General features: G+C 39.7%; 52 protein-coding genes and 3 pseudogenes (2 of these 55 running past the window's edge). 5 read left to right on the top strand and 50 right to left on the bottom strand.

Translation table 11 applies throughout. From position 1 onward, the window contains the following. From fabK to ccpN, 22 genes and pseudogenes are all read right to left on the bottom strand, one after another. A protein-coding gene (gene fabK / locus HBN42_RS05900) for an enoyl-[acyl-carrier-protein] reductase FabK (RefSeq protein ID WP_165994132.1) crosses the window boundary here: on the bottom strand, positions 1-786 show its 5' portion. 183 nt of this gene lie to the left of the window's left edge; 786 of the gene's 969 nt are visible here — the first part of the coding sequence; the start codon lies at positions 784-786; its stop codon lies off the left edge, out of view. Between the two features lie 185 nt (positions 787-971). Continuing rightward, a complete protein-coding gene (locus HBN42_RS05895) occupies positions 972-1,196 on the bottom strand; it encodes an acyl carrier protein (protein ID WP_165994131.1) in 225 nt (74 codons plus the stop codon). A 61-nt stretch (positions 1,197-1,257) separates the two neighbouring features. After that, positions 1,258-2,232, bottom strand: a complete 975-nt coding sequence (locus HBN42_RS05890) for a beta-ketoacyl-ACP synthase III (RefSeq protein ID WP_165994130.1) — start codon at positions 2,230-2,232, stop codon at positions 1,258-1,260. After that, positions 2,232-2,666: a fatty acid biosynthesis transcriptional regulator FabT gene (fabT, locus tag HBN42_RS05885; protein ID WP_165994129.1), complete on the bottom strand. Its 435-nt coding sequence runs from the start codon at positions 2,664-2,666 to the stop codon at positions 2,232-2,234. Before fabT ends, HBN42_RS05890 begins: the two co-directional genes overlap by 1 nt. Before the next feature lie 77 nt (positions 2,667-2,743). After that, positions 2,744-3,535: an enoyl-CoA hydratase gene (locus HBN42_RS05880; protein WP_165994128.1), complete on the bottom strand. Its 792-nt coding sequence runs from the start codon at positions 3,533-3,535 to the stop codon at positions 2,744-2,746. A gap of 154 nt (positions 3,536-3,689) precedes the next feature. Beyond that, positions 3,690-4,826 carry a molecular chaperone DnaJ gene (dnaJ, locus tag HBN42_RS05875; RefSeq protein ID WP_165994127.1) on the bottom strand — a complete coding sequence of 379 codons (1,137 nt, stop codon included), beginning with the start codon at positions 4,824-4,826 and terminating at the stop codon, positions 3,690-3,692. 630 nt (positions 4,827-5,456) lie between these two features. Further along, on the bottom strand, positions 5,457-7,286 hold the full coding sequence (dnaK, locus tag HBN42_RS05870) for a molecular chaperone DnaK (RefSeq protein WP_165994126.1): 1,830 nt from the start codon (positions 7,284-7,286) through the stop codon (positions 5,457-5,459). A gap of 197 nt (positions 7,287-7,483) precedes the next feature. Then, a complete protein-coding gene (grpE, locus tag HBN42_RS05865) occupies positions 7,484-8,032 on the bottom strand; it encodes a nucleotide exchange factor GrpE (protein WP_165994190.1) in 549 nt (182 codons plus the stop codon). 79 nt (positions 8,033-8,111) lie between these two features. Next, entirely contained in the window at positions 8,112-9,146 is a 1,035-nt protein-coding gene (gene hrcA / locus HBN42_RS05860; protein WP_165994125.1) for a heat-inducible transcriptional repressor HrcA, read from the bottom strand. Between the two features lie 128 nt (positions 9,147-9,274). Beyond that, positions 9,275-9,868, bottom strand: a complete 594-nt coding sequence (locus tag HBN42_RS05855) for a glucosaminidase domain-containing protein (protein WP_165994124.1) — start codon at positions 9,866-9,868, stop codon at positions 9,275-9,277. After that, a complete protein-coding gene (locus HBN42_RS05850) occupies positions 9,865-10,611 on the bottom strand; it encodes a M15 family metallopeptidase (protein ID WP_165994123.1) in 747 nt (248 codons plus the stop codon). Before HBN42_RS05850 ends, HBN42_RS05855 begins: the two co-directional genes overlap by 4 nt. Continuing rightward, positions 10,601-11,308, bottom strand: coding sequence for a histidine phosphatase family protein (locus HBN42_RS05845; protein WP_165994122.1), 708 nt, complete (start codon positions 11,306-11,308; stop codon positions 10,601-10,603). The genes HBN42_RS05850 and HBN42_RS05845 overlap by 11 nt, the downstream gene beginning before the upstream one ends. A 73-nt stretch (positions 11,309-11,381) precedes the next feature. Then, on the bottom strand, positions 11,382-12,719 hold the full coding sequence (locus HBN42_RS05840) for a PFL family protein (protein ID WP_165994121.1): 1,338 nt from the start codon (positions 12,717-12,719) through the stop codon (positions 11,382-11,384). 12 nt (positions 12,720-12,731) lie between these two features. Beyond that, positions 12,732-12,998, bottom strand: coding sequence for an ACT domain-containing protein (locus tag HBN42_RS05835; RefSeq protein ID WP_165994120.1), 267 nt, complete (start codon positions 12,996-12,998; stop codon positions 12,732-12,734). Between the two features lie 249 nt (positions 12,999-13,247). Next, the gene (locus HBN42_RS05830; RefSeq protein ID WP_165994119.1) at positions 13,248-13,484 is read right to left on the bottom strand and encodes a GlsB/YeaQ/YmgE family stress response membrane protein; all 237 of its coding nucleotides are present in this window, start codon (positions 13,482-13,484) and stop codon (positions 13,248-13,250) included. A gap of 41 nt (positions 13,485-13,525) precedes the next feature. Beyond that, positions 13,526-14,382, bottom strand: a pseudogene (locus HBN42_RS05825) (DMT family transporter). A 137-nt stretch (positions 14,383-14,519) separates the two neighbouring features. Next, complete coding sequence (gatB, locus tag HBN42_RS05820; protein WP_165994118.1) at positions 14,520-15,953, bottom strand: Asp-tRNA(Asn)/Glu-tRNA(Gln) amidotransferase subunit GatB; 1,434 nt, start codon at positions 15,951-15,953, stop codon at positions 14,520-14,522. Continuing rightward, entirely contained in the window at positions 15,953-17,419 is a 1,467-nt protein-coding gene (gatA, locus tag HBN42_RS05815; protein WP_165994117.1) for an Asp-tRNA(Asn)/Glu-tRNA(Gln) amidotransferase subunit GatA, read from the bottom strand. The genes gatB and gatA overlap by 1 nt, the downstream gene beginning before the upstream one ends. Further along, positions 17,419-17,721 (bottom strand): Asp-tRNA(Asn)/Glu-tRNA(Gln) amidotransferase subunit GatC, encoded by a 303-nt coding sequence (gene gatC / locus HBN42_RS05810; RefSeq protein WP_165994116.1) that lies wholly within the window; start codon positions 17,719-17,721, stop codon positions 17,419-17,421. The genes gatA and gatC overlap by 1 nt, the downstream gene beginning before the upstream one ends. Before the next feature lie 307 nt (positions 17,722-18,028). Further along, entirely contained in the window at positions 18,029-20,674 is a 2,646-nt protein-coding gene (ppdK, locus tag HBN42_RS05805; RefSeq protein WP_165994115.1) for a pyruvate, phosphate dikinase, read from the bottom strand. A 13-nt stretch (positions 20,675-20,687) separates the two neighbouring features. Further along, entirely contained in the window at positions 20,688-21,503 is an 816-nt protein-coding gene (locus tag HBN42_RS05800; RefSeq protein ID WP_165994114.1) for a pyruvate, water dikinase regulatory protein, read from the bottom strand. 18 nt (positions 21,504-21,521) lie between these two features. Further along, positions 21,522-22,142, bottom strand: coding sequence for a transcriptional regulator CcpN (ccpN, locus tag HBN42_RS05795; protein WP_165994189.1), 621 nt, complete (start codon positions 22,140-22,142; stop codon positions 21,522-21,524). Between the two features lie 381 nt (positions 22,143-22,523). Between ccpN and HBN42_RS05790 the strand changes: the two genes are divergently transcribed. Further along, complete coding sequence (locus tag HBN42_RS05790; RefSeq protein WP_165994188.1) at positions 22,524-23,486, top strand: 3-hydroxyacyl-CoA dehydrogenase; 963 nt, start codon at positions 22,524-22,526, stop codon at positions 23,484-23,486. A 142-nt stretch (positions 23,487-23,628) separates the two neighbouring features. Here the strand turns inward: HBN42_RS05790 and HBN42_RS05785 are convergent, their stop codons facing one another. The 5 genes and pseudogenes from HBN42_RS05785 to HBN42_RS05765 all read right to left on the bottom strand — a co-directional run bounded on the left by HBN42_RS05785 (position 23,629) and on the right by HBN42_RS05765 (position 28,229). Beyond that, entirely contained in the window at positions 23,629-23,928 is a 300-nt protein-coding gene (locus HBN42_RS05785) for a rhodanese-like domain-containing protein (RefSeq protein ID WP_165994113.1), read from the bottom strand. Continuing rightward, a pseudogene (locus HBN42_RS05780) lies at positions 23,921-25,263 on the bottom strand (FAD-dependent oxidoreductase); the annotation flags it as partial. The gene HBN42_RS05785 and the pseudogene HBN42_RS05780, both read right to left, overlap by 8 nt. A 225-nt stretch (positions 25,264-25,488) precedes the next feature. Further along, positions 25,489-26,037 carry a cysteine hydrolase family protein gene (locus tag HBN42_RS05775; RefSeq protein ID WP_165994187.1) on the bottom strand — a complete coding sequence of 183 codons (549 nt, stop codon included), beginning with the start codon at positions 26,035-26,037 and terminating at the stop codon, positions 25,489-25,491. A 3-nt stretch (positions 26,038-26,040) separates the two neighbouring features. Continuing rightward, a complete protein-coding gene (codY, locus tag HBN42_RS05770; RefSeq protein WP_165994112.1) occupies positions 26,041-26,823 on the bottom strand; it encodes a GTP-sensing pleiotropic transcriptional regulator CodY in 783 nt (260 codons plus the stop codon). 191 nt (positions 26,824-27,014) lie between these two features. Continuing rightward, a complete protein-coding gene (locus HBN42_RS05765) occupies positions 27,015-28,229 on the bottom strand; it encodes a pyridoxal phosphate-dependent aminotransferase (RefSeq protein ID WP_165994111.1) in 1,215 nt (404 codons plus the stop codon). A gap of 193 nt (positions 28,230-28,422) precedes the next feature. Between HBN42_RS05765 and HBN42_RS05760 the strand changes: the two genes are divergently transcribed. Further along, positions 28,423-28,875, top strand: a complete 453-nt coding sequence (locus tag HBN42_RS05760) for a universal stress protein (RefSeq protein ID WP_165994110.1) — start codon at positions 28,423-28,425, stop codon at positions 28,873-28,875. Between the two features lie 63 nt (positions 28,876-28,938). Here the strand turns inward: HBN42_RS05760 and HBN42_RS05755 are convergent, their stop codons facing one another. Then, positions 28,939-30,327 (bottom strand): Cof-type HAD-IIB family hydrolase, encoded by a 1,389-nt coding sequence (locus HBN42_RS05755; protein WP_165994109.1) that lies wholly within the window; start codon positions 30,325-30,327, stop codon positions 28,939-28,941. Positions 30,328-30,397: 70 nt separating this feature from the next. Between HBN42_RS05755 and HBN42_RS05750 the strand changes: the two genes are divergently transcribed. After that, positions 30,398-31,360: an asparaginase gene (locus tag HBN42_RS05750; protein ID WP_165994108.1), complete on the top strand. Its 963-nt coding sequence runs from the start codon at positions 30,398-30,400 to the stop codon at positions 31,358-31,360. A gap of 109 nt (positions 31,361-31,469) precedes the next feature. On the opposite strand, the gene HBN42_RS05745 is transcribed toward HBN42_RS05750, so the two are convergent. The 16 genes and pseudogenes from HBN42_RS05745 to HBN42_RS05675 all read right to left on the bottom strand — a co-directional run. Further along, positions 31,470-32,387, bottom strand: a complete 918-nt coding sequence (locus HBN42_RS05745) for an aldo/keto reductase (protein ID WP_165994107.1) — start codon at positions 32,385-32,387, stop codon at positions 31,470-31,472. Positions 32,388-32,497: 110 nt separating this feature from the next. Then, positions 32,498-34,516 carry an ATP-dependent DNA helicase RecG gene (gene recG / locus HBN42_RS05740; RefSeq protein WP_165994106.1) on the bottom strand — a complete coding sequence of 673 codons (2,019 nt, stop codon included), beginning with the start codon at positions 34,514-34,516 and terminating at the stop codon, positions 32,498-32,500. A gap of 139 nt (positions 34,517-34,655) precedes the next feature. After that, on the bottom strand, positions 34,656-36,086 hold the full coding sequence (locus tag HBN42_RS05735; protein ID WP_165994105.1) for an ABC transporter ATP-binding protein: 1,431 nt from the start codon (positions 36,084-36,086) through the stop codon (positions 34,656-34,658). After that, positions 36,044-36,727: an energy-coupling factor transporter transmembrane component T family protein gene (locus HBN42_RS05730; RefSeq protein WP_165994104.1), complete on the bottom strand. Its 684-nt coding sequence runs from the start codon at positions 36,725-36,727 to the stop codon at positions 36,044-36,046. The genes HBN42_RS05735 and HBN42_RS05730 overlap by 43 nt, the downstream gene beginning before the upstream one ends. Next, positions 36,724-37,317 (bottom strand): MptD family putative ECF transporter S component, encoded by a 594-nt coding sequence (locus tag HBN42_RS05725; protein WP_165994103.1) that lies wholly within the window; start codon positions 37,315-37,317, stop codon positions 36,724-36,726. The genes HBN42_RS05730 and HBN42_RS05725 overlap by 4 nt, the downstream gene beginning before the upstream one ends. After that, complete coding sequence (locus HBN42_RS05720) at positions 37,298-38,983, bottom strand: amino acid ABC transporter ATP-binding/permease protein (protein WP_165994102.1); 1,686 nt, start codon at positions 38,981-38,983, stop codon at positions 37,298-37,300. Before HBN42_RS05720 ends, HBN42_RS05725 begins: the two co-directional genes overlap by 20 nt. Continuing rightward, complete coding sequence (locus HBN42_RS05715) at positions 38,976-40,748, bottom strand: ABC transporter ATP-binding protein/permease (RefSeq protein WP_165994101.1); 1,773 nt, start codon at positions 40,746-40,748, stop codon at positions 38,976-38,978. Before HBN42_RS05715 ends, HBN42_RS05720 begins: the two co-directional genes overlap by 8 nt. A 349-nt stretch (positions 40,749-41,097) precedes the next feature. Next, positions 41,098-42,204 (bottom strand): alanine racemase, encoded by a 1,107-nt coding sequence (gene alr / locus HBN42_RS05710; RefSeq protein ID WP_165994100.1) that lies wholly within the window; start codon positions 42,202-42,204, stop codon positions 41,098-41,100. Next, positions 42,201-42,557, bottom strand: coding sequence for a holo-ACP synthase (gene acpS, locus HBN42_RS05705; protein ID WP_165994186.1), 357 nt, complete (start codon positions 42,555-42,557; stop codon positions 42,201-42,203). The genes alr and acpS overlap by 4 nt, the downstream gene beginning before the upstream one ends. Positions 42,558-42,658: 101 nt before the next feature. Then, complete coding sequence (gene secA, locus HBN42_RS05700; protein WP_165994099.1) at positions 42,659-45,187, bottom strand: preprotein translocase subunit SecA; 2,529 nt, start codon at positions 45,185-45,187, stop codon at positions 42,659-42,661. Between the two features lie 134 nt (positions 45,188-45,321). Beyond that, on the bottom strand, positions 45,322-46,272 hold the full coding sequence (gene manA / locus HBN42_RS05695) for a mannose-6-phosphate isomerase, class I (protein WP_165994098.1): 951 nt from the start codon (positions 46,270-46,272) through the stop codon (positions 45,322-45,324). A gap of 13 nt (positions 46,273-46,285) precedes the next feature. Continuing rightward, on the bottom strand, positions 46,286-47,710 hold the full coding sequence (locus HBN42_RS05690) for a glycoside hydrolase family 1 protein (RefSeq protein WP_165994097.1): 1,425 nt from the start codon (positions 47,708-47,710) through the stop codon (positions 46,286-46,288). Positions 47,711-47,824: 114 nt separating this feature from the next. Continuing rightward, complete coding sequence (locus tag HBN42_RS05685; RefSeq protein WP_165994096.1) at positions 47,825-48,601, bottom strand: MurR/RpiR family transcriptional regulator; 777 nt, start codon at positions 48,599-48,601, stop codon at positions 47,825-47,827. Between the two features lie 102 nt (positions 48,602-48,703). Next, positions 48,704-49,585, bottom strand: a complete 882-nt coding sequence (gene scrK, locus HBN42_RS05680) for a fructokinase ScrK (protein WP_165994095.1) — start codon at positions 49,583-49,585, stop codon at positions 48,704-48,706. 149 nt (positions 49,586-49,734) lie between these two features. Continuing rightward, positions 49,735-50,235 carry a PTS sugar transporter subunit IIA gene (locus tag HBN42_RS10320; RefSeq protein WP_413251930.1) on the bottom strand — a complete coding sequence of 167 codons (501 nt, stop codon included), beginning with the start codon at positions 50,233-50,235 and terminating at the stop codon, positions 49,735-49,737. 21 nt (positions 50,236-50,256) lie between these two features. Further along, positions 50,257-51,651: pseudogene (locus HBN42_RS05675) on the bottom strand (sucrose-specific PTS transporter subunit IIBC); the annotation flags it as partial. 186 nt (positions 51,652-51,837) lie between these two features. Between HBN42_RS05675 and HBN42_RS05670 the strand changes: the two are divergent. Further along, positions 51,838-53,280 carry a sucrose-6-phosphate hydrolase gene (locus tag HBN42_RS05670; protein WP_165994093.1) on the top strand — a complete coding sequence of 481 codons (1,443 nt, stop codon included), beginning with the start codon at positions 51,838-51,840 and terminating at the stop codon, positions 53,278-53,280. Positions 53,281-53,291: 11 nt separating this feature from the next. Next, complete coding sequence (locus HBN42_RS05665) at positions 53,292-54,257, top strand: LacI family DNA-binding transcriptional regulator (protein WP_165994092.1); 966 nt, start codon at positions 53,292-53,294, stop codon at positions 54,255-54,257. A gap of 24 nt (positions 54,258-54,281) precedes the next feature. Here the strand turns inward: HBN42_RS05665 and nusB are convergent, their stop codons facing one another. The 6 genes from nusB to HBN42_RS05635 form a co-directional block, all read right to left on the bottom strand. Then, complete coding sequence (gene nusB, locus HBN42_RS05660; RefSeq protein WP_165994091.1) at positions 54,282-54,725, bottom strand: transcription antitermination factor NusB; 444 nt, start codon at positions 54,723-54,725, stop codon at positions 54,282-54,284. Further along, positions 54,718-55,107: an Asp23/Gls24 family envelope stress response protein gene (locus HBN42_RS05655; RefSeq protein ID WP_165994090.1), complete on the bottom strand. Its 390-nt coding sequence runs from the start codon at positions 55,105-55,107 to the stop codon at positions 54,718-54,720. The genes nusB and HBN42_RS05655 overlap by 8 nt, the downstream gene beginning before the upstream one ends. Positions 55,108-55,150: 43 nt before the next feature. After that, entirely contained in the window at positions 55,151-55,708 is a 558-nt protein-coding gene (gene efp / locus HBN42_RS05650) for an elongation factor P (RefSeq protein ID WP_165994089.1), read from the bottom strand. Positions 55,709-55,850: 142 nt separating this feature from the next. Next, positions 55,851-56,471, bottom strand: coding sequence for an NUDIX hydrolase N-terminal domain-containing protein (locus HBN42_RS05645; protein ID WP_165994088.1), 621 nt, complete (start codon positions 56,469-56,471; stop codon positions 55,851-55,853). A gap of 2 nt (positions 56,472-56,473) precedes the next feature. After that, the gene (locus HBN42_RS05640) at positions 56,474-56,926 is read right to left on the bottom strand and encodes a deoxycytidylate deaminase (protein WP_165994087.1); all 453 of its coding nucleotides are present in this window, start codon (positions 56,924-56,926) and stop codon (positions 56,474-56,476) included. Positions 56,927-56,957: 31 nt separating this feature from the next. Further along, positions 56,958-57,671: the 3' portion of a M24 family metallopeptidase gene (locus HBN42_RS05635; protein WP_165994086.1), read on the bottom strand. The gene runs 363 nt beyond the window's last position; 714 of the gene's 1,077 nt are visible here — the last part of the coding sequence; the start codon falls outside the window, past its right edge; it ends in the stop codon at positions 56,958-56,960.

The raw sequence follows: 57,671 nt of genomic DNA, 5'->3' as shown, positions 1-57,671 counted from the left end.
GGCTCCCATCTCATCAATTTCAGATGCAGTTTTTTCACCAGCTAAAAATTCTTTTTCGGCCTTAGAATAAGCATTTGTCAGCTTGTTTTTGATGGATCTTACGGGATGGCCAACGACTTGTGCAGAAACAACTGTATCAATATCCTTAGCCTTTAGGATCCTATCCTTAAAATTCTGATGGGCATTAGATTCTTTAGCAACAACAAAGCGTGTTCCTACTTGGACAGCTTCTGCACCCAGCATAAAGGCTGCCGCTGCTCCTCTGCCATCTCCTATACCTCCTGCAGCAATAACAGGAATGGTTAAAGTTTCAACTACCTGACGTACCAGAGTCATCGTGGTTAGCTTACCAATATGCCCGCCTGCTTCCATGCCTTCTGTAATCACAGCGTCAACGCCTAATTTTTCCATTCTTTTTGCCAGCGCAACACTAGGAACTACTGGGATAACTATGATTCCAGCTTCATGCAGACGTTCCATATACTTACCAGGATTGCCAGCACCAGTCGTTACAACTTTAACACCTTCTTCAATTACCAAATCTACGATATCCTCGGCAAATGGTGAGAGGAGCATGATATTGACACCAAAGGGTTTATCAGTAATAGCTTTTACGCGGTCAATATTTGCTTTGACAACTTCTTTAGGAGCATTTCCACCACCAATGATCCCTAGACCACCTGCGTTTGAAACCGCTCCGGCCAAATCGCCATCGGCCACCCAGGCCATTCCTCCTTGGAATATCGGATATTCAATATTTAGTAATTCTGTAATTCGTGTTTTCATTATATACCTTCTATTACAAAGAAAATAATTTGATAATCAAACTATTAGTGTAAGAAGAAAGGATGAAATATTCCTTGAAGAGGGGTAATCTCACCCGTTTGTTCTTTTTATTAGATCTACAGCAAATCAAAAAACGATAAGGAATGGTTTCAAGAAATGCCTAAGTTTCTAGTCTAATTAAGCTCTTATTTTGTTTTTTCTTCTACATAAGCAACCAAGTCGCCGACAGTATTTAAGCCTTCTTCAGTTTCAATTTGGATGTCAAATGCATCTTCAATTTCTGAAATAACTTGGAAAACGTCTAAAGAATCTGCATCCAACTCATCAAAAGTTGTTTCCATTTTCACTTCTTCTGTTTCTTTACCAAGTTCTTCTACGATAATTTCTTGTACTTTTTCAAATACTGCCATTTTATTTCTCCTTAAAAATGTGTAAGTTTATTTTTATAAATGTGATCGCCACATAATATAACTAAATTTTAACAATTAGACTTCCCCATGTCAAACCTCCACCGAAACCGGAAAGTAAGACTGTCTGGCTACCATCTAACCTAATTTGCCCCTTTTGGACAGACTCTGATAACAAGATTGGAATACTTGCTGCGCTAGTATTTCCATAGGTCATCATATTCTCTAGAAATTTCTCTCGAGATAGACCGATTTTCTTTGCCATTTTATCTAAAATTCTTTTATTAGCCTGATGTAAGAAGAGATAATCAATGGTCTCTTTGTCAAGTCCGCTTTCTTTAATCAAGTCTGAAATGTTTTTAGAAACATCACGAATGGCAAAATCAAAAATAGCTCTTCCATCCATCTTAATATAGGGGTCTGAATCAGTACTTTCTGAAAAGGGTGAAGATAAACCGCTTATTCCAGAGGTTAAACACTGTGCTTTTGTTCCATCGGTACTTAAAGATTCAGCCAAAAAGTGAGGTTGATCTGAAGCTTCGATAAGGACACCTCCAGCGCCATCACCAAACAAAACTGCTGTTGTTCTATCTGTCCAATCCAGTTGTTTTGATAATATCTCTGCACCAATAATCAAACCTTTTTGGTAAAGGCCAGAGCTAATCAATTTATCGCCCATGGCCAGAGCATAAACAAAGCCGCTACAAGCTGCACTGAGGTCAAAAGCGAAGGCTTTACTGGCTCCGATAGCTCCCTGGACCTTGGCTGCTGTTGAGGGCATAGTCGAATCGGAGCTAATAGTAGCCAAAATGATAAAATCAAGTTCTTGGGCTGAATAATTGCTTTTTTTCAGTAACTTTTCAGCCACCTTAATAGCTAAGTCACTGGTTTCCTCATTCTGAGAGATACGTCTCTCTTTAATACCAGTTCTTGAAGAGATCCACTGATCGGTGGTCTCTAAAATGGTAGTCAAGTCGTCATTTGTCACAACTTGTTTTGGGACATAATGAGCTGCCTGACTAATCTTTGTATAGGGCATTAAATAAGGTCCTCCAAAAACTGATGTAGATTACTAAGTCCCTTTAATAGAGCTTTCATCGTTTCTTCATCCATTTCTTTAATAACATGACCAACCATGTTTTTATGAAATTTTGCATGTAAACGATCTAAAAGTCTACCTTTCTTGGTCAGGCTCAAAAAAACTACCCGTCTATCTGAAAGTGATCGTGTCCGTTCAATATAACCTTTAGCTTCAAGTTTATTGAGACTGGTTGTAACAGTACCTAAGGTAATCATTAATTCCCTAGCGATGTCACTGGGAGTAACTTGATTATATTTACCAATAATCTCAATGGTATGCATCTCTTTTAAAGAAACATCATTAAATTGACTAGTTTTCAGACTTATCTCTTCAATCACTAAAATACGATTAAATATGTCCACTAAATAGTCATTAATTTGTTGATATTCCACCTGGGCACCTCCCTCCAATAAACTTTGACTTTCAAATTATATCAGAGTTCAAACTATATTGCAAGAATTTATGAAGTCTAAGCATTTTTAAAATTTGGTCTTCTTCTTTCGCTATAAGCTTTTACGCCTTCTTTAAAATCTTCTTTATAAGCCAATTGACTTTGTAATTCCAACTCCAAAGGTGCATAGTTTTCCCAGTCTGAAAAATAACTTTGCCAAACTAAAGCTTTCATAGCTGCATAAGAATTAGAAGAGCCTCTTTTAAGTCTTTTTAGGACTTGCTCAAGGGTAGCTTCCAAATCTTCTGACTTAGATACCTTGTAGGCAAAGCCATATTCTAATGCTTTTTCAGCAGAGACTGCTTCTCCAGTCATAACTAAATGAACAGCTCGGTTTAAACCTACTGCACGTGTTAGCAAGTAAAGTCCTCCTGCATCTGGTGCTAAACCAACATTTACAAAGGCCTGAACAAATTTTGTCTTGTCGCTAATCAGACAGAAGTCCACTGCTAGAGCAATGTTAAAGGCTGCTCCAGCTACTGCACCATCAGCACAAAGAATTACTGGTTTTGGCAGATGCTTTATCTCATAAGTAATAACCTGTACCAGCTCTGCAATTTTCTCTAAGGATTGAATATCCTCATCGTCAACTGCTCTTTTCATTTCTACTAGATCTCCGCCCACAGAGAAAACTTTCCCCACGGCTTTAATGACCAGAAAACGAATGTTGGCATCTTTTTTCACTTGCTCTATGACATCAAGTATTTCTTGACAGGAAGCAACATTAAAACCATTTGAAATTTCAGGTCTGTTGAGCGTCAGTGTAGCAACTTCTTCTCTTATTTCAAATAATATTGTTTGATAGCTCATTGGACTACCCCTTTCCAGTTTAAAACAAGGAACATGTAAAAAGTAGTTTGATATTCAAACTACCGTGACATTATTTTACCCTAACTTTGTCATTCTTGCAATCATTTTAATCAAAAAAACCTGAACATTTTTTGTTCAGGTTGGAAATAAGTGTTTAGATTTCTTCAAAGGCGTCTTTTACTTTATCAAAAAAGCCTTTTTTCTTAGGAGCTGATACAGCCTCTCCGCTAGCCTCTGCAAAGGCTTTAAGCGCCTCTTTTTGAGCCTCATTCAGTTTTGTAGGAGTCACAACATTAATGGTTACATGTTGATCGCCCTGTCCACTCCCTCGTAATTTAGGAGCGCCCTTTCCTTTGAGTCGGAAAGTTTTACCTGTTTGTGTTCCAGAAGGAATAGACATTTCAACATCGCCGTGAACTGTTGGAATATCAACTGTAGCACCAAGAGCTGCTTGGACAAAGGAAATATTTAGGGTATAGTAAATGGTTGAACCATTGCGCTCAAATTTCTGGCTAGGCAAGACATTTAAGACAACAAAGAGATCACCATAAGGGCCGCCATTGAAGCCAGCTTCCCCTTGACCTTGAAGGCGGATCTGTTGACCCGTTTCAACCCCAGCTGGGATTTTCACAGAAACCTTATGGGTTTCTTTTTCATGTCCACTTCCATGACAGGTTGGACACGGGCTCTTAATCTCTTTCCCTGTTCCATGACAGACATCACAGGTAACCTGACGTCTCATCATACCTAGTGGTGTTTGGGTATCAACTGTGATCACCCCAGAACCATGACAACGTCCACAGGTTACAGGACTGGTTCCAGGTTTAGCACCAGAACCAGAACAGGTATGACAGACTGATTCTCGATTATAGGATACTTCTTTTTCGACACCAAAAATAGCTTCTTCAAAAGAAAGATTAACCCGGTATTGAAGATCATCACCTTGTCTTGGCGCATTTGGGTTACGACTTGCACCGCCACCAAAGAAGCTTGAGAAGATATCTTCAAAGCCACCGAAGCCGCCGCCATCAAAACCACCAAAACCGCCTGCTCCACCACCAAAGCCTCCTTGGGCTCCAGCAGCACCATACTGATCATAGGCAGCACGTTTTTGAGAATCGCTCAAGGTTTCATAAGCTTCTTGAACTTCTTTATACTTTTGTTCAGCTCCTGCCTCCTTATTAATATCTGGATGATATTTTTTTGACATTTTACGGTAGGCCTTTTTGATCTCATCTTGTGAGGCATCCTTGGAAATACCTAACCGTTCATAAAATTCAGTATTGTTCATATAATATAAGATACCAAGCCCGTAAAAGACAACCGTGAAAATAGGAAACTGAAGAAGTATGCTTACATACAAATCAGTTTATCTTTTTCACACAGTCCTTAGGGCGGGTTCATTTCCTCTCTATAAGATACAAAGGGCGTTGTTCGTAGCCCGTGTTTGATTGCTCAAACACTTGCCATCCTTCATTTTGTTACATTCACACAAGCAAGCTCAGAAAGATTAATGCCTCTCTAAGTTTGCTTTTATATCAGAATCCTTAGTTTTTACAGCCAAAACAGACGGGGCGAGGCGCCCCGCCTTTTTGGAGTACTACTATCGTCGAAAATGGGACTGTTCAGTTTGAAGAAAAAATCGCTTTTTGCTACCTTCCTTAGGTGCTGTCGGACAGGTTAAACAGTCAGGGGAGTGACTGTTTAAGAAAACCAAAGAATTCCATACCTAACTTTCGAGCCTAAGGTCTCGAAAGTTCCGACTGTCTAAAATGCCTATAATATAGGCGTTTTAGGCAGTTTCAGCACAGCAGAGTTAGCGTTAATAAGCTCGCAGAAATAGAAAATCTATTGATAGCCTGCAGAGCTTCTTAGCCTATTACCTACAGTCTGAACAGTCCACAGGACTGCCACTCACTTCCTATTTCTCCGTAAATTCACCATCTACAACATCATCGCCGTTTGAAGCTTGGTCTGCAGATTGAGCGCCTTCTGCTCCTTGAGCTGCTTGTTGTGCTGCTGCAGCTTGTTCATACATCTTGACTGCTAATGCTTGTGCTTTTTCATTTAATGCTTCAAGTTTAGCTTTCATATCTTCAAGATTTCCAGATTCTTGAGCTGTTTTTAGTTCATCAAGTGCTGATTGAGCAGCATCACGTTCTGTGTCGAAACCTTTACCTTCAGTTTCTTTGATGGTTTTTTCAGTGGCAAAGATGGCTTGATCAACTTCGTTTTTAAGGTCAACTTCTTCTTTACGTTTAGCATCTGCTTCTGCATTTGCTTCTGCGTCTTTCATCATGCGGTCAATTTCTTCTTCAGAAAGACCGTCGTTAGACTTGATAACGATATGTTGTTCTTTTTGTGTACCAAGGTCTTTAGCTTTAACAGAAACGATACCGTTTTTGTCAATGTCAAAGGTTACTTCGATTTGAGGAATTCCACGAGGTGCTGCTGGAATATCAGTCAATTGGAAACGTCCAAGAGTCTTGTTGTCTGCTGCCATTGGGCGCTCACCTTGAAGAACGTGGATATCAACAGCTGGTTGGTTGTCTGCTGCTGTTGAGAAGACTTGTGATTTTGAAGTAGGAATTGTAGTGTTGCGGTCGATCAATTTAGTGAAGACACCACCCATTGTTTCAATACCAAGTGACAATGGTGTTACGTCAAGAAGGACAACATCTTTAACATCACCAGTGATAACACCACCTTGGATGGCAGCACCCATAGCTACAACTTCATCTGGGTTAACAGATTTGTTTGGTTCTTTACCAGTTTCAGCTTTAACAGCTTCAACAACTGCAGGAATACGAGTTGAACCACCAACTAGGATAACTTCATCAATTTCTGAAAGTGATAAACCAGCATCTGAAAGAGCACGACGAACTGGTGTTTTAGTACGTTCTACTAGGTCGCGAGTAAGGTCATCAAATTTAGCACGAGACATGCTCATTTCTAAGTGAAGAGGGCCTGCTGCTCCAGCTGTGATAAATGGTAGGCTGATTTGTGTTTGAGTCACACCTGAAAGATCTTTTTTAGCTTTTTCAGCAGCGTCTTTCAAACGTTGTAAAGCCATTTTATCTTGTGAAAGGTCAATACCATTTTCTTTTTTGAATTCTTCAACTAAGAAATCAATGATTTTTTGGTCGAAGTCGTCACCACCAAGTTTGTTGTCACCAGCAGTTGCTAAAACATCAAAGACACCATCACCTAATTCAAGGATTGATACGTCAAAGGTACCACCACCAAGGTCAAATACCAAGATTTTTTCTTCTTTGTCAGTTTTATCCATACCATAAGCAAGTGCTGCAGCAGTTGGTTCGTTGACAATACGTTCAACTTCTAAACCAGCAATTTTACCGGCATCTTTTGTAGCTTGACGTTGAGCATCATTGAAGTAAGCAGGTACAGTGATAACTGCTTTTTCAACTTTTTCACCTAAGTACTCTTCTGCATAGCCTTTTAGGTATTGAAGAATCATAGCTGAAATTTCTTGTGGTGTGTACTCTTTACCATTAGCTGATACTTTTTCGGAAGTACCCATTTTTGATTTAATAGAAATAACTGTATCTGGGTTTGTAACAGCTTGACGTTTCGCTGCATCACCAACAATGATTTCACCATTTTTGAAAGATACAACTGAAGGAGTTGTACGGTTACCTTCTGGGTTTGCAATAATTTTACTTTCAGTCCCTTCAAGAACTGCAACTGCTGAGTTAGTTGTACCTAAGTCAATACCGATAATTTTAGACATATTATATACCTCTTTAATTTTTGTTTTTTGCTTTCTATCCTAGTTTTATGTCATCCCGGACACGTAAAAATCGCTGGTTAGAACATTTTCTATACGAATCGATAATATTCCGTATAGAAAATTAGTAAGGAGCCTAGGCAATTCGCCATAGCGATTGCCATTTGTTGATGACTTGCTTTAGCAACCATCAGCATTGGCTAATTATAAACAACTACCATTGCTGGCCTTAATAGGCGTTCGTGTAACTTATAGCCTTTTTGGAGGACCTGTGCAATGGTGTCGGCTGGATGTTCTTCATCAGCTTCTAAAGTTTGAACAGCCATGTGTAGGTTGTGATCAAAGCTTTCCACTGGAACTTCTTCGATACCTTCTTCTTTAAGGGCTTGGATCAAACTTTCTTGAACCATTTCTATTCCTTTTTTAACATCATCAGTTAGGCCTTCAACAGCTAAAGCTCTTTCCAAATTGTCTAGACTTGGAAGGATTTTTTTAGCTAAGTCTTGGGAACGATAACGTTGCAGACTTTGACGTTCTTCATGTGATCTGCGTTGGACATTTTGCATTTCAGCATGGGCACGAAGATACTTATTTTCAAATTCTTCTGCTCGTTCATGAGCCATCTCCAAGTCTGTTTTTTTAGGAAGTTCTTCAACTTTGTCTTCTTTTACTTCTGCTGAGTCTTCTTTCATTTCTTCAAGCTCTTGATCAGGAACTTTTTCGTCTTTGACTTCTTCTTCCTTGTTCATTTCTTCTTTTTTAGATTTTTTTGACAAAACTAAGACCTCTTTCTTTTTTGATAGTCATTGTGGGAGTGACCCATACATCCTAGTTAACTTCATAATGATTACTATTTAAGTAGCGGAAGTAATCTCTTAGTTTAATAGCTAATATTCTTCCTACGACATTGATGAGGCTGACATTTCTTCGATAGTCCATGTCAATGGGTCCAATTAAGCTTAGTAGTCCAAAGCCCCGATAAGGGATGAGAAATTTATAGGTTAACAAGCTTAGATTGGATAAGGCCGGATCAGAACTATCTGCAACCTGTACCGTGGCCATTTCATTTTCCGACATGCCCTGCCTGATGGTTAGAGCCAACATTTGTTCATCATTTAGAAATTGATAGGTTTCCACACCAGAATACTCCAAAGCTTTTACTTTACCAGATACAAATATTGTTTCTTCAAACAACCCTTGAAAGATATAATCAAAGAGGTCTAAAACATTATCTGTTACTGTAAAGTATTTCTGAAGAATCTGTGGTATTTCCGTCCTTAACTTGTAGTGAACATCCATTAAGTCACGTCCAATAAGACGTTCGTCAACGATTTCTTTAACCTTGACCATGTCACGGGCTAAAAAGTTTTTAGGTATAGCGAACTGGACAGTTAAGGGCTTGGACTCATCCAGAGTTAAGACAGCCAAGGCGTCATGAGCAGAAAGTTGGACAATGTCAAAGGCGGTTAGCTTTTGAGAGGATGGCTCAACATCCAAGATTGCAACGGAATAGCCACTTATCTCTGCCAGAACCTGACTAGCTTTTTTGAGAAGATCCTCTAGTTTAAAGGCTTCAAAGTCAAAGGCCTTAACAAGCTGATAAACATCTGCATCATCAATGCTTCCAAGATTTAGCGAGTGCTCCACAAAATATTTAAAACCTGCTGGACTTGGCAAGCGACCACTTGATGTGTGGGCTTTTTCTAGTAAACCAAGCTTTTCTAGCTTGGCCATTTCATTTCGAATGGTTGCACTACTGGTCTCAATGGAAGACTGTAAAGCTTTCGAGCCAACTGGTTCATGAGTTTGCGTAAACAAATCAATAATCAGGTTTAAGATCTCGTTCTGACGTTCTGTTATCATGAACCAAGCACCTCCTTTTACAATTAGCACTCATATCCTTAGACTGCTAACTTATGTTTTCATTATACTATATCCTAAAAGCTTGTCAAGAGAAAAACTTAAAAAATTAGCACTCTTTTTTCAGAGTGCTAATTTTTCTTATCATAGGCTGTTAAATTATTTTCTTCAATAACTTTTATCAGTTTATCTGAGTAATGTTTGTCATCAGGATAAATATACTCTTCCAGAGCCTGGGCAGCTTCCTTGTAACCTACTTCTGTAGCTAACAAGCGGTAAAGGTGTTTTCCCCATAGCTGACCATTTCTTAGAGTATAAAAATAATCTGCTATAGAGGCTTCCCAATTGCGATAGTGGACAAAATGAACTTTACTATTGCCCCTCGACTGACTAGTTGGCCTACTTTTTATAAGCCCAATAAAGTCCTGACCAGGCCTTGCTGTCAGTGAAAAGAGATTTTTATATCTGGCCGCAAGAAGTGTCCTTCCTGAATTCGTTTCTAGGATAATTTGTCCAATGATTACTGATGGCCTCACTCCATAGATTTTTGCTAGGGGTTTGACATCCTGAGCAATCTCCGCCACAAAATCCTTCTCTGTATAGGCCACCTTCACCAATTGGGTAGACTGGGGTGTTTTTCCATGAATGATTAAGGGTGTCATAAGTAGGAACAAAAAGAAGAATAAGACTATTAAGAAAGTGTTTAATTTCAAGCGTTTTCTCATCTTTTCTCCTTTAATAAGCCTACATATTCTTCCAATGATAGGTTGTTTTCTGTCATATACTTAGCTGATTTTTTCCCGACATAACGATAATGCCAATCTCTATAGTTTACACCCGTAGAATCCTTTTTGTCTTCTGGAAAGCGCAAAACAAAGCCATAGTCTGGAGCAATTTTTTTGATTTTTTCTACCACTTTAGAATCAGACTGGTTTAAGGTATCAACCGTACTCATCTCAATAGCTAAACCTGTTTGGTGCTCACTTGTCCCTGGAGCCTGGAAATAGCCTTGAACAAGAGCTTCGGCTGCTTTCTGGGTTAAATTAGGAGCTTTTGCTTTTTCTTGATCAACATAGGATTGGTAAAGACTGGCTTGTTCTTCCACACTTCGGTAACCTAAAATCAAATGTTCTTGAGGGTCTATGGTTTGGGCAGCTGCTAAAAATTCAGCTGTCTCATTTTCAATCTTTGCATTTACCTTGATTCCATTGATATCAACTAACTTAGGATTCATCTCATCTTTATGGTGATCCTTATTAACAAGTACTAACTGCCAATCACCTGCCGATACCTTTGGTAAAGCACTTTCTTTACTTTTAGTACTTTGACTTGAAAGAACCTTTGTTTGCTGATTTTTTGATGTTTGAGAGAGAGCTTGGTCTCCCTTTACAAAGTAATACAAGCAAAAAAGAAAGAGTAAAACTACTAAAAACTTCAATAATATTGCCAAGAGTTTATTATTTTTCATTTGCCATTTTCTCAATTATTTCGCGTCCACGGTAACGATAACTCATATCACCTATTGCTTTAATGGTAAATTTCCCATCTTCAAAATCAACAACAGTAATACTACCATTATCTATATACTGCTTTTCTCTATCAGGATCAATCAGCCACATAAAGGTACCAATAGTCATCCCGTGACTAACTACAATTGCATTGCCTCCACCTGAATTTTGGATAGACAAGGCTATAGCTTCAAAGCCATCCCAAATCCTCTTTTTTAGAACTTCCCAAGGCTCGGCCCAGTTGGCAGTGTCCACTTCAACGATGCTTTCTGCTAATTCAGAATAGGGAACTTCACGCATATTCTCCTTGCCTGCGAAGGCCTTTGTCCTTGGTAAAACCCCGAGGAATAATTCAGAATCGTAGGCTCCATCCAAGCTGCCAAAACACCATTCACGGATACGTTTGTCACGTGTATAGGGGATAAATTCATTTTTAGACTCCCTCAGAATAATCTCCATGGTTTGCATGGTTCTTCCAGAGTCACTGGAGAAGGCTGACTTAAAGGGAATAGCCGCATCTTTTAATCCCAGACCAAGTTCTCGGATGCCTTCTTCACCAAATTTGGTGAGAGGGGTGTCAGACCATCCTTGGGCTCGTCCTATAGTATTAAACATTGTTTTACCATGTCTAGCAATATAAAGTCTTGTCTTAGTCATTTTTTCCTCCAAAATAGTCTCTTTTATTATAGCATTAAATGAAAACACTTGCAAAATCTTGCAAATGTCTTTCTTAGTTTTTAAAGCTGTGGATAGGAGCAGGTATTTGTCCTCCTCGTGCAATGAAATCTGCAGATGAGTTTTCATTGACAGCCATAACGGGAGCAGATCCTAGCAGGCCACCAAATGCTATCATCTCTCCGACTTTTCCTTTGGGGATAATTCTGACCGCTGTGGTTTTTTGATTGATAACCCCTATAGCAGCCTCGTCAGCAATCATGGCAGCAATGGTCTGGTAGGGAGTATCTTCTGGAATTGCAATCATATCTAAACCTACAGAACAGATGGCTGTCATAGCTTCTAGTTTTTCCAAATTCAAGGCTCCTGTCTGAACAGCAGCAATCATCCCCTCGTCTTCAGAAACAGGAATAAAGGCTCCAGATAAACCACCCACTTGGTTGCAGGCCATAACACCTCCTTTTTTGACAGCGTCATTTAAAAGAGCTAATGCTGCTGTTGTTCCATGAGTGCCAACTCTTTCAAGACCCATTTCTTCAAGGACACGGGCTACAGAGTCTCCCACTACTGGGGTTGGTGCCAAGGAGAGGTCAACTATTCCAAACTTAACATCCAATCTTTCACTAGCCATTTGTCCCACTAATTGACCAATTCTGGTGATTTTAAAGGCTGTTTTCTTAACTGTCTCCGCTAAAATATCAAAGCTTTGCCCACGCACTTTTTCCAAGGCTCTTTTAACAACTCCTGGACCAGATACACCAACATTAATAACAACATCGGCTTCGCCGACCCCATGAAAAGCGCCAGCCATAAATGGATTATCTTCCACAGCATTGGCGAAAACAACCAATTTTGCGGCTCCTAAGTCAGAAAGCTCTGCAGTTTCCTTTATAACTCGTCCCATATCAGCCACAGCTGTCATATTGATACCGGATCTGGTAGAGCCAATATTAACTGAGGCACAGACCTTTTCAGTTTCGGCTAAGGCTCTTGGGATGGAATGAATCAAAATCTCATCACCTTTTTGGTAGCCTTTTTGTACCAGGGCTGAGAAGCCTCCGATGAAGTCTACTCCTATTTTATGAGCAGCCTTATCTAGAGCCTTTGCCAGGGGCAGATAATCTTTTGCATCAGTTGCAGCTCCAATAAGGGAAATCGGAGTTACAGAGACACGTTTATTAACAATGGGAATGCCTAGCTCTGCAGCAATCTCATCTCCTACCGCAACAAGGTTAGCCGCCTTACTTGTAATTTTAGTGTAGATTTTTTCAGCAGCCTTGTGGATGTCAGGATCAATACAATCTAAAAGAGAGATCCCCATGGTAATCGTACGAATATCAAAATGCTGCTCTTCAATCATAGCAATGGTTTCACGAACTTGTTTTATATCCATTAGTTGATCTCCTTATAGTTTATGCATAGCATCAAATATGGCCGTGCTTTGGATATTAATGTCAACATGGAGCTCTTTTCCATAATCATTAAACTCTTTTCTTAATTCTGAAAAATTTTCTTGCTTGTCAGAAGAAACCAGTGCCATCATGGTAAAATAATCATTCAATACAGTCTGAGAGATATCATCAATATTTAAACCCAGCTCAGCTATCTTACCAGAAACCCCTGCAACAATACCCTTACTATCTTTTCCTACAACTGTAATAATAGCTTTCATGCAAAGCTCCTCCTCATATTTTTCTAAATTCTACCATAAATTAGCATTATTTTCTATAATAGTTCGACCTTCAACCTTCTAAGCAGCTTTTGCAAAAGTATATCAAATAAGTCAAAAGCCCCCTTTTTTGTTATCCATTTGTTACCTTTTTTAAATATTCCTTTCCTATAATGATTATGGCAACCATTAAAAGATAAGACAATTTCATGTTGCAAAAAAGATCAGTTGTGGCTCCACAACTGATCTTTTTTATCTGTGTTCAAAGAAATAAGATACCACAGCAACTACTATGACAGCTCCAATAATAGAAGGGAGAATAGACATACCAGCTAAATGTGGTCCCCAGTAGCCAAAGAGTTTTTGACCCACGGCAGAGCCAATTAAGCCAGCTGCGATATTGGCAAAACAACCCATGGAACTTCCTTTGTTTGTAATCTTTCCTGCTATCATCCCAATAATAGCGCCTACAATTAATGAACCAATCATCTTCTTTCTCCTTTTTCTCCTATGAGTTTATTAACATTAGTTTACCATAATTTTGCTCTTTTTTTCTTCTGAGACGCTTCATAAACGTCTTTTAATTTTTCTGTCTTCATTAAGAGGAAAGAATCTCTAACTGTGATCAACAAGACTGATACCATAATAAAAGTCATTCCCAAAAGATCAATAGGATAAAAGACTTCCTTTAACAATAAAGCTGCAAAGAATACTGAGGCAACTGGTTCTATTGCTGCTAGTAAACTGCCTTTTACAGAACCAACCCTGTTGGTCCCCTTTAAAAAGAAAGTGTAAGCATAGATTGTCCCTATTCTTACAAGGCAAGGAGGTTATGCCCTGTCAAGGGCAACTGATATTGCCAAGCCTGTGTCATTATAGGAAAGATAACTCCTCCCATCATCATTGCTAAACCAATAATAATTAAACTGCCCCATTCTGCAACCAACTTCGCTGGGATGATAATGTATAATGCCGCAGTCAGTGCCGCTAAAAGCCCCCAAAACAGACCAACTGGTGTGATGGCTAGTTGAGAGAGATCAGTATGAGTAGGAATAACAAGGGTTCCCATTATGGCTAAAAACATGGCAAGGCATTCCGTAAAGGTCGGACGACGTCTTTCTTTTATAGAAATAACAAGTAAGATGATGATAGGGTTAAGATACTGTAGAACCGTTGCCGTCCCTGCATTGGTATAGCGAATAGCATTTAAATAAGAATACTGGTTTAACAGCAGAGCACAGATACAAAATACCAGTATGGACAGTAGGGTCTTGGAGCTAGAAACAACTGTCATAAATCTTTTCTTTTGCTTAAAAGCCGAAACTCCTGAAATCCCCCAGGCTATACCGTCCGAAAGCACCATCAGAGAACCATTCTTTTTCTCCATTTATCTTCCTTTATGTATTATAAAATTGATGTAAAACAAATAGCAAACAAGTAAAAAAACCTCATTAACTGCGTCTCTTAAGTCCCATTTTATATCCAACTTAAGAGACACAGCTAGTGATAATAGGTTTTTTAGTCTTATAGTTTTTGTAACTCTTCCGCTAATAAAGCTTGTGCTACTTGTGGGTTTGCCTGACCCTTTGTGGCTTTCATAAGGAAACCTGTGAAGGCCTTGTCGGCATTTCGTTTGCCAGCTTTAAAGTCGGCTACTGCTTCTTGATGATCTGCAAAAACTTGATGAATAATTGGAATGAGAACTTTTGGATCAGAAATTTGAACCAAACCAGTTTTTTCAACGAATTCTCTTGCTGAACCGCCATTCTTAGCTAGATGCACAAAGACTTTTTTGGCAATTTTTGATGAAATGGTTCCATCAGCAATCAGGGCAATCATTTCAATTAGGTTTTCTGGGCTTAAGTTGATGTCTTCAATGCCCTTGCCCTCTGCATTCAAGAACTGAGCCACCTCACCTTGCAACCAATTTGAAACTTGTTTGGCATCTCCGCCTAAGGCTACTGCAGCTTCAAAGAAATCAGACAGAGCTTTTGTTGCAGTCAACTGTCCAGCATCATAGCCTGAAAGACCCAGCTCAGAAACATATTTGTGGCGACGTTGAGCTGGGAACTGAGGTAATTGCTCACGCATTTCAGCAATCCAGGCATCGTCAATTTCAAATAAGGGCAGATCTGGTTCTGGGAAATAACGGTAATCCGCTGCTCCTTCTTTAACCCGCATGAGGATAGTACCCTTATTAGCCTCATCATAACGACGGGTTTCTTGACGGATAAGACCACCTGAGCGAAGGATTTTGGCCTGGCGTTCTACTTCAAATTCAAGCCCTTTACGAACATTAGAAAATGAATTGAGGTTTTTCAATTCTGTCTTAGTACCAAAGGCTTCTTGACCGTAAGGTCTAAGAGAGATATTGGCATCCACACGCATGGAACCTTCTTCCATCTTGACATCAGAAATACCAGTGTACTGGATGATTTCTTTTAGAGCTGTCAAGTAAGCATAGGCTTCTTCTGGTGAACGCATATCTGCTTCTGATACGATTTCTATTAGGGGAACACCCTGACGGTTTAAGTCAACATAGCTGTAGCCATCAGTTCCGTGAGTGTTTTTGCCGGCATCTTCTTCTAGGTGGGCACGTTCAATACGGATTTTCTTCTGAGAGCCATCTTCCAGTGTAATATCTATCCAGCCATTATAACCAATAGGCTCATCAAATTGCGAAATTTGATAGGCTTTTGGATTATCTGGATAGAAATAATTCTTGCGGTCAAAGTGCATCTTTTTATGGATGTCCATATTAAGGGCCAGCGCAGCTTTGATCCCCGCATCAATAACACCCTTGTTCATGACTGGTAAGACCCCAGGGAAGGACCAGTCAATGACATTGGTGTTGGCGTTAGCTTCTTGTCCAAAATGAGCAGAAGAAGGTGAGAAAATTTTAGAATGTGTATTTAGCTCAACATGGACTTCGAGGCCAATGATTGTTTCAAAGTTCATTACTTGTCACCTCCAAAAATAAGTGGTTGTTTCTTATGGTAATCTGTAGCAGCTTCAAAGGCTGCAGCGGCTTGGTAAATTGTTTCTTCACTATATTTAGGACCAATTAATTGTAAGCCAACTGGCAAGCCATCAACAAAGCCTGAAGGAATAGAAATTCCTGGAAGGCCAGCTAAGTTGACTGGAATAGTGAGAAGATCTGCCAAATACATGGATACAGGATCATGGTTAAGCGTGTCTAAGCCAAATGCTGGGGTCGGAGTAGTTGGCCCTAGAATCAGATCGTACTTGTCAAATACTTTTTGGAAATCTTGACTAATCAATGTACGCACTTGACCCGCTTTTTTGAAGTAGGCATCATAGTAGCCTGATGACAGACTAAAGGTTCCAAGCATAATTCGACGTTTAACTTCGTCTCCAAAGCCCTGACTACGTGTTTTGACATAAATATCATCTAAAGTTTTTGCATCTTCGGCACGGTAGCCATAGCGGATACCATCAAAACGCTGTAAATTAGATGAAGCTTCAGAAGAAGCAATAATATAATAAACAGCAACGCCGTACTTACTGTGAGGAAGGCGAACTTCTTCAACAATAGCTCCTAGCTTTTCAAATTCTTTAGCAGATTTCAAGACATTTTCTTTAATTTGTGGATCAATGCCTTCTCCTAGATATTCCTTAGGAAGTGCAATCTTCATCCCCTTGATATCTTTTCCGATCTTAGAAGTAAAATCAGCTATAGAAACAGGTGCAGAGGTTGAATCTTTGGGATCTGGTCCGGCTATGACATTAAGCAGGTTCGCATTTTCTTTAACAGTTTGTGAAAATGGCCCTATTTGATCCAAGGAAGATCCAAAGGCAATTAATCCAAAGCGAGAAACCGTTCCATAGGTTGGTTTAAAGCCGACCACCCCATTGAAAGCGGCTGGCTGACGAATTGAGCCGCCTGTATCAGAACCAAGGGATAGGCGAACCTGACCTGAAGCTACTGCGGTGGCTGAACCACCTGAAGAGCCACCTGGAACCTTGCTGTGATCCCAAGCATTCTTGGTTTTTTTAAAGTAGGATGTTTCTGTTGAACCTCCCATGGCAAATTCATCCATGTTGGTCTTCCCAATAATAACCATATCCTTAGCATAGGCCTGGGCAATGGCTGTAGCATCAAAGATAGGCTCATAATTATAAAGCATCTTAGAAGCTGCTGTTGTCAAAATGCCTTTTGTTGAGATATTATCCTTAACAGCCAGAGGGATTCCAGCCATGATGTTATCTTTGTCTATTCCCTTAGCATCAATGGCATCTGCTTGAGCCAAAGCCTTGTCTTCTTCAATACTAATGAAAGAATCTACAGCTTCTTCACGTTCTTTAATATCAGCTAAGGTCGCTTGGGTTAATTCCCGGACTGAAATTTCTTTTGAGACAAGAAGCTGGTGTAATTCTTCAATACTTTTATGATTAAATGACATTAGGCATCTCCTCCATCTTCAAGAATTACTGGTACTTTGATAAAGTTATTTTCTTTTTCTGCAACATTTTTAAAGAGTAGTTCACGGTCTATCCCTTTTTCTGCAAGGTCTTGACGCATAACATTTTTACAATCAGCCATGGTCGTTGTGATGGCTACTCCTTCAGTATTGACTTCTTCTAACATTTCAACCATGTCCACTATTTTTGATAGGGTGGTTGCGAATTCACTCGTTTCAGCGTCAGAAAATGATAATTTTGATAATGTGGCCACGTGGCGCACTTCTTCTTCAGAAATTTTCATGACTTCTCCTTAGGTTTCTAATTTACATAGTCTGACATCATTATAACACAAAATACTGCTTTTCATAGAGACCTCTCCTTAGAAATAAGCTTCCCTTGCCTAAAGAATGCTCTCAGAGAAAGGGGCATTTTTTATGAGTAGCCTTTATTTTTTAGTCTATAAAAAATCACCTCAGGTGAAAGCTTATTTTCTTTTGTGACCAGAAAAACCCTCCAAGTTCTAGCAGTCTAGAAGCATTGGAGGGATTTTTTTATGTTAAGTTATGCTGGTTCTTTCAGCTAAGTGCCTACAAACCAGTGCAAGGATTTTATTTATCTAGAGATAGACTTGAACCACCGGCCTTAATCTTTGCCTGAGCTGCCGCTAATTTAGCAATTGGTACCCTAAAAGGAGAGCATGAAACATAGTTGAGACCTTGTTGGTAACAGAATTCAACTGAAGCTGGCTCGCCTCCGTGTTCCCCACAGATACCCATCTTAAGATCTGACTTGCTTGAACGGCCTAGTTGCACAGCCATTTTCAATAAACGACCAACACCTTTTTGGTCTAATACTTGGAAAGGATCTTTCTCAAAGATATCTTTCTCCATGTATTCACCCAAGAATTTACCAGCATCATCACGTGAAAAACCAAAGCCCATTTGGGTCAAATCATTTGTACCAAAGCTGAAGAAATCAGCTTCTTCAGCAATATCATCAGCTGTGACACAGGCTCTAGGAATTTCAATCATGGTTCCAATGGTATAGTCCATTCTTGCTCCTGCCTTCTGCAATTCTTCCTCAACAGCCTCTTCAATGAGTCCACGAATAATTTTCAACTCTTCCACGGTAGAGACTAGGGGAACCATAATTTCGGGACTGACAAAAACACCTTCTTGCATAGCCTTAATAGCTCCCTGGCTAATGGCTCGCGCTTGCATTTGATACATCTCTGGGTAGGTAATGGACAAACGACAGCCACGGTGGCCAAGCATAGGGTTAAATTCTTCCAGTTCTTTAATCCGTTTTTTAAGGTCATTGACATGGATATGTAACTCCTGTGCCAGGCTACCAATAGATTCTTCATCATGTGGTAAAAATTCATGTAGGGGTGGATCTAACAGTCTAATATTACAAGACTTCCCATCAAGTACCTTGAAAATCTTGTAAAAATCATCTCTTTGGTGTGGTAACAATTTATCCAAGGCCTTAACACGTTCTTCAACACTATCAGCTACAATCATTTGACGCACCAGTGGAATGCGTTCCTCATCAAAGAACATATGTTCTGTCCGGCACAAGCCAATACCTTCTGCTCCAAAGTCCAATGCTTTTTGGGCATCACGAGAATTATCTGCATTACTGCGTACTTTCATATCACGTTCTTGATCGACCCATTCCATGAAGGTTATGAAATCCTGGTCAAGATCTGAAGTTGTCATAGGAACTTGCCCTAGATAGACAGAACCAGTCGCTCCATCAATGGATAGGTAGTCACCTTCTCTAACTACTAAGGAAGCAACAGTAAGAATTCTGGCTTCTTCATCAACCTGCATGTGACTACAACCAGCTACGCAGGGTTTGCCCATTCCTCTAGCAACAACTGCAGCATGAGAAGTCATCCCACCACGGGCTGTGATAATTCCTTTGGCACTGACCATTCCTTCAATGTCTTCTGGTGAGGTTTCTTGTCTGACCAGCAGAACTGTTTTTCCAACCTTGGCTTCTCTGACCGCATCATCAGCGTGAAAGTAGACCTGTCCACAGGCAGCTCCCGGAGAAGCTGGCAAACCCGTGGTAAGGAGCTCTGCTGCTTCAAGGTCTTTATTATCAAAGGACGGATGAAGTAATTGCTCTAGTTGCTTAGGTTCAATCCGTAAAATGGCTTCTTCCTTACTGATTAAGCCTTCTTTGACCTGATCAACAGCTATTTTAATGGCAGCCTTTGCTGTTCGTTTTCCATTTCTGGTTTGTAACATGAAGAGCTTCCCTTTTTCAATGGTAAATTCTACATCTTGCATGTCATGATAGTGATTTTCAAGTAAACGTGTAATCTCTAAGAATTGCTTGTAAATGCCAGGCATATCCTCTTTCAAGCGGTTAATATCTTGAGGGGTACGAACCCCTGCTACAACGTCTTCTCCCTGGGCATTGATAAGGTATTCTCCAAATAATTGATTTTCTCCGGTTGATGGATTACGGGTGAAGGCAACTCCTGTTCCGCTGTTTTCACCCATATTTCCATAAACCATTGCCTGAATATTAACGGCAGTGCCTAAGCTATGGGAAATATCATTTAATTTCCGATAGACCTTGGCACGGGGATTATTCCAGGATTTAAAGACTGCTTCAATTGCTAAGAGTAATTGTTTTTTAGGATCTTGTGGAAAGGCATAGCCAGTCTCAGTTTGATAGATCTGTTTAAAGGTTTTTACGATTTCTTTCAGATCATTTCCGCTTAAATCTGTATCATCTTCATAAGCCTTATCTTCCTTAACTTGGTCTAAAACCATATCAAATTTGTACTTAGGAATACCAATGGCAACATCAGCAAACATCTGAATAAAACGTCGGTAACTATCATAGGCAAAGCGTTCATTTTGTGTTGACGCAATTAACCCTTGGACACTGCTATCATTTAAGCCTAGGTTTAAGATAGTATCCATCATTCCAGGCATGGAAAAGACTGCTCCGGAACGGACTGATACTAGGAGTGGATCCTTGTCATCTCCAAGTTTTTTACCTTGTTCCACTTCCAAAAGTTCTAAGGCCTGATCGATTTGATCTAAAATGTCTGCACTTATTTTACCATCATTATCATAATAAGTATTACAAGCCTGAGTTGTAATCGTAAAACCTTGTGGTACGGGTAAACCAATACTTGTCATTTCTGCCAAGTTAGCTCCCTTACCACCTAGCAAACTTCTCATATCTTTGTGACCTTCAACAAAACGATATACAAACTTAGTGTCCATCTGTGCCTCCATTTTACAAATCATTATTTTTTAAGATTTCAAGAATAATTGTTGCTGTTTCTTCAATAGCCTTATCAGAAACATTGATCATTGGGCATTTGAGTTGTTTCATAACAACTTCTGCATACTGGACTTCTTCAAAAATACGTTCCCTATTAGCATAATTAGCATTACTAGATAAGCCCATTGATTTGAGTCGTTCCTTACGAACCTGACTTAACCGTTCAATAGAATTAGTTAAGCCGATGATTTTTTTAGGACTGATCTGATAGAGTTCCCTAGGTATAGGAACTTCTGGTACCAAGGGGATATTAACAACCTTCAGATGCTTGTCCGCCAAGTACATGCTTAAAGGCGTTTTAGAAGTTCTTGAAATACCTAACAAGACAAGATCTGCTTTTAATATTCCTCTTGGATCCTTGCCATCATCATATCTGACGGCAAATTCAATGGCTTCAACCCGTTTAAAGTATTTTTTATCCAATCTCCTCAGCAAACCCGGTTGGCCCAGAGGTGTGAGACCAGATACCCTAGACATGGCCTTAATAACATTTGTTAATAAGTCAACGTAGACTAATCCTTCAGTCTGACAACGTTCTTGAGCATAGCCTGCTAGTTTATCGTCAACAAAGCTAAACATTAAGCAAACATTTTTGTCTTTAGTCTGTTCTAATATTTTTTCTAGTAATTCTTTACTATTAATATAGGAAAAGCGCTCAAATTTCCAATGTTCATGCATGGGAAACTGCTGCAGACAAGCCTTAGCAATAGCCCTAGCCGTTTCTCCCAGAGAGTCTGAGATAATAAATATTGATAATTGTTCGTCCATGATACCTCCTTTTCAGACCTATTCTTTGATTTCAAGAAATAATCTAGTGATGATGGTTTTGGAAAATTTTCCAACGACTTTCAAACGACCATCTTTTCCTGGCCGCACAACTGGCAAGCTATCGACCTGACGGGTAACCAACTTTTCAGCAGCCTCTAGAACAAGCTCTTCTTCTAAAACTGTAGTAATATTGGGAAACCGTGTCATAATCACGCCTATTGGTAATTTTGTCAAATCACCACCACCAATACTAGCCTTCAACAGATCCTTTCGAGAAACCAAGCCAACCAGGTAACCATCCTGGTCTAAAACAAAACCTCCACCGGTATCTTCCATAAAGATTTGGACAATAACATCATGAACAGAATCATTTTGATGAACTGTTAAGGGAACGCCCATAATTTGAGAGACATGCATTTCCTTGAAAAGGTTATACTCCTGACTCGGTTCACTATGACCTATATAAAAATAACCAACCTTTGGTTTAGCATCCAAGACCCCTAACATGGTAAGAACCACCAAGTCAGATCTTAATGCTGCGCGAGTGAGCTGTAAGAGCTCCGCTATTTTTTCCCCTGTAATAGGTTCATTTTCTTTGACGATATCAACAATCGCTTTTTGCCTTTGATTAAGTTGAATAACCCTAGCCTCCTCTGTTTATTCTTGGACAATTAAACATATGTGATATACTATTTGTCTTTTTCGACTATATTGTACTATACTATTTCAAAAAAGCAAGTATTTATATTAAAAGTTCAAATAAAAAATCTCAAGTTCAAGACCCAGCCTGAAAAAAAGTTTTTAGCCAAGCCACTAAATAATCGGTGAGAAAGCTTGTATCTGTTAAGAATTCTCTAAGTAATAAGGTTCTAAAAATAGCTGACGCAGACAGCTCATTTCCCTGCCTAATCTTTCTTATTCTATTAACTTATTTATGTATACTATTTACTTGCTTAAATCAAAAGCTTTTGTTAAACTGCTCTTTGTAAGCGTATACAATTATTTTGGAGGTAGATTTTTCTGAGCATTAAAACTTTAACTGTTGCCGGTAGCGGTGTTCTAGGCAGTCAAATTGCCTTTCAAGCAGCCTATAAGGGTATGCAAGTCACCATTTATGATATTAATGACAAGGCCATAAAAGAGGGCAAAAAACGTATCAAGCACTTGGCCAAAGTTTACCAAGATGAAATAGAAGCTGCCAAAAAGTCCTATGGTCTCAAGGCACAGGCTATTTCTTATAATAGTAATCTTCTACCAGACTTAGATGACATGTTCTTGTCCAAGGTTTCTGAGTCTTTGAAACTGGTTGCTAGTCTGCCTGAGGCTATTACATTTTCAAAAGATTTAAAAGAAGCTGTAGCAGATGCCGATCTTCTTATTGAAGCTGTCCCAGAAAAGATCTCTATAAAAGAAGACTTTTATAAGCAACTAGCTCAAGTCGCTCCAGACAAGACCATTTTTGCCACCAACTCTTCAACCTTATTGCCTAGTCAATTTGCAGAGCTTACAGGGCGTCCTCAAATGTTTATTGCCTTACACTTTGCTAACAATATTTGGCAAAACAATATTGTCGAAGTCATGGGTCATGAAAAAACAGCTGAGAAAACCTTTGATCAAGTGATAAGTTTCTCACAGGACATAGGCATGGTTCCTCTAAAATTACAAAAGGAACAGGCTGGCTATATCTTGAACTCTATCCTCGTTCCTTTCCTAGAAAATGCACTAGCTCTTTACTATATGAAAGTATCTGATTCTAAGACCATTGATAAGACATGGAAGCTAGGCACAGGAGCTCCTCTTGGACCACTGGAAATACTTGATATTATCGGTATTGAAACAGCCTATAATATTATGAAAAACTACGCCGACACTACTGAAAACCCTGACAGCCTCCATGCCCGTTTAGCTAAGATGCTCAAAGAAGACTTCCTTGATAAGGGATATAGTGGAAAAGCAGCTGGACATGGTTTCTACACTTATTAACAATTCCTTGCTATTTTGTTTTACCTGTCATTTCAGGTTCATATAAGATAAAAAGGCCTTAGGATCTGTATCAGCTCCAAAATTAGACTAAAAATCTAAGAGTGAAAGATGATACAAAATCCTAAGGTCTTTGTTTTGTCTCTTATTCTAAAGAGTCCAGCCATGCTCCTATTCCGCCATCAACATTAATGACATCTTTAAAGCCTTCATTATCTAAGAATGCGACTGCCTGTGCTGAACGTCCACCTGATTGGCAGATGATATGGTAGCTTGTATTCTTATCCAATTGTTTATAAGTCTCCTCAAAGTTACTCAAGGGCATATTGACTGCTCCAGGTACATGTCCTGCTTCATATTCAAAGGCCTCACGAACATCAATCAGATCAAGCTTGCCTTTTCTAAGCTGGTCTTGTAATTCTGCAATGGTTTCTGATTTAAACATATTTAATCCTTTCTGGATAGACACTTTGGTAGAGAGAATAGGCACCATCCAAATTTTGAACCCTAAAGCCATTTTGCTTAAGAATGCGTTCTGCCAGATAGGAACGTAAACCACTATGCAGCTTACAATATAAGCTTGGTTTTTATCAAGTTCCTTTAGGCAGCCACGAAAGTCATCTAAGGGAATATAAATAGCATCCGCAAACTTGCCTTTGCACATTCAGCTGCTGTTCGAACGTCCACTAGTTTCTTACCCTTAGCCAGTTCTTCTTCTAACTCATACCATTGAACACTTTCACTTCTTCCTTCAAGAATGTTAGTAGCCACATAACCTGCCATATTGACGGGATCTTTGGCTGCGCCAAATGGTGGAGCATAGGGGAATTCTAACTCAGGTAAGTTCTCAACAGTCAAGCCATCCTTAATAGCGGTAACTAAGATATCAATACGTTTATCAACGCCTTTTTGTCCGACAGCCTGTGCTCTATAGATGCGACCACTATTTTTACTAAAAACTAATTTAAGAATGATATCAGTTGCTCCCGGAAAGTATGAGGCATGATCTTTTCCACTAATATGAATGACTGCTAGGTCATCAAAGCTTTCTTTAGCTTGGCGCTCACTCAGTCCTTTTGAAGCCGCGGACAATCCAAAGACACGGACAATGGCTGTCCCAAAACTTCCCTTGTTTTTTTCAGCTTAAGCCTGCAATGACATCAGCCGCTTGTCGGCCTTGGCGATTTGCTGGGCTGGAAAGATAAATCAAGGCATCTTGACCTGTAATAAGTCTAATCTTATTCTTGACGAGTTCAGCTTGAACAAAGCTTGCCATTTCTTCATCTAATGGAGGCAATACATGCGGTGCTTTTTCAATGATAGTAACCTGGTAACCCCCTATGGGACAGGCTTTCAGCCATCTCAAGGCCAATAAAGCCCGCCCCAATAACTGTTGCTTTGCCAACCCCTTGATTTTTAATCTGTGCCATAATCTTATCTAGATTCGGAATATTTCTTAAAGTAAAGACATTGTCAGCCTGATCCAAGCTTGGCATTTGTGGAATGAAGGCTTTAGCTCCTGGTGATAGGATCAATTTGTCATAGTTTTCTCTATAAGTTTTACCTAAATGCACAGCTGTAACTGTTTTATCCTGTGGATTAATAGCTGTAATTTCTGTTTCAGGTCGAACATCTAAATCAAATCTTGCTTTTAGACTATCTGCTGTCTGTACTAATAGACTGCTTCGCTCTGCGATTTCCCCAGAAACATGATAGGTAAACCACAGTTAGCAAAGGAAACATAGGGTTCCCAATCAAAGACAATAATTTCGGCGTCTTCCTTTTAAGAATCTAATCTCAGATAAGAAACTCAGTTTCTCATCTCCCCATTGGCTGATACCAGGGCGAATCTATCAAAAGAGCACACTACCTTCGCCAATCTCTTTGCCTATCATGAGATTTCTCTGACAAATAATCAAGTAAAAAGTGATGATTTCTTTTAGCCATCACTTTTTCTACATATTTAAAAGTCCTTATTTCTAAGGACTTTAAGGACTTTCTTTTTTTATATGATTTTTGCTCCAAGAACTTTCTCGAAATGATTGAGTGCCCAATTAGTACTGGTTTCTGATAAGCTAGCAACTGCTTCTTTGAAAATTTCAATCTGATAACCTAAATGATAAGCAGCTATGGCAGTATGCAGTACGCAAATATCTGTCATCAGTCCTACCAGAACCAGGGCATCTACCTTTCTCTCCCTTAGGAGGATATCCAATTGTGTGCCAGAAAAGGCAGAATAATAACGTTTATCTATCCAGAAAACGCGACTATCATCCTTAATTTCTTGGTAAAACTGGCCTAGTGAGCCGTAGAGTTCTCTTCCACTTGTATTTCTTAAATTGTGCGGTGGAAAAAGTTTCTTCTCTGGATGAAACTCATCATCCAAGTCATGTTCATCTACAGCAAAAAAAATGTAATGACCTGCTTGAAAATTCTCTTTTGTAACTCGAGTTATGGCTTTTTCAATAAATTGTGCAGGTTTCCCTACAGTAAGCTTCCCATCATCTGCTACAAAATCGTATGTATAATCAATGTTTATAAGAGCTTTAGTAATTTTCTACACTTCCTTTAACTTATCAAATATTCCTTCGTTAATAACCTTGAGGTAAGTTCCCTTCATTCCTAAGGAACGACTTTCAATAATGCCGGCACTTTCAAGTTTACGCAAGGCATTAACAATAACTGAACGGGTAATACCAATTCGATCGGCAATAACTGAGGCTGTAAGGCGTCCCTCATGTCCTTCAAGTTCACCCAAGATAGCTGCCACTGCCTTCATTTCTGAATAAGACAGAGTATTCATAGCCATATTAACAGCTGTTTGCTTGCGGATGGTTTCTTCAAGGTTTTCTGTTTGGAGGTTTAATAACTGAATACCAACTACGGTACTCGAGATCTCAATCAATATCAAATCTTCGTCATTAAATTTTTTATCATTTCTCCAGATAATAAGAGAACCCAAGCGCATACCACCACCATAAATAGGGGCAATGGTTGTCAAACCGTCAGGGTAGATATCTTTAGACTCAACTGGGAAAATTGATAACTCATTGTCAACTGTCACATTAGCTTCAGTATCATAAACACGGCTAGCTGACTTCACATAAGACTCTGGAAACTGCTTAGCTTCAAAAAACTCTTCAACACGGTCATTGTTTGTCTTGTACTTCATAGCATAACCTAGAAGTGTTCCACCACCATTAATAATACAAGCATTGCAATCAATGATATCGGCTAGACGAGAAGCCATGGTATTGTATGGTAATACAGTCTCCAAACTGTCCACAGAGCGTTGGAGAATGGAGGTAATTTTACGTGTTTTTTCTAATAAATTTGGCATTTTTCACCTTTATCCTTCGATATATTTTGCGTCTCAATTATATCAAAGGACCCTAGAATACGCAAGGAATTTTCAGAAAATTGTTTACTATTTCTACAATTTCTAAAAGTCCTCCATATCAAGCTTTATTCATAAAATAATGTTCAGTACAAAAAAATATTTTCCATACTGAACCTTTTATGAGAATTTTATTAACGTTTATATTGGCTCAAAACCCGTGTAATTTTTTCTTGGACATCTCCTAATTCTTCAACAGTTGGCAGATAGACAATTCGGAAATGATCAGGATCTTTCCAGTTAAAGCCACGTCCATGAACCAGCATGACTTTTTCTTGCTTGAGCAAATCCAAAACAAACTGCTCATCATCATCAATATGATACATTTGTCGATCAATTTTTGGGAAGATATACAAACCAGCTCTAGGTTTGACAGCAGATAGACCTGGAATGTCATTGATAGCCTTATAGATGTAGTTTCTTTGTTCATAGATCCTACCGCCTGGAAGTAATAGTTGATCAACAGACTGGTATCCGCCTAATGAGGTTTGAACCACCTGTTGAGCTAGGACGTTTGAGCATAGACGCATATTGGCCAGCATATTGAGACCTTCTATGTAACCACGTACATGTTCTTTAGGTCCTGACAGAACCATCCACCCCACACGAAAACCGGCAATGCGATGTGATTTAGATAGACCATTCATTGACACACAAAAAACATCAGGGGCAAGACTAGCTACTGCTATATGCTCACCTCCATCCATGACCACACGATCATAGATCTCATCGGCGAAAATAATCAGTTGGTGCTCTCTTGCAAGAGCTACAATATCCTCTAAAACTTCTTTGGGATAGAGTGCACCAGTTGGATTATTAGGATTAATGATCACAATTGCCTTTGTTCTACTGCTAATCTTAGACTTGATGTCATCAATATCAGGATACCAGTCGGCTTCTTCATCACACAAATAGTGAACAGCATGTCCCCCACCTAAGCTCACACAGGCAGTCCACAGGGGATAATCAGGCATGGGAACCAAAACTTCATCTCCATCATCAAGCAGAGCTTGTAGGGACATGGAAATTAATTCGGACACTCCGTTTCCCAGATAGATATCATCAATATCCACCTCTGGAAAATTTCTCAATTGGCAATATTGCATGATGGCCTTGCGGGCAGAAAAGATCCCCTTACTGTCAGAGTAAGCTTCGCTGTTTCTTGCATTGATAATCAAATCACGAATGACCTCATCTGGGGCTTCAAAACCAAAGGCACCAGGATTACCAGTATTTAAACGAAGAATTTTCTCACCACTAGCGATCATCCGATCGGCCTCTTCTAAGACTGGACCACGAATGTCATATGCAACATGTTCTAATTTGGAAGACTTCTCAAAAATTTTCATATTTCACCTACCTCGTAGCTTTTATTATAAACAAAATCAAAAAAAATAGGAAGAATTTTCTATAAAAGCCCACTTGAAAAAGCAGATTCATTGAGGTTTCAGAAAAAAACAATCGCTTTCAAATTTTTAAAAAAAGGAGTATAATAATGATATAGAAGGAATCCACTTCAAGTGTACAAAGGAGGACACTACTATGATACAAAAATATGAACACATACTGGTCGCTGTTGATGGGTCATATGAATCTGAGCTAGCCTTTAATAAGGCTGTCAATGTCGCTCTTAGAAACGATGCCCAATTAATCTTAGCTCACGTCGTTGACACACGCGCATTACAAAGTGTAGCAACTTTTGATACTTATATCTATGACAAACTAGAAACAGAAGCTAAAGAAGTTCTTAGCACCTTAGAACAACAAGCCCGGGATCAAGGTATCACAAATATCAAGCAAGTCATTGAGTTTGGTAATCCTAAAAACTTGTTGGCTCACGATATTCCTGACCGTGAAAACGTTGATCTTATCATGGTTGGAGCTACTGGTCTTAACACCTTTGAACGTCTGTTAATTGGTTCTTCATCAGAGTATATACTACGTAATGCTAAAGTTGACCTTCTTGTCGTACGTGACACTAAAAAAACTTTATAATTAATAACTAAAAAAGCTTGGTTATGATCTGTCTCTTTAAAAGATAGAATCATAGCCAAGTTTTTATTTTTCTAAGCGTTGTAAGGATTTTTGTAGTTGTTTATCCAACTCTTTTTTAATGGCCTTCTCAGGCGCATAATGTTCTTCCCAATATTCAGGTTTTAATATTTTATGACTGTTCGGGTCAAAGCGGGCTTTGCCGTCTGGAAATAATTTGCCCATATTAGCCTCATGAACCGTTTCAAAGATAGGCTGTGGATCAACACCCATCAAAACAAAGGAACCATAGGTAAAGTATAGTAAGTCCGTTAAGGCATCAACCTGTCCTACCAGTGGTGATTCCTTATGTTCTTTTGATTGCACCTTCATAGCAGCCTGATCAATGGCAGAATGCATATCCATTAAGGCCTGAGTAAATTGACCTTTATCACCCTGGCTGGCCGCAAAGAGGAATTCTACCAGTTCTTCTACCTTAAAATTGGTGCGATGTCCAGCCCCCTGCAAGGAATAACCACGAGGTGTTTCAATGGTATCCCCATCCATGACACGGTGGAAGTCCTTAACCTTGTTGAAGTTCTCATCACGGCTCTTAAAGCTTTTTTCAACATCTAAATGGATAAGACCATAGTGAGCCAGGGCTTTACTAATGCCACCATTATTGTTTGAGGCAGTGGTAAAGTGAGCACCGCTTTTCACGCCCTCTTCGGCATTGCCCATGGCAACACCTACTCCGACACCAGCCAGCATTTCCAAATCATTGTCAGAATCACCAAAGGCCATGACCTCTGATAATTCAAAACCAAACATTTGTCCTAGACGCTCAATCCCCTTGATTTTAGACTGATCAACCGATAATAAATCGATTGAGTAGGGGCTACTTCTTGTTATCTTGATATGAGGGAATTTCTCTTTAATTTCAACAGTTTCTTCTGCTGAAGCCACCATCACTATTTGGTAAATGGGCTCACGCATAATAGTGACTAAGTTGTTGAAACTCTGTGGCTTAACCCGTCGAATCAGATTCTTAAAGCTACTCTCAACTGTTGTGACCATGCTTCTTGGAACGATGCTAGAAACCACCTGACCAAATTGACTGGTACCCATGTCAATGATTCTAGAGCCGGCTAAGCCTGAAGCTGTCCCTAAAGAAACTTCTTTTTTCTTGTCACTAGCATACCTAATAATCTTATAGATCATCGATTTAGGCAACTGATTTTGGTACAAGATTTTATCTCTTGTTAGGATGTATTGACCATTATAGGTCACCGCAAAATCAATGTTGAAGTTTTCTAAAAAAGGTTGTACAAAACCAGGGCCTCGACCAGTCGCCAAACCAACCATTATCCCTTGTTTTTTTAAACTTTGAATAGCCTTTTGTGTTGTTTTTTGAACATTTTTCCGATCATTTAAAAGTGTCCCGTCAATGTCAAAAAAGACTGCCTTAATTGTCAAAACCTTTTTTACTCTCTTCTATTTATGATAGAATAGATTATACCATATTTTAAAGGAAGAATGACGAATAATGAAACAAATTCTAGTCTTACATACCGGAGGGACTATTTCTATGCAGGCTGATACCACAGGAAAAGTATCAACCAATGATATCAACCCAATGACCCATGTTGGCCTTGACTTAGAAAATATCCAGCTGACTGTCATTGATTTCTTTAATTTACCTAGCCCTCATATCACACCAAGACATATGCTAAAACTCTATCATAAGATCAAAGAGCTAGGCCAGTCCTATGATGGCATTGTCATTACCCACGGAACAGATACCTTGGAAGAAACAGCCTACTTTTTAGATACCATGGAAGTCCCTGACATTCCCATTGTCATTACTGGTGCCATGAGAAGCTCCAATGAAATAGGAAGCGATGGCATCTATAATTACTTAACTGCCTTAAGAGTTGCCAGTCACGATAAGGCCAAAGGTAAGGGGGTCTTAGTGGTTATGAACGATGAAATACATGCTGCCAAGTACGTCACCAAAACCCATACCACTAATATCTCAACCTTTCAAACCCCAACTCATGGTCCGATTGGCATTATTATGAAAAAGGACTTATTATTCTTTAAAAGAGCAGAGCCTCGAGTTCGCTTTGACCTGAATTCCATATCTGGTACAGTTCCCATCATAAAGGCCTATGCTGGAATGGGAGATGGGAGTATCCTTAGCCTCCTATCGCCAGATAATATCCAGGGACTGGTTATCGAAGCCTTAGGGGCTGGCAATATCCCCCCACTTGCCATGCCAGAAGTGGAAAAAATTAGTGCTGCTGGCATTCCAGTAGTCTTAGTCTCTCGCTGTTTTAATGGCATCGCAGAGCCCGTATATGCCTATCAAGGAGGCGGAGCCATGCTTCAAGAGGCTAGCGTCATGTTTGTCAAAGAGCTAAACGCTCCAAAGGCCAGATTAAAACTACTCATCGCTTTAAATGCAGGCTTAAAGGGCAAGGAACTAAAAGATTATATCGAAGGCTAAAATAGGATTGGGAGTCATTTTCCCAATCCTATTTTAATAGCTATTTTTTTCTGCTTTCAACCCCACAATTTTTTCAAAGGATTCAAAAGAAAAATCTTAAAAAGAGTCTTTATGGCAAGGTGTTGCCAGCGCTTCTGTATATTTGGTACCACTCTGGCCTTGTAAGTTCAAAGCTGGTAGACTGAGCAATCCTCTTCAAACGGTCTGGGTTCATTGAACCAACAATAGCTTGCATCTTGGCTGGATGACGTAAAATCCAGGCAATGACCACAGCTTCATCTGAAACCCCGTACTTTTGTCCAATATCAGAGAGGGTTTGGTTTAATTCATCATAGTCAGGATTTCCTATAAAGAGACCCTTGCCTAAATCAATTTGAAATGGTGACCAGGCTTGAATGGTCAACTGATTTTTCCGACAATATTCAATAACCCCATTATCTCTGTCAATAGCAGCCTGGTTTCTCATATTGACATTGACTGAGGCATCAAACATCGGTGTATGAGCTGGGGACAGTTGCATTTGATTAATGGCCAACTTTTGGTCCAAATAAGATTGTAGAAGCTCTATTTGATGAGAGTTTTGGTTACTAAGGCCAAAGTATCTCACCTTCCCAGCCTTCTCAAGCTCTGTAAAGGCCTGAGCTACCTCTTCTGGCTCTACCAAAATATCTGGTCTATGCAGTAATAAGACATCCAGATAATCCGTATCCAAACGTTTTAATATCCCCTCAACTGATTGGATAATATGATCCTTAGAAAAATCAAAGTAGCCCCGTCTGATACCACATTTTGATTGCAGGAGATAGTGGTCACGACCCAATCCCAGATTTTTACAAGCCTGGCTAAATCGTCTTTCTGATTCACCACCACCATAGATATCTGCATGATCAATAAAAGTGATACCTTCGTCCATGGCTGTTGCAATGACCCTCTCAGCCTCACGCATTTCCAGCCCAGCCATTCGCATACAACCAAGTGCAAGTCTAGAAGCCTCAAGTGGGGTCTGGCCTATTTTCTGCCTCAACATATCCTTCTCCTTAGATTCTTTTAGTAGTTTCAGTATACCATTTTTTGAAAACGATTTCTGAGATTTAATTGTTTTTTCAATCATCTCCCAGAGGGCCTGCCTTAACCTGACTAATCAAAGGCTATTTTTAATGTCAAATTCGAAACAATGACCTGCCATCTTGGATCCTTTTTCCAATTGTCATCAGATGCTATTTGAACAGCGACGCGTCTTGCTTCTTCCAGTATGGGGTAATCTTCCACTAGATCCGCCGTTTTAAACTCTGGAATACCTGACTGACGGGTTCCAAAGATCTCTCCAGAACCTCTCATCTTTAAATCAGCCTCAGCTAGGACAAAGCCATCATTGGTTTTTGTCATAATGTTCATGCGTTCCTTACCAGAATCTGTCTTGGGATTGGCCACAAGAACAGCATAGGACTGCTTATGCCCACGACCAACTCGGCCTCGTAACTGATGCAATTGACTAAGACCAAAACGGTCAGCATCTATAATTAACATAATGGTTGCATTGGGAACATTGACACCTACTTCGATAACTGTTGTAGAGACCAAGATATCTGTTTTTTGGTCTTTAAAGTCCTGCATGATGGCATCTTTTTCTTCATTTTTCATTTTTCCATGCATGAGAGCAATTCTTGCCCTGTCCTTAAAATAGTCTTTCAATTCTTCTTCTAAGGCAACTGCATTTTTTAAATCAAGTGCCTCTGATTCTTCTATCAGGGGTGAGATGACATAGACTTGAGCGCCTTTGGCAATTTCTTTAGACATCCAAGTTAAAACACTATCTAACTGCTGATGCTTTATCCAGCGGGTAATAATTGGTTTTCGTCCTGCTGGTAATTCATCAATGGTAGAGACATCCATTTCACCAAATGAGGTGATAGCCAAGGTTCTAGGAATTGGCGTTGCCGTCATCATGAGAACGTCAGGATTTTCGCCCTTCTCTCTAAAAATCTGCCTTTGTTTGACACCAAAACGATGCTGTTCATCAGTGATAACCAGCCCTAGCTTATGGTAGTTGACAGCCTCTTGAATGAGCGCATGAGTCCCTACTATCATGTCAACGGAACCATCAGCTATGGCGGCCAAAGCTGTCCTTTTTTCAGCAACCTTCATATTTGACCTCAAAATAGCAATGGACAATTGAGGAAATAATTCACTTAAACTTTGGTAATGCTGTTGGGCTAAAATTTCAGTTGGCACCATGAGAGCAGACTGAAAACCCGCACTATAAGCGGCATACATGGCCATGCTCGCAATGACCGTTTTACCGGATCCAACATCCCCTTGTAAGAGCCGATTCATGTGTTTTCCAGACGCCATGTCTTCTAATATCTCTGATAAGCTTCTTTTTTGTGCTTCTGTTAGGGGAAATGGCAGAGATGCAAGCTTTTCTTTTACTTTTTCAGCATCAAAAGGAATCCTTAAGCCTGAACTTTCTTTTTTATTAGCATATTTCAAAAGTTGTAGATGCATTTGAAAGTAAAAGAGTTCTTCAAATTTTATACGCCTCAGAGCCAGCCGATATTCCTTTAAGTCCTTTGGAAAATGCATAGCTCTGACAGCTTCTTTTCTTGGCATCAGGCAATACTTTGCTATAAGCTGATCAGGAATATTTTCTTCCAACTGCTCCAAAAGTCCACTGTCAAAGGCTGATTTAATGGCCTTGATCAGGGCCGCCTGACTGATACCTTGAACCGTATGATAAACCGGCTGCATATCATCTTCTAGGGTCATCAAGACCTTCATCCCAGTCAAGCTAGCCTTTTTTTGATCCCATTTCCCAAAGATCGCAATTTCTTTTTCCAAACTAATCTTATCTGCCAGATAGGGCTGATTGAAAAAATTGACTGCAATGACCAATTCATCTTGTTTCAGTTTAAAAGACAAACGATTTTTTTTAAAGCCATAATATTGGACTGTTGCCGGAGTTACTACTAGACCATTAATAACAGCCTTTTCACCATCTTGCAGTTCAAAAACAGACTTACTCTTAAAATCTTCATAGCGAAAAGGATAATACAAAAGGAGGTCTTCAACAGTAAAGATCTCTAGTTTTTGAAATTTTTCTGCTGATTTTGGACCTAAGCCTTTGAGGCCTGCAATTGGTGATCGTAAGTCTAACATGATATTCCTTTCATTCAGCCTTATTTAACAACTCTCGTATCCATTATACAAGAGTTTTAGGACTTTAGCACGGTAAAAAGTCTGGAGCACTTGCTCCAGACCTTATCTATTAAGTAAACTGCAGTAAGAAAGACTATCTCTAATGAGGCATCTCATAGATACTATCACAGGCATCTAAGAGCAGTTCTTCGTCATGAGAGATTAAAATGATAATCTTTCCTTTAGCCTTCAAATCTTCAAGCAAGTGTGAAAGTGTCGTCATATGCTCTAAGTCCAGCCCACTGCTTGGTTCATCAAAAATAAAAATGTCTTTGTCTGATAAGAGGCAAGAAGCAATCATGACCCTTTGTTGTTCACCACCAGATAAACTCATAGGATGCTTATCCAACAAGGGAAGCAGCCCCAATTCCTGACTAATTTCAGTCAGGTTAAGCTCACGATCCTGTCCCAGGCACAATTCCTTAGAGACACTGTCAGCAAATAATTGTAAACGCACATTTTGCAGGACAATGGCTGTATGAGCTAGGCGTTCCTTTGCTCCTAAAGACTTGCCGTCTAAGCTGATCAGAGCTTTCTTATCTTCAAATATCCCCGCCAAATAAGCAGCAAAACGAGACTTGCCGATACCATTTGGACCCACAAGTCCAGTAATACTTCCCTTTTTAAAGCTGAGCTGATCAATGTAGGTTAGTTCTTTTTTCCCTGCTTTAAGCTGAAGTCCCTTAATTTGCAAGTGATCATGGTTATGAGCAGACTCCTTGCATTTTAGCTTATTAAGTTCTTCTTGCACGGGATCTAAATCAAAGGAGCGCAAGCCATAAGCTCTTTGCTGACTCCTACTTAGCTTGTAAAAGTCCTGGGCAGAAAAAGTCTCTGCTAGACAACCATCTTGAAAATAAAAATAACGATCAGCTAAATCCCTTAAATAACTGAGACGATGTTCTGCAATAATAATGGTTTTGCCTGCCTCTTTTAGGGCAGCCAGATAAGCTCTAACCTTAGCAATCCCCTGATTATCTAGATGGGCTGTCGGTTCATCAAATAAGATCAACTCAGACCCTTGCATAATAGCGCTAGCAATAGCCACGCGCTGCTTTTGCCCGCCAGACAGACTATACATCTCTCTTTCTAACAGGTCAGAAAAGGAAAAATCATTGGCCACCTGGACTAATTTTTCTTTGATCTTTTGAGGCTCTATCCCTTGGTTTTCACAAGGAAAAACCAGCTCATGTTTCACCTCACGGTAAAAGAATTGACTAGAGGGATTTTGAAAAACACAGGCAACCTGCCGAGACAAATCTTCTACACTGACTTGGCCTATTGCCATTTCCCCCACAGTTAGCTGGCCCTCTAGGTGGCCTGGAAAGTATTCTGGAATTAAGCCATTGATCAATTTTAAAAAAGTCGATTTGCCTGAACCTGATTTACCACAAAGAACAATGAGCTCTCCCTTTTTAATAGTGGCCTCTTTGATCTGACAGGCAAATTCCTTGCGTGAAGCATAGGTAAATAAGAGGTCTTTTGCCTTTACCAGGTCACTATCATATAAACCATACTTATAAGTATCCATAGTTGAATCCCCCAATCTGTAAAGGCTAAGCGTGACCTAAAACACTCTGTAGCACCCTTTTTGATAGCCAAGCCTTTTGTTAAGGTGGAAAGTGTTAATTCCTGACTACTTCTTAATAAAGACATGAGTAAGGGCACCAAAAGGTATTCCAAATAAAGCTTGGGATGCCTGATCATATCTCTCTTGCGCAAAAAGATGCCTCTAAGTTTCAAAGATTGCTGGATCACTTCTGCTTCTTCCTTAATTTGCGGCAAAAAACGCATCATCACTGCGAAGGTTAGTAAAAGCATCTCTGGAAAATGCCATTTGCGCAAGCCATGCACCAATTCATAGACACTTGTCGTCCGCAGCAAAATAGTTGCTGCTAGACAAGTCGGTAAGAAAAGCTTTGCAGCTACTATCAGCAAAGAAAGCACTCTAAACAAATAATCTGGCAAAAACTCTAAAGGAAGCTCTGCAATAATACTTAACAAAACAAAAGCAAGGGCATAGTTTAGGGCGGATTTTCTTTTTCCTAGGAGGTACAAAACAACTATAAAGACGGAAATAATCATGACCTCAAGCCAATCTGTGATCCGAAATAAGAAGGTTAAGTTGGCTAGAACCAGCAATAAAAGCTTTGTTCGAACGTCTAATGTCATGAAAGCATACCAGATTTCATAAAGTGTTTCTTCAATAGTCTTTGCCCAAAGAGACCTCCTAAAAGAGCTCCTAAGCAGACAGTAAAGATAAAGAAAGAAACATTTGCTAGGGTCAAATCAACCATAACACGGTTGACATAGGCCATATCCTTTCCACGGGCCAATAGGCTCTTAATATAAGTATCTCGTAAGAACCACATCAAAATAATAGGACCTGTATTGGCAAAGGAAAAGAGGATATAGGACAATAGGTTAATAGACTGTTTTTGGTAGCGACCAAGATAGGCTAGTCCATCAGCCAAAAGTCCAAAAATAAGGGCTGGAAATAGGGCGGCCACAAAATGCCCAGTCAAAAAGAAGAAAAATCCCATAATGGCACCCAGCATAGTGATAGCCCCAAATTTTTGAATTTTAGCCACTAGTAGAAAGTAAACTGTTCCGCCTAAAAGACCAGCAAAGGCTGGGGCATAAATCATATTGCCTGATTTATCCAGAAAAATACTAATAAGTGTTCCCAGCCCTACACAGATAAAGTAGAGAGCTGAAAAAGCACCTGTTAAAATAATATCCTTAAGTTTCAAATTCTTCATTCCTATAAATCTCCTTTAATTGACCTTGATCTAGTCGGAAAATACGATCTGCACAAGCTAGCGTTGACAAGCGGTGCGAGATCAAAAAGACTAAACCATGGCATTCTTTTTTTATAATACTGATTAAGAGTGCTTCATTAAGCGAATCTAGGTGTGAGCTTGGCTCATCAAAAATATAGCAATCTACTTTTTTTAAGAGAGCACGCATTAGCTCTAAGCGTTGTCTTTCCCCTGCTGAAAACATGTTAGGATCTGAAACAAGTGTATCAAGACCTTGATCACAAGCCAAGAGACGTTCTTTCATCCCACACCTTTGAGCCAGCTCCCAAATGGCAGCATCACTAATAGCAGGCCGACCTAGAGTGAGATTGTCTCGAATACTTTGCTGGAAAAGTTGGGGGTGCTGTGGTAAATAGGCAATCTTTTTTTGCAAGGCCAGGGGATCTAATTCCAGGCTATCCCTCCCATGCAAGTAAATCTTGCCATCTTGCCAAGGATACCAACGCATAATCAGCTTCATCAAAGTTGACTTGCCTGAACCTGATTCTCCTTGAATAGCTATTATACCATTTTGTGAAAAAATAGCTGATAGATCTTTATAAAGAGGGTGACTAACAGGGCTATAAGAAAAATTCAAGTCCTCAATTGCAATCTGATCAACTGATTCGATTTCCGCACCACCTTTTACAAGAGCTTCTTTCTGATCTAGCAGAGCAAACAAATGCTTAGCAGCGTAGATGGCTCTTTTAAAACCCAGGGGCAGTCTTCCTAGTTCTAGAAAAGGGGCAAAGGAGGATGAAAAAGCTATTAACAGCAACAAACCTTGAGAAAATGACAAAGTCTGTAACTGTATCTGATAAAAATCTTGCAGTCCAAAAAGTAAGAGCCCTAAACCGACTATGAAGAAGGTCATGGTTAACTGCATAAATTGCTTTTGGGCAATCCGACGTTCAGACTTATTAACCTTACGACTGCTTTCATTTAGCTGGTCAAAATGATTCTGAACAACTTGAAATTGCAACAAATCCTTCATAGCTCTCAAGCTCTCAATAAAGGCTGAAGCATAGGCTTTACGCTCCCCTGTCTGCTTAGCAATAAGGGCTTCTAAGTCCTTAGCAAAATAAAGAGGAATCACAAGAGCCAGTAAGAGATAAATCAGCAAAGCTATTAAGGCCAAGGGAAAACTAAAATAGCCAAAAGTAAGGATGATCAGCAAGGCTGACAATATCCCCGTACAAATAGGAGCAATGGTGTGAGCAAAAAAGATTTCCAGTGCTTCAATATCCTCACCAATCATTTTTAACAAGTGGCCGCTGTCTGTCTGATCTAGAGCAGCTGGTGTCAAAAGACGTAGCTTTCTAAAGACCAAGCCCCTCAATTTAGCCAAAGTATGAAAGGCCACATAGTGACCAAAGTAATGCTCTCCGTAACGGCAGGCCCCTCTTAAAAGTGCCAAACCTATGAAAAGAAACCAAAAATAAGTGGGAAACACTTGCCCTGTGAGGCCATTTAAAGCTAGATAAACTAAAAGTACCGGTATCAAAACAGTAAGCACAAAGCCCAGAACTGCAAAAAGTACTGCCAGAGCAATAAAAGGCAATAAGTTTTTCATGAGCTGAAGTAAACGTCTGACCACATGAAGATCTTTCTGTCCTTTTTTAACCATAGTAATTAGCCTCCAATCTAGCCTGAGTATCAACCAAGTGACGGTAAACCTCATTTGTAGCATATAAGCTGGCTGGACTAGCTAGCTGAGATTTTCCTTTAGCCTCCAAAAATAGAACCTGATCAGCCAGAGCAACTTGCTTCATCTTATGGGTAATCATCAAGACAATGGCTTCTTTTGCTACCTTGCCAATCAAGTCCAAAATCAAAGCTTCATTTTCACTATCCACACTGGCTGTTATTTCATCAAAGATATAAAAAGAACGCTTGGCCAAGAGGGCGCGCAGACAAACAAGCTGCTGTCTTTGACCAGGTGATAAGTTTTGGCCATTTTCACCAACAAGGCTATCAAGGCCATCAGGTAAGTCTTTGATAAAGGCTAGGCTATTTGTCCTTTCAAGCCAATCCATGAGTTGAGCTTTGGACATATCTGTTGCCATAGCTAAGTTATCATAGATGCTTTTATCTAAGATATAGGATTGATCAGACACATACATGACTTCCTGATTAATAGCTTTCTGACTAAGCTCAGCTATTTCCTTATCTCCAAAATAAATAGCTCCACTAAGAGGAGTCAGCCGCTTCAAAAAGAGCTGGGCAAGGCTTGTCTTGCCCAGACCTGAGACAGCTGCCAGAGCAGTTATCTGTCCCTTTTTAAGGGTCAGGTTAATGTCTTCCAATAAGGGATTTTGGTCATAGGAAAAAGAAAGATCAACCAGACTTAGGCTATCAAAGGCTGACAACTGCGCACCAAGCAAGTCTTCTCTTTCAGGTTCCAAAGAGATACTATCCAAAAAGCTAAAAATGCGATCAGCCATTTTAGTATTCATCATGACCAGGTGCATTCCATAGCCCTGTTCTCGGATTGGGGCAAAAAATTCAGTTGCTATCAGGATGAAAAAAATAAAAGAAGCTAGGCTGAGCTGTCCAGCAATCAAGGCATGAACAGCTAATAAACCAGAAAGACCTATGCCCAAATACATAATACTATCCATATAAGCGACAGCCTGCAGCTGAAAGGATAACAAACGCATGGTCGCAAGCCTAAAGTCCTCGGCCTTTCTTAAAAACTCTTCTTCATAGTCCTGATCAACCTGATAGGAATAAAGGGTATTTAAGCCCTTTAAATCATCCAAAAAAAGATTACCTACATCCATATAAGAATGCCAATAGTGGTTCATAATGGCTTTAGAACGCTTTTGCATAGCCAGTATGGAAATAGGTATGAAGGGTAAGGAAAGAAGAAAAAGTAAGACCCCTTTCGGGAAAATAAAGCAAAGAATGAGCAGAACACTACTACAATTCAAAAGGGTTCTTAGTGACAGTGACAGATAATGAGAGTAATAAGTATCTAAACTATCTATACCCTGTGAAGCCACTGTAAAGGTATCTGCCAAGGTCGTATTTTCCTCAAAGTGCCCGTCTCTAGCAATAAAGGCATCAAAAAAGGATTTTTTCAAGGAATCTCTGGCATATTGTGATGCAACCCCCTGCAATTTTTTAGCAAAAAGAGCCAAAAGAAAGCCACAAAAATTGAGCCCTAGAAGTGCCAAGCCAAGATACAGTAGATGAACTGTTTTGCCTTGATATAAACGATAGCAGCTTTGAGCAATCAGGTAAAAGCTAATAACTCGCATAAGAAACTGTAACCAGGCTAAAAAAGCTGCCAGATAAATCAGCCCCATCTTAGGAGCTATCCGTTCCTTTAAGCGTTTTAGTAGGGTTTCCTTTTCTTGTCTACTCATTGTTTTTTTATTTTCTATCATAAACCTCTTAATCTTTCTAAGTTTCAAAATGGTAAGTGATTATCCTAAAAAGTATCATTTCTTAATAAGGTAAGCTTAGCTGTCATAAAACTAATCAAAAGAGCCTCAGAGAAGGAAAAAGGAGAGGATCTTTGTCTCCTCTCCAACTCTTACTTAGTCATCTCAGCAGGGAAGGTGACAAAAACCTTTTTCTTATCTTAGCAGCTCATATACTTGGCCAGCAATTGTCTGCAGACTGATCCTGTCCCCACCCAAGACCAAGTGCTAGTATTTTCACCTGCTTCCTTAGTTCCTTATGCCAAGAATCTCCTGGCAGCTGTACTAAGTTTGTCTCATCATATAACTATCCTTAGTTCTTATAGTAACGTGGAATACGATCACTGAGTAAACAAAGAACTTCATAATTAATAGTACCCTTCTGATCAGCCAGATCAGTTGCTGTAATGACCTGTTCAGCCTCTTGACCTATTAAGGTAACCTTGCTACCAATAGGATAGTATTTTGGTAATCTTATGGTTGTCTGATCCATAGATACCCTTCCAATAATTTCACAGAATTGACCATCTACAAGAACATGAAAACCTTGTAAATCCCTGGTCCAACCATCAGCGTAGCCAATGGGTAAAGTAGCAACAATTTCTTCTTCCTTAGCTTTATAGCTAGCTCCGTAGCCAACTGTATCGCCTGCATTAATCTTTTTAACTTGTACTATGGCTGTTTCTAAGGATAGGGCGGCCTTCAAAGGATAAGGAAGTTCCAAGGCATGACCACTAGGGTTTAAACCATAGATTACAATACCCAAACGAACCGCATTGAAAATCGTGTCACTGTGCCACAGGCTGGTTGCGGAATTGCTAGCATGAACCATAGCTGGCTTATAAGCTAAAGCTCCAACCAAATCAGTGAAAAACTGTAGCTGCTCTGTAAATTTTTGATTATCAGCTTCATCTGCCGTAGCAAAATGAGTAAAAATCCCATCAACCTTAACTTCTGCCTCTAACAAGTTGGCAATGAGCTGATCTGCTTCTTCCAAGGTACGAAGACCAATTCTTCCCATACCTGAATCAATTTTAAGGTGAACATGGCAACCTTTCAAATCAATATCTTTTTGATTAGCCTCTTTCAACCAATCAAGGTTGGCCACGGTTAAAGTTATCTTCTCTTTTTTGGCTAAATCAATTTCTTCTGGTAAGACGATTCCCAAAACAAGAATCTCCTTACTGATACCAGCCTGTCTCAGCTCAAGGGCCTCATCTAAGTTAGAGACACAATAACCATCAACAATTGGTAGAAGAGCCTTAGAGACTTCAATGGAGCCATGTCCATAAGCATTGGCCTTAACAACAGCAAAGGTTTTTGCCCTCTGTGGAATATGTTTTTGTACTGCTTCAACATTTGCTCTTATTGCATTTAAGTCAACAGTCGCTACTGTAGGACGATGCTTGCTTGAAATCATTTTTCTTCCTCCAAAATAACACTGGCTTGAACATAGGCACCACTATGAGAAATACTAATAAAGCCTTTTCCCTTGAAAGGGGACTGACTGATATAAGGCTTACCTTTGTCATCAGTTAGGATTTCAATATCTTGGAAGCTTAGTTTTCCAATACCAGTTCCCATTGCTTTGGAAAATGCTTCCTTGCCAGCCCAGCGGCCAGCTAAAAAATTAAGCTGTCTCTTACCTTTATAAGAGCTAAAGAGATCAAATTCTTTTTGAGTCAGAACCTTCTTTGCAAAGACAGGTTTCTTTTTTAAGACATTTTCAATCGCTACTATTTCTTGTAAATCAATGCCATGTCCAACTATCATTATCATACCTTACTTATTTTTCTTCTATTTTATCACTATTTGTCATAAAAAGCGATAAAAGCCGAGACAGGGTCTCAGCTTTATTGCGTAAAATGAATCTCTTAGCGATTTTTTCTGCCATGGCAATTTTTAAATTTTTTGCCTGATCCACAAGGACAGAGGTCATTACGTTTAACATTAGAGAAATCAATAGCTGAAGTCCCTTCTTGGCCTCTTGTTCTTGCTGAAATGTTTTGAGCAGCAGTGGTTGTGGCATGTTGGCTGGCACGTTCACGCTCTTGTTCATGAATTTGTGCTTTCATCATGGTCCGAGTTACATCAAACTCAATAGCTCCAATCATGTCCTGGAACATCTTAAAGCCTTCAGCCTGATATTCAACAACTGGATTGTTTTGAGCATAACCACGCAAACCAACTGAATTACGAAGTTGGTCCAAAGCATCAATATGCTCAGTCCATTTATTATCCACAATCATCAATAACAGCACTTTTTGGAACTCTAAGATAGCTTCCTTGTCATGCAGTTTGGCAATCTGATTTTGGTAAATGTCTAGCGCACGCTGATAGAGTTTTTCTTTTATTTGCTCATCTTTTAAGTTCCGCAGTTCTTTAACAGAAATTGTTTCCTCTGGAACGATATTAGTTCTGGCAAAGGTCACAATAGCTTCAAGAGCATCTTTTCGGTTACTTCTTGTATGGGCATCGACTGTACGTTTGATAGTCCTTTTTATCATGGACTTAATTTCAGGTCCAAGGTCACGATTAGCCGTAATGACATCACGACGGTTTGAATAGATGATTTCACGTTGTTCACGCATAACGTCATCATATTGGAGGACCTGTTTACGGGTATCGTAGTTATTACCTTCAACCCTTTTTTGAGCAGATTCAACCTGTCTAGCAAGCATTCTAGACTTGATGATGGTATCTTCTTCTTCCAACTTCATTCGGTCAAGAAGGGCTTTGATACGGTCTGAACCAAAACGTCTCATCAAATCATCTTCTAGAGAAAGGTAGAATTGTGATTCACCTGGGTCACCTTGACGTCCTGAACGACCACGCAATTGGTTATCAATACGACGGCTTTCATGACGTTCAGTACCTATAACACAAAGACCACCCAATTCACGAACACCTTCACCAAGTTTAATATCTGTTCCACGACCAGCCATATTGGTTGCTATGGTAACAGCACCTCGTTGGCCAGCATTCATAATAATCTGAGCTTCTTTAAAGTGGTTTTTAGCATTAAGAACTTCATGGGGCACACCAGCACTAACCAATTGTTTTGAGATATAGTCACTGGTTTCAACAGCAACGGTACCAACAAGGACTGGCTGACCTTTTTCATGTCTTTCTTTCACATCAGCAATAACAGCCTTGAATTTTGATTTCAAAGTTGGATAAAGCAGGTCAGTGTGGTCTAAACGTGCTACTGGTCTATTGGTTGGAATTGGAATAATCCGCATGTTGTAAACTTCACGGAACTCTTCTTCTTCAGTTTTTGCTGTACCTGTCATACCTGCCAATTTTTTGTACATACGGAACATATTTTGGTAGGTAATTGATGCACTGGTCTTAGACTCTTCCTGAATACGTACACCTTCTTTAGCCTCAATAGCTTGGTGTAAACCATCAGAAAAGCGGCGTCCTTCCATTGTCCGACCAGTGAACTGGTCAACAATGAGGATTTCTCCTTCTTCAGACACAACATAGTCAATATCCAAAAGCATGATATAGTTAGCACGCAGGGCATTATCAATGAAGTGAGTTAAGGCAACATTCTCAATATCATATAAGTTATCAAGTTTGAAGTAGGTTTCTGCCTTGTCAATCCCTGAATCACTAAGTCCAATCGTTTTAGTTGGAACATCAATAATGTAATCATCTTCTTTTAGGGTCTTAACAAACATGTCTGCCCGAACATAGAGTTGGTTGGTCTCTGAGCTAACAGCTCCTGAGACAATCAGTGGTGTTCTAGCTTCGTCAATCAAGACAGAGTCCACCTCATCAACTAAAGCATAGCTGAGAGGTCTTTGAACCATATCTTCCTGACGCACTACCATATTATCACGTAGATAGTCAAAGCCTACTTCGGAGTTTGTAGAATAGGTAATGTCACAGAGATAAGCTTCTCTTTTTTCAGCTGGTGATTTGGCTGCAAGGTTGATCCCAACAGATAAGCCTAACCAACTGTATACTTCTCCCATCTCAGTCGCATCACGTGTTGATAGGTATTCGTTAACAGTGATAACGTGAACACCTTCTCCAGCGATGGCATTTAAATAAACAGGCATTGTAGCTGTTAAGGTTTTACCTTCACCAGTGCGCATTTCCGGAACATCACCATTATGAAGAACAATCCCCCCCATAATCTGAACACGATAAGGGTAAAGTCCTAGGACACGTTTTGAAGCTTCGCGAACAACAGCAAAAGCCTCAGGTAACAACTGATCCAAAGTCTCCCCATCTTGATAACGTTTTTTAAATTCTTCTGTTTTAGCTTGTAAATCTTGGTCAGATAAGGCTTCCATTCGACCTGCATAAGATTCCACTTTTTTTGCAATTTTTTCGAGTTTTCTTAATTCGCCTTTGTCATTTTCAATGACTTTGCGTAGAACATTTGCCATTCTATTTCCTTTCGATCGTCTTTCATTTCATTCTAACACAATTAGGCAGCCAGTTCAAGAAATCCTGACAGATGAAAAGAGAAAAGAAGTTGCAGCAACTCCTTTTCTCTCATTTTTTTATTTTTTAAGAAGACTTACTTAGAATTAGGATGGCTAGCAATCATTTCTAAGCTTCCTTCAAATGACCATTTTTTAACATCATTTGGTAGGATGAAGTGCATGCCCTTTTTCAACTTATAGGCCTTAGAATCAACCATTAGCTGACCCTGACCATTTAAAACTGAAACTAAAAGGTAGGGAGCTGACTGCCTCATTTCAACTAGTTGATCAATGTTAAACTTATACACTGTAAAGAAGGGATTTGAAACCAAGGTTGTTGCTAGTAAATTATCAAAAACCACAGTTGCAGGAACACTATTTTCAGGCTGACCAATAGTCAGAACATCAACAGATTCTTTCAGGTGCAAATCCCGCAAGTTCCCATCAGCGTCCTTACGATCAAAATCATAGACACGGTAGGTAGTATCACTGGATTGCTGAGTTTCTAAGATAAGAATCCCCTTACCAATAGCATGCATGGTCCCACTAGGAACAAAGAAGAAATCACCAGCCTGAACAGGAACCTTGGTTAAGAGATGATCCCAGTCTCCGGACTTAATCATTTCTTCAAGTTCTTCTTTTGATTGGGCATTATGTCCATAGATGATTTCTGACCCTGCTTCTGCAGAGATGATATACCAACACTCCGTTTTCCCTAGCTCACCTTCATGTTCTAAGGCATAGGTATCATCTGGATGAACCTGAACACTAAGCCAATCATTGGCATCCAAGATTTTAGTCAGTAAAGGAAAAACCGGTTCTTTGGGGTTACCAAATAATTCTGGGTGCTCGCTATAAAGCTTGTCCAAGCCTAAACCCTTGTAAGTCCCGTTGGCAATGGTTGAAACGCCATTAGGATGAGCTGAGATAGCCCAGTATTCACCCGTTGTCTCACTAGGAATGTCATAATTAAAAACATCTCTAAGTTTTGTACCGCCCCAAATCTTATCGTGCATACATGAGTCTAGAAAAAGTGGTTCTGCCATCATATCCCTCATTTCATTTCTGTAGTTCTTCTATTATATCATTTTCAAGTTCAAATTGGTTCTTCTGACTGAGCTTTCTCATCCAATGACCTGATTTTTTCAGAGTTTTAATTTGGGTATGAATATTATTGCTAATTAATCCATAACGGTTTTTATAGGCATTGGCCCAGCTCCAGCAGTCAATCGGCGTCCACAAATGGTAGCCAAGACAGTTGCTGCCTTCTTCCATACCTTTATGCAGCCAGTAGAGATGCTCCTTGATAAATTGAATGCGGTAGTCATCTTCGATCATCCCATCAGCGTTGAGATAACGTTCCTCAGCTGAGACGCCCATACCATTCTCACTCATAAACCAAGTCATATTACCATAGTTTTCCTGAATATCCTTGGCAATATCATAAACAGCCTGCGGATAGATTTCCCAGCCCTTATCAACATTCATCCTGGCCATAGGCATCTCATAAGTTTGCCAGAATTTAGTTGGTAAAAAGTCAACAGCTAAGCTATTTGAGGAATATTTAGGTCTTTGGACGCGGTTGGGATGGTAGAAATTAATCCCCAATAAATCAATGGTATTTTCCTTAATAAGAGCCAATTCTTCTGGACTAGCTTGCCAAAGAGCTCCTTCCTTACTGAGTAGCTCAACTAATTCCTGTGGAAATTCTCCCTTACTGCTGGCATCCATAAAGAGCCGGTTAAACCAAAGGTCTGCTATATGCGCTGCCTTAAGATCCTCTTTTTCCTGACTGGCTGGGTAGACTGGTGTCAAATTAAGGATAATTCCAATCTGACCATCTTGTTTGAGCTGACGGTATTTGGCAATAGCCTTGCTGCTAGCTAACTGGAGATTATAAGCCACTTGAACAGCTGCCTTGCCATCACTCTTTTTAGGATAATGGAATTGCTCGTAATAGCCCCCTTCCACAACTACCAAGGGTTCATTATGGGTAAACCAATGGTGGACACGATCGCCAAAAAGTTGAAAACACCTTTCAGCAAAGCCAGCAAACAAATCCACCACATGCTTACTTTCCCAACCACCATATCGCTGCAAAAGTTCCACCGGCAAATCAAAATGATGCAGGTTAATAAAGGGCGTGATCCCTTGGGCTATAAATTCGTCAATAACTTGATTATAAAAGTCAACAGCTTCTTGATTCAGACTATTAGTTTCTAAATCATCAATCAAACGAGACCACTGAATAGAAGTTCTGACGGTATTTAGTCCGCATTCTTTCATCAATTTAATGTCTGACTTGTAGTCATTGTAGAAATTAGAGGCCGTATCTGGTCCAACCTGATTATGGAAATCTTCTGGACTCTTTATAAACCAATAGTCCATAACATTTTGATGCTTCTTTTTAAAACTACCTTCTGACTGAGGCCCACTAGTTGCTGCCCCCCACCAGAAATTTTCTGGAAATTGTAAGTTTTTCATATTTTCACCTTAAATTTGTTCCACACATCAATCATCTGATTAATGACTAGCATTTTAATAGGTCTATTATAGCATTTACGAAATTTATTTCAATTTTTGTTTTATTTGTAAAATTTATTTTAACCTTTGGTTAATATAGGCTGCTAAAATCTCAGAAAAAATAGAAAATTGTGAACGATTATCCAGCTGATAAAAGTCTCCGATCTGATTGCTCAAGGCTTGTAAGTTGGAAGGCAAAATGACAATCTGATCAGCATATTTTGTGACATAGGAACTAGCAACCATGGTAATCACGATTACCTTTGCACCAGCTGCCCTAGCCGCCACAAACAAATCAGCCAAATCCTTATTCCCAGACACCGTGTAAAAGATCAACACATCCTCAGACCCAAGATTCCTAGCCAAATATAACATCTTGGTCTTACTGGTCACACTCTCTGTGTAGATATCCTGATAAAGTAAATAATAGACCATCTCCTCCGCCCGTAAGCCCGAACTACCAATCCCTAAAATTTTCACCCTTTGGGCAGTCAATATCAGATCAGCAATAGCTTTCATCTGATTCTCATCCAACTGACTCTGGATCAGATCAATATTTTCTCGGTAATTATCCAAAACCCTTTGAACCAGACTGACATCCTTGCTTTCTGCTCTTTCTGGCTTATTTTGCCCATACTTTTCCAGATCTATTTTGAAATCGGCCAAGCCTTTATAGCCAATCTTCTTAGCCAAACGAACCAAAGCTGCTGGTGAGGTTTCTATGAGCTTAGCTGCCGCTTGCACACTATGATCGGTCAGATATTCTGGATGTTGCATCAGGCAATGAGAAATTTTTTTATCTGTCTTTGTTAAATTTGTAAACTGTATAGAAATACGTTCTTTAAAATTCATCTTAGCTCCATCACATTCATTTGATATAGTAAAAGCTTAACATCTCTGGACATCAAAGAAAAGAGAAAACCCACTAAAAAATACTTTAGTGGGCTAGTGATCTTAGGACTTGGAAACCATTTTGGCTAGGGCGAAATTGCCCAAGGTTGCAGAGCCATTGCCTGCTATAGCTGGTCTGACAATATAGGACTTTAAGTCTGGTAAAGGAAGATAGCCATTCAATAAACTTTCAAATTTGTCATGAATCCTAGCCACCATATGGTCTTGACCCATCACACCACCACCAAAGACAATCAAGTCCGGACGATAGAGCATGGTCGCCTGTAAAGCTGCCTGAGCAATATAGAAGGCCTGAATATCCCAGATTTGAGCTTGCTCTTCTATCAGTTCACCCCTTATTCCTGTCCTAGCTTCTAAACTAGGGCCTGCAGCCATCCCTTCCAGACAGCCCTTATGGAATGGGCAAACTCCTAAAAAGTTTTTTTCAATATCATCTGGATGAGACATGACATAGCTATGACCAGCCTCTGTATGCCCTTGCCCACCAATAAATTGGCCATTTTGAATAGCCCCAGCACCAATACCAGTGCCAATAGTATAGTAAACAAGACTATTAACTCCTGGTCTGACAATCATTTCCCCATAGGCTGAGCTGTTAACATCAGTTGTAAAGTAAATGGGAAGGTCAAGAGCAGCTTTAAACTGACCTAGTAAATCCACGTTAGACCAGTTTGGCTTAGGTGTTGAGGTAATATAACCATAGGTTTCAGATTCCTGGTCAATGTCAATAGGTCCAAAAGAGCCAATAGCTAGACCAAGAAGGTCATCAGAGAAGTCTTTAAAAAAATCAATACTGGCCTGGATCGTTTGACTGGGATCCCCTGTTGAAATCTGTTTTCTAGCAATAACCTCTAGAGCGTCATTACCAACTGCACAAACAAATTTAGTCCCACCAGCCTCTACACTGCCATATAACTTTGCCATTCTTTTTCGTCTCCTTTTGTAAACGCTTTTATATTTCCTATTATAGGAGTTTCACTGATGCTTAGCAAGCTCATTTAGACTATCTTTTCCTCTATCTAACAATTCCTATTTGAGAAAGAGAAAAAGGCTACTCAGCTAGCCTTCCTCAATTATTTCAATGCAATAAGCTCCTGTCCATGACCAACCAGTTCTTTGGCGACATTTTCCATATGAGAATAATCTGAGGTATTGGTCACAACAATCATGGTGGTATCCTCTAGTCCTGCGGCAGCGATTTTGCCCTTGTCAAAACGTCCTAGTAAGTCTCCTTCTTTGACTTCTTGACCTGCTTTTACTAGTGGTTCAAAGCCCTGCCCTGCCATAGAAACTGTATCAATACCAATGTGGATAAGGATTTCTGCTCCTTTAAAGGATTTAATAGCGAAAGCATGACCGGTTTCAAAAGCAACTTCAACCCTACCAGCAACTGGAGCATAGATAGTATTTCCACTTGGTTTAATAGCCAAGCCCTTACCCATGACTCCTGATGAAAAGACCTGGTCTTTGACATTTTCAAGTGCTAGGACTCGCCCGTCAAGAGGACTTAGTATGATTTCAGGTTCTCTTTGTAGTGATCCTTGGCTTTGCTCTGTAGAATCTTCTAAATTCATACTTTCAGCTTCAGCAAGAAAGACACTTGCAGCTCTTGTTTTTCCATAAAAGATGGTCAAGGCAAAGGCAATAGCAAAGGCTAAGAGTTCAGCAATAATATAGGCTGGAATAGAACTAGCCTTGATAGAAAGAAAGCCAATGAAACCTGCAGCACCTAAGGAAACAGCAATAACATGGGTTAAGCCTGCAAAAGCTGCTCCCACTGCAGATCCAGCTAGAGCACAAAAGAATGGGAAACGGTATTTCAAGTTAACCCCAAAGAGGGCTGGTTCTGTTATTCCTAGAAAAGCAGATACTGCTGCAGAACCTGCCAATCCTTTGGTTTTAGCCTTTTTAGTTAGGAAGTAGATCGCAAGTGTAGCTGCCCCTTGGGCAACGTTTGCCACAGAAGCCACAACAAAGATATAATCTCCAAAACCCGCACCCTTATTATTATAGGCTGAAAGCAGTTGAGTTTCGATAGCTGGGAAGGACTGATGAAGTCCCGTCATAACAATTAGGGAATAGGTTCCGCCAAAGATCGCCATGCCCAAGGCACCTGTTGCATTGTACAAGAAAACAATAGCATTAGTGAGGCTATCTGAAATCACCATCATCACTGGCCCAATAAGAGCAAAGGTTAAAAATCCTGTAATAAAGACTGATAAAAGTGGGGTAAAGGTGAAGTCAATGGCTGACGGTAATCTCTTATGGAAGAATTTTTCCAAGACCGACAAAAGCCAAACAGAGACCAAGACTGGTATAACTTGGTAATAATAGTTAGCTTGGACTATATGAAGGCCAAAGATTTTCCAGCTAGTTAATTCTGCAGGATTGGCAGCTGTCATAATCATTCCAATGGCAGCTCCAAGATACATGTTGGCACCAAAACGTCTAGCAGCAGAAATAGCAACTAAGATTGGTAAAAACATAAAGGGAGCAGCTGACATAAACTGAATCATTTCTGACAAGCCTTTGATTGCTGGATACTGCTCTTCTAAGGAAAGATGACCAAACAAATCTGGCGAAATCAAGAAATTACGCAGGGCCATTAATAAACCGCCAGCAACAAGAGCGGGAATAATGGGCACAAAAATATCAGATAAGAGGCGAATCAAAGCCATCAAGGGATTGAATTTCTTGTCTTTTTGACTAGCCAATTTTTTCAAGTCATCAGGGACAGCTTCCTTCAAGCCTGTTTCTTTGATCAGCTCATCATAAACAAAGTTCACATCTCCTGGCCCAATAATAATTTGATATTGGCCATTTGTTTTGAAGGTTCCTTTAAGATTTGGATTTTCATCTAGTGCCGCCTGATCTATCTGACTGTCGTCCTTCAATACTAAGCGAAGCCTTGTCGCACAATAAGCTGCGGCGATGAGATTATCCCGTCCTAGAGCCTCAATAATTTCTCTGGCAACCTTCTTATATTCCATAAAAAAACTCCTTATAGTGTCACTTGATAAAAATATGGTATTTCTTAAATAAGAGTCTAGCATATCTTAAAAATATGTCAAGCGTTTGACATATTTTTATTTTTAGTTTGTCTAAAACTTGATTTTTAAAGAGAAAACGTTTAGTATATAATTGTACTGTGATCAGCACTAATAAGGAGCTTTCTAATGGATTTACCAAGACATATTCGCTATCAACCTTACCATGAGTGGACAAAAGAAGACCTAAAAGCCATTAAGACAAAGGTTGCCGCTTCCCCCTGGCACTGCCACTATCATGTTGAACCGGCTAGTGGCTTACTCAATGACCCCAATGGCTTTTCCTATTTTCAGGGACAGTATCATCTTTTCTATCAAAATTGGCCTTTCGGCCCCGCTCATGGACTGAAGCAATGGGTTCATATGACCTCAACTGACTTGGTGCATTTTAAGGAAACACCGACAAGACTCTTACCAGATCACCAACATGATAGTCACGGGGCTTATTCTGGCTCTGCCTATCCTCTAGATGATCGACTGTTCTTGTTTTATACAGGCAATGTTCGAGATAACAAGTGGAGAAGAGAGGCCTTGCAGGTTGGTGCCTATATGGATCAAGCAGGGCAAATTGTCAAATGCGACAAGGTTCTCATTCAACAAGCAGAAGATGTCACCGAGCATTTCCGTGATCCCCAAATCTTTGATTATCAGGGACAAATCTACGCCATTATAGGGGCTCAAAATTTAGCTAAAAAAGGAATCATTAAGCTCTACAAAGCTATTAACAGAAATGTTGAAAACTGGCAATTTGTCGCCGATCTTGATTTTGATAATCCGCAAACAGCCTATATGATTGAATGCCCTAACCTTGTTTTTATTGATCATAAACCTGTCTTAATTTATTGCCCCCAAGGCCTATCTAAAGACCAATTAGCATATGATAATATCTATCCTAATACCTATCAGGTCTTTGATGCCTTTGACCCAGAAAATGGCCGTCTTGTGGGTGGGGGTCAGCTGCAATTACTTGATTCTGGCTTTGAAGCCTATGCTACTCAGGCCTTCAATGATCCTAAGGGACAGGCCTTAGCTGTTTCCTGGCTTGGCTTACCAGATATTGACTATCCTAGTGATGTCTATGACTACCAAGGAGCTCTTAGCTTGGTTAAGCATTTAACCCTTAAAGATGATCAACTTTACCAGTACCCAGTGAAAGCTAGCCAATCCCTCAGACAGAGTCAAGAAATTTTTCAAGACAAGGCTGAAACTTCTAATACTTATGAACTGGAATTACAGATACCAGCCAATAATTTTACCAAGCTATCACTATTTGCCAATCCCAAGGAAAAAACTGGACTTCAGATCACTATTAATACCAAAGATGGTCAGTTAACAATGGATCGTAGCCAGGTGGGTGTGCAATATGCCACTGATTATGGAACAAGCCGCTCTTGCCAAATACCCAGTCAAGGTGTTACACTTAATATCTATGTAGACCAGTCTATTGTTGAAATTTTTGTTAACAAGGGGCAAAGTGTCTTAAGTAGCCGTGTCTTTCCAAAGAAAAAAGAAAGTGGAATCAGCTTACTTTCTGGGCAAGCTGACGGTCATTATTACCAATTGAGGAAATGAGGAATTAGAATTTGGTTGCAAAACTAACTGATGTTGCTGAATTGGCTGGAGTCAGTCCTACAACTGTTTCCAGAGTTATTAATAAAAAGGGTTACCTCTCACAAAAAACCGTAGACAAGGTAAAAGAAGCCATGAAAGAATTGGGCTACCAGCCCAATAACTTGGCGCGGAGTTTACAGGGTAAATCCACCCAGCTCATTGGTTTAATTTTCCCCAATATCTCCAATGTTTTTTATGCAGAGTTGATTGAGCATCTGGAAATAGAACTGTTCAAAGAGGGTTACAAAACCATTATTTGTAACAGTGAAAAAGATCCTAAGAAAGAAAAGGAATACTTGGAAATGCTTGCGGCCAACCAGGTAGAGGGCATCATTTCTTCAAGCCATAACCTGGGCATTGAAGACTACGAACGTGTTGAAGCTCCTATTGTAGCCTTTGACCGCAATTTATCCCCCAATATCCCCATTATTTCTTCTGATAATTTTCAAGGAGGCCTATTAGCTGCCCAAACACTGGAAAAACAGCACTGTCAACGGATCATTATGATCACAGGAAACGACAACTCTGACTCTCCTACTGGTTTACGGCAGTTGGGCTTCTCCTATCAGCTCAAAAAAGGAGCTGAGATCATCAAACTTCCTAATCATCTCTCAACCATTCGCAGAGAGATGGAAATTCGCTCCATACTTTCCAAGCAAAAACCAGATGGCATCTTTGCCTCTGATGATTTAACAGCCATATTAATCATGAAAGTGGCTGATCAACTGGGCCTGTCCATACCTCAAGAGCTGAAATTGATTGGATACGATGGCACTCATTTCATTGAAAACTATTTCCCTCAGTTGGCCACCATCAAACAACCCATCGAAGAAATCGCAAAGCTAACAGTTGAAGTCTTAATTAAAAAAATCAATAAAGAAAAAACTAGTAAGGATTATATCTTGCCTATAACGCTCCTACCTGGTGCAAGCATCTAAAAAAGCCAAGGAATACGCTATTCCTTAGCTTTTTTCTTTGTCGTCTGTAACGAACTGGCTCAACAAGCCATTAATAAATTTTGCAGATGTTTCATCTGAATACTTCTTAGCAATTTCAATGATTTCGTTTAAGGCTACCCGACTTGGTGTTTCATCAAAATATTTGATTTCATACAGGCCTAAACGAAGCATGGTTCTATCTGTTAAAGTCAAACGTTCAATTGACCAACCTGCTTTGAGGTTCTCCTTAATCAGTGCATCAAGTTCTTCTTTATGATCTTTGACACCATTGACTAAATTTAGGAGAAAAATTGGGATATCTAAAGTTTGATCGTCTTCTAAAACCTTATCATAATCATAGGCAAACTGAGAGGCCTCTAGAGTGTCTCCACCAAGTTCCATGTTAAATAGAGCCTGAAAAGCACGCTCACGAAGATCCCTTCTTGAATTTTCAAAGCTTTTAGTCATCCAAAAAGTCCTCTTCAAAAAGTGATTTCAAATCAGGTTTTGGGGTTTTCTCAGGGACAATACCTTCCACATGGATATTAACAGAGGCAATAGTAACTTCAGCCATATCATAGACTGCTGTTTTAACAGCCTTTTGGATAGCAACTGACACTGTCGGTACTTTGACACCATACTGTAAATAAACATAGATATCTGCATTAACTGATCCGTCTTCTTCTGTACGAAGATAAACACCTTTACCTAGGCTTGCTTTATTGAAGCTGTCGGACATTTTTTTGTTATGAAGTGAATAAACGCCTTCAACTTGTGTTGTGGCTATACCAGTAATAACTTCAAGAACTCGAGGCGAAATAACAATTTCACCAATATTTTCACTTAACATAGCATTTCCTTTCTTTGCTCAACCAATACTGTTGACAAAACTCTTAAGCACGAGAAACGTAGGTCCCTTCACCTGTATTGATAATCAATTTTTGACCAACTTCAATAAAGTCAGGAACGTTTACTACAAGACCTGTTTCCAAGGTAGCTGGTTTACCTGAACCAGTGACTGTAGCCCCTTTGATAGAAGGTTGTGTTTCAGTTACAGTTAATTCAACAGTTGTTGGTACAGTGACACCAATTACTTCGCTTCCGTAAAATTGGATTTTAACGTCAGAATTTTCAAGAATATAAAGTAATTCTTGTTCAACATTAGCAACAGGAATTTCATATTGGTCATATGTTTCTGTATTCATAAAGTAAGCTGTGTCGTCCATTTTGTATAGGTATTGAGCTGGTACAGTTTCAATAATAGCTTGCTCAAACTTTTCATCTGGGCGATAGGTTGTATCAAAAGTTGAACCAGTACGGACATCGCGTAATTTCATACGCATAATTGTATTTCCTTTACCTGGTTTATGGTGACTTGCTTCAAGAACGCGAATCAATTTGCCTTCTGATTCAAAAGTCATACCTGCTTTGAGCTTGCTTGCTTCAATCATTTATTATTACCTCTTACTAAAATATTTATCATCTCATTTTATCAAAATATTTTCATTCTGTCACTTTTTATTCTTGTCCACTAAGGCTCAAAGCCTCTGCTGACTTAACTTGAAGTCTTTCAGAGGACTCTTTGAAATGACTTTAATCAAAAAATGTCTGCCACTGCGGATCACGGTAAGCCTTAAAACACATCTTGATCTGCTCAACTGTATTTTTAGCAGTGGCCAATTCTGGCAGGCAATCTTCTGAAAAATAGCCACTGTCTATGGTTTCACTATTTTCTTCAAATTGTCCACCGACTTCTGAACAAAGAACAAATATCTTACAAATATTATGAGCATAGACAGGCAGATTATGTTTGGCCCTATCTTGAACTGCTATAATCTTGTCGGCACTAACGTCAAGTCCTGCTTCTTCTTTTACTTCTTTAATGGTGTTTTCCTTAACCGACACATCAACATCAACCCAGCCACCCGGCAGAGACCACTTATGATCTTTTTCTTGCACCAGCAGTATCTTATCCTCTTTGAAAATAGCTGCACGTGTATCTAGCTTTGGGGTCTGATAACCTGTCTCATTGCAAAAAAGACTTCTAACAACTTCTATCGACATGTCTGTTTTTGCAGCCATCATTTCTGCAGAAATAGCTCTGATTCTTTCATATCTTTCTATATCAAAAATATCTCGTCCATAGCTAAGACCGGCCTGTGCTAAACTTTGCAATTCTATTGCCCATTTGACCATTGAATCATTAGTAGACATCTTTACTTTGCTCCTAATCTAAGGCTGGGTGCATCATGTTGTACGTAGTCAACACCCTTTTTTTCCATCAATTCAAGTGCCAAAGGATGGGGTCTATAGTGGGCACTATAGGTTATTTTTTTGATTCCTGCTTGAAGCAGAGCCTTGGTACAATTGACGCAGGGAAAATGTGTAACGTAGATTTCCGTACCATCAGTAGATATCCCTTCTTTGGCACACTGAATAAGGGCATTCATTTCTGCATGAACCGTCCTAATACAATGGCCATCTTCTATGTAGTGCCCAGCTTCATTACAATTATCTGTAGCTGAAACACCACCATTATAGCCTGTGGCAATAATCCGATTATCCTTGACCAAGACAGCTCCAACATAGGCGCGATCACAGGTAGACCGCTTAGAAATAAGCTCTGCATTGGCCATGAAATAATCTTGCCAGGTCAATCTTTTTTCCATTTTTTCTCCTTATCTGCTTAAAGCCATAAACTTATTTAAGGACAATAATTTCCTTAGGAGCCAAGGTCAAAACCTGACAGCCATCTTCTGAAATAACCAGATCATCTTCAATACGAAGGCCAAACTGATTATCAATGTAGATTCCTGGTTCATCCGTTACAACCATTCCAGCTTCTAATTTCTGCTCTGCTTTATTAAAAAAAGGATCTTCGTGAATATCAAGACCAATACCATGTCCGATACCATGCGTAAAAGCCTCAGCGTAACCACCTTGCGCAATGATTTGTCTAGGAATCCCATCATAATCTGTAAAGGAAAGTCCAGCACGCGCCCTTTTAATCAAAGCCTGATTAGCTCTTAAGACAAGGTTATAGATTTCTCTCTCCCGATCCGTCACATGACCAACATGAATGGTCCTGGTCATATCACTAACATAATGATTGTAGTAACAACCAAAATCCATGGTTAAACTATCCCCATTTTCAATAACCTTATGACTGGCCTGCCCATGGGGCATAGCAGAGCGGTAACCTGATGCTACAATGGTATCAAAGGACAGACCTGAAGCACCATAGTGACGCATACGAAAATCTAAAAAATTAGCAACCTCTATCTCAGTCGTTTGCCCTGCTTTAATAAAGTCTAAAACATCAATAAAAGCCTTATCTGAGATCGAACAAGCCTTTGCTATGGTTTTTATTTCACTAGCATCCTTAATAAGACGAAGCCCTTCAATAAAGCCATT

The sequence above is a fragment of the Streptococcus catagoni genome, assembly GCF_011421425.1.
Lineage (GTDB): Bacteria > Bacillota > Bacilli > Lactobacillales > Streptococcaceae > Streptococcus > Streptococcus catagoni.
This window is presented reverse-complemented; position numbering and strand designations above follow the sequence as displayed.

Excerpts from the sequence above, each read along its gene's own strand:
- HBN42_RS05720 (WP_165994102.1), bottom strand. The coding sequence starts at position 38,983 with ATGGTTAAAAAAGGACAGAAAGATCTTCATGTGGTCAGACGTTTACTT.
- secA (WP_165994099.1), bottom strand. The coding sequence starts at position 45,187 with ATGGCAAATGTTCTACGCAAAGTCATTGAAAATGACAAAGGCGAATTA.
- efp (WP_165994089.1), bottom strand. The coding sequence starts at position 55,708 with ATGATTGAAGCAAGCAAGCTCAAAGCAGGTATGACTTTTGAATCAGAA.
- manA (WP_165994098.1), bottom strand. The coding sequence starts at position 46,272 with ATGGCAGAACCACTTTTTCTAGACTCATGTATGCACGATAAGATTTGG.
- scrK (WP_165994095.1), bottom strand. The coding sequence starts at position 49,585 with ATGGCAAAGTTATATGGCAGTGTAGAGGCTGGTGGGACTAAATTTGTT.
- dnaK (WP_165994126.1), bottom strand. The coding sequence starts at position 7,286 with ATGTCTAAAATTATCGGTATTGACTTAGGTACAACTAACTCAGCAGTT.
- HBN42_RS05725 (WP_165994103.1), bottom strand. The coding sequence starts at position 37,317 with ATGAAGAATTTGAAACTTAAGGATATTATTTTAACAGGTGCTTTTTCA.
- HBN42_RS05855 (WP_165994124.1), bottom strand. The coding sequence starts at position 9,868 with ATGAGAAAACGCTTGAAATTAAACACTTTCTTAATAGTCTTATTCTTC.
- HBN42_RS05880 (WP_165994128.1), bottom strand. The coding sequence starts at position 3,535 with ATGAGCTATCAAACAATATTATTTGAAATAAGAGAAGAAGTTGCTACA.
- HBN42_RS05895 (WP_165994131.1), bottom strand. The coding sequence starts at position 1,196 with ATGGCAGTATTTGAAAAAGTACAAGAAATTATCGTAGAAGAACTTGGT.
- HBN42_RS05715 (WP_165994101.1), bottom strand. The coding sequence starts at position 40,748 with ATGATAGAAAATAAAAAAACAATGAGTAGACAAGAAAAGGAAACCCTA.
- HBN42_RS05655 (WP_165994090.1), bottom strand. The coding sequence starts at position 55,107 with ATGTTAAGTGAAAATATTGGTGAAATTGTTATTTCGCCTCGAGTTCTT.
- HBN42_RS05800 (WP_165994114.1), bottom strand. The coding sequence starts at position 21,503 with ATGGACGAACAATTATCAATATTTATTATCTCAGACTCTCTGGGAGAA.
- dnaJ (WP_165994127.1), bottom strand. The coding sequence starts at position 4,826 with ATGAACAATACTGAATTTTATGAACGGTTAGGTATTTCCAAGGATGCC.
- gatC (WP_165994116.1), bottom strand. The coding sequence starts at position 17,721 with ATGAAAATTTCTGAAGAAGAAGTGCGCCACGTGGCCACATTATCAAAA.
- HBN42_RS05850 (WP_165994123.1), bottom strand. The coding sequence starts at position 10,611 with ATGAAAAATAATAAACTCTTGGCAATATTATTGAAGTTTTTAGTAGTT.
- HBN42_RS05735 (WP_165994105.1), bottom strand. The coding sequence starts at position 36,086 with ATGGATACTTATAAGTATGGTTTATATGATAGTGACCTGGTAAAGGCA.
- nusB (WP_165994091.1), bottom strand. The coding sequence starts at position 54,725 with ATGACTAAAAGCTTTGAAAATTCAAGAAGGGATCTTCGTGAGCGTGCT.
- HBN42_RS05765 (WP_165994111.1), bottom strand. The coding sequence starts at position 28,229 with ATGAAAATTTTTGAGAAGTCTTCCAAATTAGAACATGTTGCATATGAC.
- hrcA (WP_165994125.1), bottom strand. The coding sequence starts at position 9,146 with ATGATAACAGAACGTCAGAACGAGATCTTAAACCTGATTATTGATTTG.
- gatB (WP_165994118.1), bottom strand. The coding sequence starts at position 15,953 with ATGAACTTTGAAACAATCATTGGCCTCGAAGTCCATGTTGAGCTAAAT.
- grpE (WP_165994190.1), bottom strand. The coding sequence starts at position 8,032 with ATGAACAAGGAAGAAGAAGTCAAAGACGAAAAAGTTCCTGATCAAGAG.
- HBN42_RS05645 (WP_165994088.1), bottom strand. The coding sequence starts at position 56,471 with ATGTCTACTAATGATTCAATGGTCAAATGGGCAATAGAATTGCAAAGT.
- HBN42_RS10320 (WP_413251930.1), bottom strand. The coding sequence starts at position 50,235 with ATGAATTTAGAAGATTCTACAGAGCAAAGCCAAGGATCACTACAAAGA.
- recG (WP_165994106.1), bottom strand. The coding sequence starts at position 34,516 with ATGTTAGACTTACGATCACCAATTGCAGGCCTCAAAGGCTTAGGTCCA.
- HBN42_RS05840 (WP_165994121.1), bottom strand. The coding sequence starts at position 12,719 with ATGGATATAAAACAAGTTCGTGAAACCATTGCTATGATTGAAGAGCAG.
- gatA (WP_165994117.1), bottom strand. The coding sequence starts at position 17,419 with ATGTCATTTAATCATAAAAGTATTGAAGAATTACACCAGCTTCTTGTC.
- HBN42_RS05845 (WP_165994122.1), bottom strand. The coding sequence starts at position 11,308 with ATGACTAAGACAAGACTTTATATTGCTAGACATGGTAAAACAATGTTT.
- alr (WP_165994100.1), bottom strand. The coding sequence starts at position 42,204 with ATGATTTCAAGCAAGCATCGTCCTACAGTAGCGACTGTTGACTTAAAT.
- codY (WP_165994112.1), bottom strand. The coding sequence starts at position 26,823 with ATGCCAAATTTATTAGAAAAAACACGTAAAATTACCTCCATTCTCCAA.
- HBN42_RS05745 (WP_165994107.1), bottom strand. The coding sequence starts at position 32,387 with ATGTTGAGGCAGAAAATAGGCCAGACCCCACTTGAGGCTTCTAGACTT.
- HBN42_RS05835 (WP_165994120.1), bottom strand. The coding sequence starts at position 12,998 with ATGAAAGCTATTATTACAGTTGTAGGAAAAGATAGTAAGGGTATTGTT.
- HBN42_RS05730 (WP_165994104.1), bottom strand. The coding sequence starts at position 36,727 with ATGACATTAGACGTTCGAACAAAGCTTTTATTGCTGGTTCTAGCCAAC.
- HBN42_RS05670 (WP_165994093.1), top strand. The coding sequence starts at position 51,838 with ATGGATTTACCAAGACATATTCGCTATCAACCTTACCATGAGTGGACA.
- HBN42_RS05685 (WP_165994096.1), bottom strand. The coding sequence starts at position 48,601 with ATGAATTTTAAAGAACGTATTTCTATACAGTTTACAAATTTAACAAAG.
- ppdK (WP_165994115.1), bottom strand. The coding sequence starts at position 20,674 with ATGGACACTAAGTTTGTATATCGTTTTGTTGAAGGTCACAAAGATATG.
- HBN42_RS05785 (WP_165994113.1), bottom strand. The coding sequence starts at position 23,928 with ATGTTTAAATCAGAAACCATTGCAGAATTACAAGACCAGCTTAGAAAA.
- HBN42_RS05750 (WP_165994108.1), top strand. The coding sequence starts at position 30,398 with ATGAAACAAATTCTAGTCTTACATACCGGAGGGACTATTTCTATGCAG.
- acpS (WP_165994186.1), bottom strand. The coding sequence starts at position 42,557 with ATGATAGTTGGACATGGCATTGATTTACAAGAAATAGTAGCGATTGAA.
- HBN42_RS05830 (WP_165994119.1), bottom strand. The coding sequence starts at position 13,484 with ATGATTGGTTCATTAATTGTAGGCGCTATTATTGGGATGATAGCAGGA.
- HBN42_RS05890 (WP_165994130.1), bottom strand. The coding sequence starts at position 2,232 with ATGCCCTATACAAAGATTAGTCAGGCAGCTCATTATGTCCCAAAACAA.
- HBN42_RS05760 (WP_165994110.1), top strand. The coding sequence starts at position 28,423 with ATGATACAAAAATATGAACACATACTGGTCGCTGTTGATGGGTCATAT.
- HBN42_RS05690 (WP_165994097.1), bottom strand. The coding sequence starts at position 47,710 with ATGAAAAACTTACAATTTCCAGAAAATTTCTGGTGGGGGGCAGCAACT.
- HBN42_RS05640 (WP_165994087.1), bottom strand. The coding sequence starts at position 56,926 with ATGGAAAAAAGATTGACCTGGCAAGATTATTTCATGGCCAATGCAGAG.